The organism is Mesorhizobium sp. M1004 (assembly GCF_040318795.1).
Classification (GTDB): domain Bacteria; phylum Pseudomonadota; class Alphaproteobacteria; order Rhizobiales; family Rhizobiaceae; genus Mesorhizobium.
Genome location: NZ_JAMYNB010000006.1, coordinates 337,542 through 392,382, shown reverse-complemented (window position 1 = coordinate 392,382; position 54,841 = coordinate 337,542). Strand labels below are relative to the sequence as shown.

Sequence of the window (54,841 nt, the reverse complement as noted above, 5' to 3'; positions counted from 1 at the left end):
GCACCGTGGCGGCGATCTCGGCCGGCGGCCCGAACAGATGCGTGCAGCCGGCGACGTCGGCAAAGGCTTCATCGATGGAAATCCGCTCGACCAGCGGCGTGAAATCGTCGAGCACCTTGATGGCGGCGTCGCCCAGCCGCTGATAGTCGGCGAAATGGCCGCCGACGAAGATCAGTCCGGGGCAAAGCTCGCGCGCGCGTCGTCCGGGCATGCCGCCGCGCACGCCGAAAGCCCTGGCTTCGTAGGAAGCGGCAAGCACGATGCCGCCGCCGACGGCGATCGGCTTGCCCCTGAGCGCCGGGTCGAGCAGCTGCTCGACCGAGGCGTAGAAGGCGTCGAGATCCGCATGCAGGATGGTGGGCTCCATCCCGACCGTTCCCTTTGCGGCGTTGCAGCATTAGCCGCGTCTGTTGTGAGAGGCGTTTTTGCCGAACAAATAGAGAACAAACAGGGCCTATTGTCAAGCGAAGCCGTTGTCGCTGGCCTGCCCGTTCCAGGTCGGGCTGTCGAGTGCTCCGCCTGGGCATCGGACCTGCGGAACATTGTCTCTCGCCTCGGCGTTCATATCCGCGACGGGACGCTGTTTTTGTGGAGGCCGGTATGGGCCAGTTCGAGATGATCGACCTCGTCAGCGTCATTGACGCCTGCACGAGCGATCGCGTTGCCGGGCACTGCGTGTCAATGGCCAGGGCGGTGGAGGAGTTGCGAGTGCTGACCGGTGATTTCGTATCGCCGGACGAGACGGTGGCCAACGCGCTGTCGGCAGTGGCGCTGGGGCGCGGCTGCGCGGTGGTGTTCGACGAGCGAGCGGGCGCCGACATCTTGCTGACGCCGTAGCGGGGCGGCGCCGGGTTGTGGCAGCCAGAAAAGTCGAACAGCGTGCAAAAAGCTGTGCAGGCATGGCCCATAAGCGGGGCGTGGAAAAGTTCTGCGCGTGGGTGTATTCTCCAGGTCGCAAGCGGTCGCAGACCGCATAGGGGGAGAAATGACATGCCGAGGGTTTCAGAACTCTTTTTCAAAACTGCCATCTTGTTCCTGATGTTGGGGATTGCGGCCGGCCTGCAGATGGCGATCTCGGGTGACCACGCCGCTTTTCCGGCGCACGCGCATATCAATCTGCTCGGTTGGGTGACGAGCGCCATCTTCGGCGGCTACTACGCGCTCAATCCGCAAAAGGCGGCGCGTCGCATCGCCATGATCCACTACGGGCTCTACACTCTCGGCTTGGTGATCATGCTGCCGGCGCTGTATGTGATGCTGCAGGGAAACCCGGCGCTTGAACCGATCGTCGCCGGCGGCTCGCTCATTATCGCCGCTGCCGTTCTGGTTTTTGCTTTCGTGGTGTTTTCGCCCGAAACGGCGCGCTCGGTGTCCGGCGTGGTTCCGGCCTCTCGCTGACTGTTCGCGCGCGGCGATCAAAGTCCGACTCGCGTTCGCGACCCGCGACACGGGTTGGCCAGGCCGATGGCCGCAGCCGCTGGCTGCGGTGTCTATCGCCGCGTCGGCGCTTAACATACCCGAGTCCCACCACGTATTATTTCGTGACTATTTGGCGCCGGAACCTTCCCAGATATCGCGCGTTGCGGCGACTGTATTCGCGCTGCCTTATATAGGCAGCCTTGAGTACGTCCACAGCATGGGTTGGGGGAGGAGCAGGCCACCATGTCGAACAGAGAAATCGGAACGTCGGCCTCACTGGGCCGACGCATCGCCGATCTGAAAGCCAGGATGCGAGACGCCAGCGTTACTGAACACGAGATGCAGACCTTCCAGAAGGTCGCAGCCATCATGGGAGGTGTCGAAGGCTCCCTACGCCTCGACGCCGACGACCTGATCGCGGCGTCCTTCGTCACCGAGGCGCTCGGCGATCCCGGGTCGAATTGAAGGTCAGAGCCCGTCGGCACTCAAGTGCCGGCGGTCGATGGCCCGGTTCGCAGCGCCGCGATGCCGGAGCGTGTCTGCACCGCCCGCGGCGGGGATTTCTTGCGCACTTTGAAGATTTCAGGCGAGCGGCCTCGACGGCGCTTGAAATATTGGGCTTCGCGTTCGTGCTTCTCGGCTGCTTCTCGGCTGTCGAAGGTGCCGAGATTGTCGCCGTCCAGCCCTTGACCACAAGGGCTAAGCCAAACCGCCAAGGCGCCTTAAACGAAGGATCCGGCCAGCCGGATCCTTCGAAATATCGCGATGCTCCGGCATCGCCTTCAGCTCATCCTTGGTCCAACTGGTGACGGCGTGGACGTCCCGGGAAACCTCTCGGAAGTCCGCGGTCGCTGCCTTACACGTCGTCGAACGGGCCGCCGCGCCTCGCCAGATCGTGACCAATGGCGGCTTCCTCGGCGTCGTCGGGCAAGGCATCGTCACTGTCCTGGTAGGGGTTGTCGTCATCCTCCTCGGGCAATTCGCCTTCCTTCTCGACACCGGTGGTGTCCGGCAGGCTTTCCTCATCTGCTCCGTCGGGCAGGACCGTTGCGCCACGTAGCGCATCCCAATCCTGCCGGCGCGGCGTCGGCGCTTCCACCTCGTCATTGGCGATCCTGTCGCGGGCATCGTTTTTGCTCGGTGGCGCCTCGACCTCGTCATTGGGTTTTCTGTTTCGTTCTTCCATGATTGCCTCCTCCGGGCGGCTTTGCGTCGAGAAGGTGGAACTCACTTCCGGCTGTCAGGTTCCGGCAACCACTCCATCTCCGTGGAACCAATTGCCGCCAGTCTGCTTTGCCAAGGACTAGTCTGCTTTGCCAAGGAGATGAATCCAGAGGAGCTGGACCATGAAGACTTTCCCCCTCATCCCATGCGTGCTGCTCTTGGCGCTGGCCGACCCGGCGGCTGCGCAGGACAATGGCGACCAGCACGGCCCTGCCGCGCCTTGCCAGGCGCAGCCTCAGGACGATGGTCAGAAGCCGCCGCTCGCCAATGGCGGCGGCGAATCGACCAGCACGCTCGGTCCCTGCGGCGGCGTGCTGCAGCCGCCGCCCAGTGGTGACCAGGGTATGACGCAGCCGCCGCCGGATCAGGGCAAGACGCCGGTGATCAAGCCTGGCGAGGTGCCTGCGCAGCCGCCGGAGCAATGACCTTTGCTTGAAACTTCACGGCGTGGCACGAAGGCGGTCGGTTCCGGTCTTGGCCGGGCGACGCGGTCACCGGATCAATGCCGGCGCCGGCCGCAATCGCCACCGGAATTGGAGCCGTGCATCATCCATGTCGAAGGTCTCCTGAGGGATTGTGCTTCAATGCGAATCTTGCGGGTGCGGGTTCTGCTGGCATGACCGGGAAGCCGATCAATTTAGTCTCCGCTTGCGGAACAAGACCGTACCGGCTGCGTTTGCCTCCAGGAGCCCGCCACCTCGATCTGCGCTGTTTTCGCCTCATGCGGGAACACGGCGGAGCTCGCCAACAACGACAGGAGACGAAGATGAAAACCATCCTTATTCCCGCCGTCGCCGGGCTCGCCATGATCGCTGGTATCGGCATTGCCGCCGCCGACGAGGTCATCGTCACGCAGCCGGCACAGCAGCAGGTGATCATCACCCCGGAACAGCGCACGGTCGTGCACCAGTACGTAAAGAAACATCCGCTTGCCTCGGTCAATCTGCTCGGCGTCGAATTGAATGTCGGCACTGCCTTGCCTGACACTGTCGAGCTGCAGGAGGTTCCCGACGTTCAGTACAGATATGCCGTCGTCGACAACCATACCGTGTTGGTCGACCCCGGCACGCGCAGGATTGTCGAGGTGGTCGAGTAACGCTCGATAACCTAACCATTCATCGGTGATACGGCCCTGTCGTTCTTCCCAAAAGGGCGGCAGGGCCGAATGACGAACATGATGAAAGGAGAATTGCCATGTTGCCGCATGTCGAGACTCCGAACTCCGCCAATGTTGCGGCGTGTTGCGACAAGTTGCTGGCCGAGCGCAACACGGCGCTGTTATCGATGAAGGAAGCGATCGCGCTCCTGCGGGAGCGCACCGGCACCGATCGTTCGGATGCCGACCTCGCGGGGCTGATCGTCAAGAAAGCGGCGCTGCTCGGCGTTGCGGTGATTTCCGACCCGCGCTGAGATGTCTCGTCACTCAAGACGCCGGCCGAATTTTCGGCTAATGTTTTCGTGGAATCTGGACCAACCGACCGGACCCAACCACGGAGGCTTAAGTGACGGACGACAAACAGGACCGCATTCGCCAGCGCGCGCACGAGATCTGGGAAAAGGCCGGCCGGCCTGAAGGCGCGCATCAGGAACACTGGGAGCAGGCCACGGCTGAAGTCGATGGCGCGGTCGCCAAGCCAAAAAAGGCGGCGAAGAAAGCTGACGCCAAGCCCGCCAAGGCAGCCGCCAAGCCAAAGGCAGCGAAGCCTGCCGCCGCAAAGTCCGGCAAAGCCAAATCGAAATAAGGCCAAGTCGAAATAAGGCCAGTCGAAATAAAGCAAGGCCGGAATTCGCTGGCCGGGCCATCCTTGGCGCCCGCCGTTCAGGCCCGCCCGAGCCTCTCAACCTGACGAATTGCGCCTGCGACGGGCAGCGCAATTCCTTGTGTTTGGCGACAGGCGCCCTCATGCCTCCCAGGCATAACTCGACAGCGCAAAGCAAATGCCGGCAGCTGTCATGGCCAGTTCGCATTCGGTGATCTGGCGCAGGTGGCGCAGATAGCGCGTCACGGTCTGTGGCAGCCAGCCGGCGCAGGCCTCTACATAGGCGCGGCTGTGAACAAGGGTGCCGGTCGACAGCCTCTCGTCCTTCTCGGCAACGACTTTCAGATATTGGCGGATGAAGCGGATGTCGTCGGCGATGTCCTGGCTGGCCATTCGCCAGGCCCCGGCGAGGCGTTGGCACTGATCGAATGACAAGGGCAACAAAGGGGGCGGCAATAAAGGCGGCGGCAACGACGGAGATGACGGCAAAGGACGAGAGAGATCGGCGAAGGCAACATGGTTCGCTGTGCTCAAGGACATTCCTCTCTGCGAAAAGAGATATCGTACTTTATGTACGAATGAGCGTCAAGCCAATTTCGTACAGTTGGGACGATGACAATGAATATAGCAGCGGTCGCTTCAGCTAATCACGTATCGTGAATCCTTCAGGACTCGCACCAATTTCGCGGAGGGATTTTCCCAGGATGGTGTTGACTGTTTCCCTCGTGTCGGCGTCGAACAGGTTCAGGCCGCGCCGGATCGTCTCGCGCCAGTTTTCGCCCTTGTCCCACGCTTCCATGAAGGCGAAGGCAAGGTCGTCCTGGCGACGCGTGGCTTCGAGCGCTTGGGTCAGCAGGCGCGCTTGATGGAGATCCTTCTCCCGCTTGGCGCCAGCGCTCGGCCCGCGTCGCGAGGCGACGATCAGCTTGTGGATGGCGTAGCGCTGGGGCGAGGGGACCAGCACAGGCAAGCCCGAGCGATGCAGGAGCACAGTCCGGATGGGGTCGCGGATAAGGAAATCCAGAAACCGTAAGGGCTGCGCGGAGTCTCTGCCGTTTTCTTATAATTACGTTTATCAGCTTGAATTTCAACGCAGTTATAAGAAGTTCGTGGAAACCTTATAACGCAACGAGTCGTCTGTTAACGCCCGGGGCGCCCGGCACGTCTGGCCCAAAACACTTTGCCGCAGTGCCTCAACAAACGGCTTCCCCAATGCCGCGAACGGTGCTTTAACCCGCTCATCCACAGGGGTGCTCCGTATGGTCGGGGCTGAGATGAGGGCGGCAAGCCTTCGGACCCTAAAGCTGATCTGGATAATACCAGCGGAGCGAGGCGGGCGATGTTTTCAGGCGCACAGATTTCCCTTTATCCCATGACCGACGATTTCGTCGGCGTCATCCTTGGCGCGCTCGGCGCGCTCGATCCGTGGCGCGACCGGCTGCGGATCGAGATCGACGACATCTCGACGCTTATGGTCGGGCCGCCCGAGGTGCTGTTTCCCGCCATGCGCGACCTGTTCGTCGCGGCGGCCAAAAGCGGCAAGCACTGCGTGCTTTCGGCGGCGGTCTCGCGCGGCTGTCCGGGCGAGCCCGACGATCCGATCTGCCGCTCCGACGAGACCGGCGGCCCCGCCATTCCGCTGGACGAGCGCAAGATCGCCGCGATCCGCGCTGTCCAGGCCACGCCGTCGACCGGCCAGCCGGCGGCGGCGCAGTTCTCGCTCTACGTTATGGGCACGGGCGACCATATGGACGAGATCTACGGCTGCATCGATTTCCTGAAACAGTCCGGCGTCTTTGAGCGCTCAAAGAACTTCTGCACCAAATTGCGTGGCGATGCCGGTGCCGTGTTTGCCACGCTCAACGAGGCCTTCTGCCGCTTCGGCCCCGGCGCCGGCCACGTCACCCTCGACATCACGATCTCGGCGAACAGCCCGAGCGCCGTCTGAGCCGCGGCTCAAGCGTCGTTCCTTGAGGATATTGCCGTGGCTGGTTTATCTGACCCATTGCGTGGAGGAGATGCCTCTGACCCCTCAGCACAAAGAGGAGGGGAGCCATTGGCGATTGGCGAAGACCGCGATGCCCACGAATCTCCCCCCTCGAGCGGGAGATGGCTGGCAGGCCAGAGGGGGTCCCAGCGCGTGGAGCGCCGACGTCCTTTTCGCATCGGCAAGGCGTGGGCGCTCTATGCGAGACGACCCCCTCTGTCGCCTTCGGCGACATCTCCCCCTCGAGGGGGGAGATTAGCCGCCGGCATCGCCAAGACCATCCCCGCCGCCTTCGCCTTCGCCCTGCTCCTCGCGGCCTGGGAGCTCTACGCCCGCTATGGCGGTGTCGCCCCCACCGTGCTGCCGGCGCCGTCGCGCGTGCTGCAGCAGGCCTGGGAGCATCGCGCCGCCCTGGCCGACAACACGCTGCCCACCATCCGCGCCACATCAGCCGGCTTCGCCTGCTCGTTGGTCGCTGCCTTCGTGTTTTCGGCGCTGGTCGATTTCTGGGCCCCGCTGCGCCGCGCGCTGTTTCCGCTGCTGATCGTCAGCCAGACCTTGCCGCTGGTCGCGATCGCGCCGCTCATCGTGCTGTGGTTCGGCTTCGGGCTGATGCCAAAGATCCTGCTTGTGGCGCTCGTCACCTTCTTCCCGATGATGGTCGCGCTGGTCGAAGGTTTTGCTGCGACCAGCAAGGAGATTTCGCAGATGCTCGCCGCCATGGGGGCAGGGCGCTGGCGTATCTTCTGGCTGGCGCGCCTGCCTTCGGCGCTGCCCTATTTCTTCGCCGGGCTGCGCATCTCCATCACCTATGCCGTCGTCGGCGCGATCTTCGCCGAATATGCGGGGGCGGCGAAGGGGCTGGGCATCTACATGCTCAATGCCAAGAACAACTTTCGGCCCGATCTGGTGCTCGCCGCGGTCGCCGTCAGCGCCGCGCTCACGCTTGTCTTGTTCGCCATTGCGGTGCTCGTCCAGCGCTTCGCCATGCCTTGGGAGAATGCAGGGAGCGAAAGCCGCGACCGCAAGGTTGAAGCTGCAGAAGAGAACCGTCAATGACGCGGCTCGAACTCCGGGACATCAGGAAGAACTTCGGCGCGCTTGAGGTGCTCGCCGGCATTTCGCTTCATGTCGCGGCCGGCGAGTTCGTCTCCATCCTCGGCCCTTCCGGCGCCGGCAAGTCGACGCTGTTCCAGTTGCTGACCGGCGCGCTGAAAGGCGAGGGCGACATGCGCTTCGACGGCGCGCCATTGCAGGGCAGCCCCTTCGCCTTCATGCCGCAGCGCGACGCGCTGATGCCGTGGCGACGCGTCATCGACAATGTGACGCTGGGGCTGGAGGTGCAGGGCATGAAGCGCCGCGAGGCGCGCGCGTCCGTTGCGCCATTGTTCGCTGAGTTCGGCCTTGCCGGTTTCGAGCGCGCCTGGCCGGCCGAGCTTTCCGGCGGCATGCGCCAGCGCGCCGCCCTTTTGCGCACCGTGGTGCAGCAGCGCGACATGCTGCTGCTCGACGAGCCCTTTGGCGCGCTGGATGCACTGACCCGCGCGGGTATGCAGCGCTGGCTGGAAGGCATGTGGCAGCGCCACCGCTGGACCGCGCTGCTGATCACCCATGACGTGCGCGAAGCCGTCTACCTCTCCGATCGAATCTATCTGATGTCGGCGCGGCCGGCCCGCATCATCGGCGAGATTGCCGTGCCGCTGCCGCGCCCGCGCACCACCGGCAGCGATGCCGCGCGCCAGGCCGCCGCGCTCGAAGCCGACATCCTCGACACGCTGCTCAATCCCGGGACTGACCGGGGCTTGTTTCCGCAGACCGCTCAAAGGAGTTTTTCATGACCGAATTCACACGCCGGCAGGCTTTGCTGCTGACGCTGGCCGCCGGATTGCCGCTGGCCTCGCGCGCTCATGCGGCTGCGCAAAAAATCACCGTCGCGCTCGACTGGACGGTCAACACCAACCATGTCGGCCTGTTCGTTGCCCGCGACAAAGGATTCTACAACGAGGCCGGGCTCGATGTTGAGATCCTGCCCTATGGCGATACTGGCGCCGGCACGCTGGTCGCCAACCGCATCGCCGATTTCGGCATTGCCGGCGTCGGCCTGTTTACCCAGCGGGCTGCCGGCGCCGATCTTAAGGCGGTCTACGCCGTGGTCCAGCAGGAGACCGGCCGGTTGGTCTTCAACGCGGATCGCGGCGAGATCAAGAGTCCCAGGAATCTCGACGGTCTGACCTATGGCGGCTTCGGCAGCGCCTGGGAAAACACGCTGATCTCGACCATCATCCGCCACGATGGCGGCAAGGGCGTTTTCGAGACGGTGACGCTCGGCACCTCGGCCTATGAGGCGCTGGCCAACGGCTCGGTCGACTTCACGCTGGAGGTCTCGACCTGGGAAGGCGTCGCTGCCGAGTTGAAAGGCGTCAGGCAGCGCGGCTTCCGCTACGCCGATTACGGCGTGCCCGACGAGCACACCACCTTGATCGCCTCCAGCAATGCATATCTCCAGGCAAACCCGAAGGCCGCATCGGCCTTCGTCGAGGCAACGCGGCGCGGCTACCAATTTGCCTGCGATCACCCGCAGGAAGCCGGCGATCTGCTGATCGCTTCCAACAGGGATGCGCTGACCGACCCGGCGCTGATCCACGCTTCGCTGAAGATGCTCGTCGACGGGCACTTCCTCAGAAGCCATGCCGGCGTCATCGGCACCGTCGACAAGGCCAAGATCAAGGCGATCGGAACCTACCTCTTCAGGGCCGGCATATTGCTCGATGGCGATGGCAAGGTTCTGAAGGAGAAGCCGGATTTCGGGGGGTATTTTACGAACGAGTTTTTGGGCGCGTAATCTCCCCCCTCGAGGGGGAGATGTCGCCGAAGGCGACAGAGGGGGTCGGTACGTCCTGACGCGACTTCCTATCGCGGACACAGGACGTCAGCGCCTTACGCGCGGCGACCCCCTCTGGCCTGCCGGCCATCTCCCCTCGAGGCGGGAGATTGCGCCTCACCGCCTTCTCCCTCACATATCGATCATCGAGCGCTTCACCCGGCCGATGATGGTGATGGCGCCTTCCAGCGCCGGCGGCGGGATGTCCATGTAGGAGGCCGGCTGGAAGGGCGGGTTCTCGTTGGGGCGGTAGCGCTTGTAGGTGGCCTGGCCGGATTCGTCCGAAATAACGTAGCAGCCATTGGTCACCAGCCGCTTGTCCCTGAGGTTGACGAAGATGATCGAATCCGGTGGCGAGATCTTGTTCATCGACGGGCCGTCGACGCGCAGAGCAATCCATTGGCCCTGCTCCAGATCGGTGGTGGGGATGGTCGGATAGTCGCTGAGATTGACCACCATGTCCTGGCTGCCGAGTTCGCCGGCGCTGATCCATGAGACGATGGGCACGTCGACGGTGGCCAGCGACGGCATCGGGATCTGCCGGCCCGACTCGTCAAAGCCGAAATGGCCACCCGAAAGGCTGCCGCCGTCGCCGTTGAACAAGAGCCAGCCGGGATCGACGCCGAACAGGCGGCCGTATTTCTCCGCCGCCTTGCGCGACAGCGGCCGGTTACCGTTCTCGTGACTGATCAGCGTGTTCTTGTTGATGTCGCGCAATGCCCGCGCAGCGTCGCTCGGCGAGGCATAGCCCGCCTCCGCCCGCGCCTGCTGCAATCTGTGCCTCGGTTCCTGCATCGTACAAATTGCCTGAAATTTATCGTCCAATATGTACGATTTCGCTTGCGTACGTTTCGTACATATCGTACGCTTAGCGCATGATCGAACAAATCGCAAGCGTTTCCGCAGACATCCTCAGCTTTCTCCCATCGTCCGGGCTGTCCTCCTCCCCGGTCCGGACGCAAACCGGGGCTTCTGCCCCGGATCCGGTCGAACCGTCGTCCCCCCGATCGACCGGAACGGCCGGAGCCGCTCCTCTCCCGGCTCCGGCCACCTCTTCAGCCCATGGCGCCGCCGGTGCGCCAAGGGCTGTCTCCGGCGGGCAGGGTATTTCCTGCATCCGCACGGAAGATGGCACCGTCATCCTGTTCGACCGGCTGACGGGCAGGGCGGTTTCCGCCCTCACCAAAGCGGCCGCCGAAGCCGCCTTGCGGCATCTCGCCGGCTCGCTGCCGGCCGCCAGTATCGGCTGACCGCACCAACCATCCGCTCTGATTTTTTCCCGTGGGCCCTCGGGGCCGGCGCTCGGCCTTTGCGCGCGCAATCAATGGATACCGACATGACTGCCTATACCGACACCGAATTGCAGGAGATCGCCGTCTGGCTGAGGGATGGCCTGTCGGCCACAGGGATCGCCGTCCGCTTCACGGCGCTGCGCGGCAGTCCGGTCTCGCGCAATGCCGTCATCGGCATCGTCCATCGCAACAGCGCGTTGAAGACCATCGGCTTCGCCAACCCCAGAGGCGGCAGGTCCGGCGGCCGACCGAGGAAGAATGCGACGGGGAAGACTGCGGCAAACGAGAATACCGCCAAGAGGAATCCGCCGGCGCAGCCAAGCAAGCTCGTAAGGGAAGTAGGAGTTTCGAAGCAGGCCGCGCCGGTCAAACCGGCCGCCAAACCGAGCCGTCAGCCATCGGCCAGGCCTCTGTTGCCAGCCCGTCCGGCGCCCTCGATCCCGGGCGAAGGACGGCTGGTGGTGGACGGCGAAATCTACCGCTTCAATGTGCCGGCGCCGCGCCCTGCCTCGCTCGGGCGTCAGCCGCATGTCGCCGCCATGCGCTTCATCGACTGCCTGTTCGACCGCTGCCGCGCGCCGCTCGACCTGACGCTGGAGGAAGACCCCGACAACGATGCTCCCGGCAGTCGGCCGGGGCTCGAGATGCTGTGCTGCGGCCTGCGCACAAGGGCGCTGAAAAGCTACTGCGAATACCACCAGGCGCGCTTCCACCGGCCTGTGGCGGAGATGGTGTGAGCGGCTGGGCTCCGTTCCTCGCCTCCGGACGACCCCACCAATGACCGAAAGCCGGCGGGACAGCGCCCCCTCTGTCCTGCCGGACGTTCGTCGCTCGGAAAGCCAAGCAATTGGCTTTCCGTCCGCTTCGCGGACCACTCCTCAACCCCCACGAGGGGGGCGATCGGATATCGCCGCCGATTTCGCCAATTGCCAACGTTGCAGAGGCGCAGCCGCCGAAACTGCCAATCTCCCCCCTCGTAGGGGAGATGCCCGGCAGGGCAGAGGGGGGCGCGAAGGAACGCCAACCTTCCGGCTCAACAACCCAATCCCACAAGGATCCCCCGATGAGCAAAAAAACCGCGCAGAAAGCCAAACCGCCGAAATTGCCTGCGGGCGAAGCCGAGCAGGTGCGCATCCGCCGCGAGATCGGCCATGATTTCGCGCTGAAGGACGATCGCTTCGGCCGCAAGCGGTTGAGCGTCGGCACCGAAGAGGCGCGGCGCGTCTACGAGGTCTCCAATGACGGCTACACCGCGACCGGCGGCATCGTGCGGGTGCGCAATGTCGATCCGCTGGTCGGCATCACCTCACTGACGCGCCAGCAACGCGAGGCCGGCCAACGGTTTCGCGACGATTTTGAGCGCGCCTCGCGTGACGGGCTGCGGCCGATGCCGTGGGAAGAGCGCATTGACGGCGGCCGCATCAATGGCGGCATCCCCGACCGCGTGCTCAACGCCGGCGGCGCCCACACCCACGCCGTCGCCGCCATGGCCCACTGGGAAGTGGCGGAGGTGGTTCGCAAAATCTGCCTCGAAGGCCAGTCGGTGAAGGCGCTCGCCGAACGCACCGGCGAGGGACGAGATGTGGTGGTGAAGCTGTTGAAGGTCGGGCTCGACCTTTTGGCCGTGGATTACGGGATGATGCTGATGCGGAAGCCGCGATAAGGCCGGCAGCCGCGTAGTGAAGCGGCCGGCCGGCAGATGCCGGCCGAACCGGTTTCACCCTATCGGATCACCGTTCGCAAACGCGAATTTCCTCGACGATCCTGTGATGATGGCGCCAATGCTTGACCAACTCTATACGGCAATGGCGATGGTGCCTGTGATACCTGTGGTACCTGAAGCCGTTATCGTAGGCATCATACTGGTAGTAGGGGCGAGGAGCGTAGCGATCGTAATAGTCGCCATAGCTGTCATTGTAGTCATCGTCATAGTAGCCGTTGCCGATGCCGATCACGACGCGCCCGCCGGCATTCGCCGGGGCGATCATCGCCGCCGCCGCAGTGATAGCGATAGCCGAAGCAAGCAGGAGCTTTCTCATAGCTGCCTCCTATTCAAGGTTGCGCTAATATAACTCGCTGGGCACGACCTCGTTCCATAATTTTGCAAGATGCGAACGACCCCTGCGCCGTGCATTGCGAGGAAAGTCAGCGTCACCTCCTGTCAGCATCGTCCCCCGATTTTTGAACCCTTCGCCGCCCCAGCCATTAATCCGGCATGAATCAGCAAGGGAAGGACGAGACCATGCATGTCATTCTTGGAGGTACCGGCCATGTCGGCTCGGCGGCGGCAATGGCGCTGTTGCGGCAGGGCAAGGATGTCACGGTGGTGACGCGCGACGAGTCGAAGGCCGCATGGTTGGTTGAACAGGGCGCGGAGGCCGCGGTTGCCGATGTGCTCGATGTCGAGGCGCTGCGTGAAGTCTTGCGGCGCGGCAAGCGGGCGTTTCTGCTCAACCCGCCGGCCGATCCATCGACCGACACCGACGCCGAGGAGCGCAAGACGGTTGGCGCCATTGCGGCGGCGCTGGAGGGCTCCGGCCTCGAAAAGCTGGTGGCGGAATCGACCTACGGCGCGCAGGCCGGCGAGGGTGTCGGCGATCTCACCGTCCTTTACGGCCTCGAGCAGAAGCTGAAGGCCCAGGCCATTCCGGCAAGCATCAACCGCGCCGCCTATTACATGAGCAACTGGGATCAGGCCCTGGAGACGGCGCGGCGCGACGGCGTCATCACCTCCTTCTTCCCGGCGGATTTCGAGCTGCCGATGGTGGCGCCGCAGGATCTCGGCGAGGCCGCGGCGAGACGTCTGCTGGAGCCGACGGACAAGTCCGGCACGCACTATATCGAGGGCCCTCGGCGCTACTCAGCCGCCGATGTCGCCGCAGCCTTCAGTGCGGCGTTGCGCAAAAACGTGCGCGTGGTCACGGTGCCGTGCGAGCGCTGGACAGAAACCTACGAAAAACTCGGCTTCTCCAAAGCGGCGGCCGAGTCCTACACCCGCATGACCGGGGCCACGCTGGACAAGCCGATGCAGCCGGAAAACCCGGAGCGCGGCACGACCAGCCTGGAAAGCTATATTGCCGCGCTCGTCGAGGGCCGGCCGGAAGACCTGTTGAAGGGTGCCGCGTAAAAGTTAATATTGTAAGACAGTGGCTTAGAGAGGTTTTGTGAATCAAACTTGAACCTGGCGAGTCGCTGAACGAGCCATTACTTTCAGGCGCCGCGCCGCCCCTCATCTGGCTGCCGTATCTTCTCCCCGTAAACGGGGAGAAGGGGCTGGCCGCGACGGCGGCGCTTTTCCTGCAACGTTGGCGATTGGCGAAAGCATCGAAGACAGCATATTTCTCCCGTCACTATACGGGGAGTTGAGGAATGGTCCGCAAAGCGGACGAAAAGCCAACTGCTTGGCTTTTCGAATGACGAACGCCCGGCAGGGAAATGAGGGGCGGCGCGAACCGGCCGCCATCAAGCGCCTTTCTTGATCGTCCTCAACGGCTCTTCTTCCGCCGCCGTCTCCCACCCAAACACACTGCGCCCGCCAAGCAGGTGCGACTGGTCGAACTCGCCGGCGACGATCTCCTTAAGGCTCGGCCCGGTGACGTAGCGCTCCAGCCGCCGCGCTTCGCCATCCAGCCGCTTCAGCGCGCCAAGCTCTTCCTCGCGGCCGAGCTTTGCCTTGCCGACGGCCGATTTCAGCACCGCGATCGTCTCGTCATAGACTTTCAGCGGCACCGGGAAGGGGTGGCGGTCCTTGCCGCCATGGGCGAGCGAGAAGCGCGCCGGATCGGAGAAGCGGCAAGGCGCGCCATGCACCACTTCCGCCACCATGGCCAGCGCCCTCACTGTGCGCGCGCCGACGCCGGGCACCAGCAGCAGTTCGGGAAAATCGGCCGGCCCGCTTTCTATTGCCGCGGAAATGTTGCCGTGCAGCCGGTGCATGACGATGTCGCTCTCGCGCACGTCGTGATGCGCCGGCATCACCAGATTGGGCAGCATCGGCTGCGCGGATGATTTCGCAGGCGCTGCTTTCGACGGCGGCTCCAGCACCGCTAGCTCGTCAAGGATCCGCTCCGGGCTCATGGTCTTCAACAGGTCGAGCTGTCCGGTCCGCGATGGCTCGGCGCGATGATCGGTCAGGTTGACGATCTCGCCCTGCCGCTCGCCCTCGATCGCCGCATGCGGCTGGTCGACGAAACTGGTCAGCCCTTCCGACAGCCAGTGGTAGCGGCGCGCCTGCCTGCTGTCGCCGTTCATGCCTTGCTGCACCACCACCCAGCGGCTGTCGTCGGTGACGATGAAGCCGTGCAGATAGAGGTCGAAACCGTCCTGCACGGCGGCACTGTCGACCTTGGCGACCAGGCGGCTGGCGGTCGCAAGGGCCGCGCCATCGATGCCGACGCGCTTGCCGATCGCCGCCAGCTCCTGCGGCGTCTTGCGTGAATGCGCGCCGCGCCCGCCGCAGACATGGATGCCGAGCTCGCGCGACATCGGATTGAGCCCGCGCTTCAGCGCGCCGACGACCGAAGTGGTGATGCCCGAGGAGTGCCAGTCCATGCCCATGACGGCGCCGAAAGACTGGAACCAGAACGGATGCGCCAGCCGCCGCAACAGCTCGTCGCGGCCATAATGATGGATGATCGCCTCGCACAGCACCGCGCCCAGCCGCGTCATGCGGTCACCCAACCATTTCGGAACCCGCCCGCCATGCAGCGGCAAGTCCGCACTGCCGCTTCGCTGCGTCAAGTGAATGCTCCGTGGCTAAGGCGCACCGGCGGTGCGCCTGTGATGTAGATGGCATTTGGGGGGCGATTTGCAAGCGGGGTGGGGGCGGCGACTATCGTCGCCCTACGCTCTTCTTGGCGTCTCGCCGAAAGATGCAGTTACGCCGCCTGTCGCACCTGGCAATAAGGTCGGCTCCCTGCTTGTAGGCGAGACAGGTCTCGAATAGAGCTTACCCCCGACGGCAACTATTAAAATCAAAAACGATGTCGCAATTCTGGTGGGTAAATCACAGTCAGACCGCCCGCCAAGAGATCGACGGGCAATATCTCTGGTCGCCCAAAACTCAGAAGAATGGGGCACGCAGCGAGTTCTACAAAAATATGCGTCGGGCGACACCTGGTGACCTCGTGTTGTCTTTTTTCGGTCAAGCCGTGCGCTATATTGGTCGGGTAGCGGAGTTTGCATTCACAGCACCGAAACCACCGGAGTTCAAGAACACTGGAGCCAATTGGAACGAGGAAGGTTGGCTTCTCCCGGTGTATTGGGCGCCGCTCCTGCCGACGGTGCGCCCGTCGGACATAATTGGCGAATTGGGTCCGCTTCTGCCTGCCCGATACTCGCCCATCGACCCAAACTCCGGATCAGGCCGTCAAAACGCCTATCTCGCGAGCGTATCGCAAGAGGTGTTTCACACAAGTCGCGGGTACAGCTTTCGACCGCGAAGCTTTGAGGCGTGGTGGCGCAAACAGTCTCACTTTCGAAGTCGTCAATGAAATTTTAGAGGACGTCGTTGAGCGCCGTATCCGAGACGACCTCCAACTCGAGGACACTGTAAAGACGAGCGTCATTCAAGCTCGTCGCGGCCAAGGTAAATTTCGTTCCAATGTCGAAGCCATGGAGCGCTCGTGCCGACTCACAGGGGTCACCAATCCCTCGTTGCTGATTGCAAGCCACATCAAACCTTGGCGCCTATGCGCTTCCGCGCAGGAGCGCTTGGACGGCATGAACGGGCTGCTCCTCACGCCTGATGCCGACCACCTCTTTGACCGTGGCTTCATCAGTTTTGAAGATAGCGGGCAGGTCCTCATATCCCAGCGCGTCGACAAGACTGATTTGCGGCGGCTCGGATTCGAGCAATTGGTGATGCAGAGTTTCGGCTTTGCCGAAGCCCCCGCCGTCTGGCGCACTAGCACCTTCACCCCGCCGCAGCAGGCTTACCTCGCTCACCATCGAGAGGATGTGTTTGTGGCATAGCTCGCATCAACTGAGCGTCAGCCGTCAGGTCCCCCTACCTCGCCGCCCCCTAAAACACCGCCTTCTCCAAGAGCGGCTCCAGTGATTCAGCAAATGGCGTCGCCAGGTGGTGCCGGTCGCGGAAGGCGAGTTGGCCGTTGATGAACACGTGGCAGGTTTGGGCGTCGCAGAACTGGCTGGTCAGGTCGACATAGGTGGCGCCGGGCACGCTGCGCACGACGTCGCGCTCGGCCGCGGCGATGTCGTCGTTCGCCGCCGCGTCCCTCGGCGTGTCGCAGACTTCAGGCACCTGCCCGCGCCACAGCGCCCGCGCCACGCATTTGTCGGCATAGCTTCCATTGTAGGGAACGTCCCGGATTACCGCGACCTTGATCCCGGCCCCGCTGAATGCCGCCAGCGTCCAGCGCAGGCCGGTCTTCCACTCCTCGTTCCAATCGGCGTGCTTCAGTTCCTCGGGCGATTCCTTCATCACATTGCCGATCGAAAATTCCGAGATCACCACCATGTGCGGGTGCAACGCGATAATGTCCTTGACCGATTGCTCCCGCCACTGGTCGCATTCGGTGTAGTCGCGCTTCAGCCGCCAGTTCCAGGTCGTCACCCGCGAGGCACGGCAGGACGATTTGAGATAGGTGACGAGGCGATAATTGTTCTTGGCCGCCGCGTCGATCAGCGGCGTCGACCAGTGGTCGGCATGCGAATCGCCGAACAGCGCAATCGAGCGCCCGGCGTCCTTGTTGCCGAACACGCAGGCCTTCGGCGTCACCGTCTCAAAGGAGAGAATACAGCCGGCCGCGCGCGCCGTGGACGGCTGCGCGGCGCTGGCGGCAATGCTGCGCTGCTCAGGGTCCAGATCGTGGACGGCAAGCCTGGCATTGGCGTAGGCGGCTGCGACGCCGGTGCCGGTCAGGAGGACGGCCGGCACCAGCGCCCGCGCCGCACTGGCCATCAGCCAGCCATTGCGGCGGATCGGGTTTTCGATGACATGATAGGTGAACCCCGACAGCGCCAGCGTCAGCGCCAAGCAGCCGAGCCGCTGCAGCGGCGAAAGTTCCGGCGTCAGCATCGTGGCATACACGATCACCGGCCAGTGCCAGAGATAGAGCGAGTAGGAGAGTTTGCCGACCCATTGCAGCGGCGCCAGCGCCAGTGCCTCGATCGGGCTTTTCTTAGCGCTCTCCTGCTGCGCGTGCGCCGCTCCTGCCAGCAGCAACAGCACGGTGCCGGCCACCGGCACCAGGGCGAGGAAACCCGGGAAGGGCGTTTCGTCGCTGAAGGAAAGATAGGCGCCGGCAATCAGCGCTAGGCCGAGCCACGCCAGCGGCGTGGCGAGCCGCGGGCGGTTTTGCCAGACTTGCTGCGGCACCATGCTGGCCAGCCCGCCGGCGGCGAACTCCCAGGCGCGTAGCGGCGAGAAATAGAAGGCCCAGGGCTGCGAGACCGTGGTGAGCCACGCGCAGACGGCGAACGAGACGAGGCCGGCAATGCCGATCACCAGGATCGCGCCGCGCTTGCCGGGGCGCAGCCATGCCGCCAGCACAAGCAGCGCCGGCCAGGCGACATAGAACTGCTCCTCCACCGACAGCGACCAGAAATGGACAAACGGGTTGCTGGCCGCATCGGCGGCGAAATAATCAAACGACCAGCGGATCAGCCACAGATTGATCATGTAGGCCGAGGCGAACATGGCGCCTTTGGAATAGAGCGATTGTTCCTCCGGCGACAGGATGAAGGCGCCGGCCACCAGTGTGGCGAGGATGACGAACAGCGACGCCGGCAACAGCCGCCGAGCGCGCCTGGCATAGAAGCGCCACAGGTTGAGCCGCCCGGTCTCGGTGATTTCGGCAAGCAGGTGTTTTGTGATCAGATAGCCCGAGATGACGAAGAAGATGTCGACGCCGGTGAAGCCGCCGGGCAGGCCGGTGAAGCCGAAATGAAAGGCGATCACGCCTGCCACCGCCAAGGCACGCAGTCCTTCGATATCGGGCCGGAACGATGCTGACACGATTTGCCACCTCGTGCTGGTGCATGACCCCGCCTCGGCGAGTAACGATCGCGCCGGGATCATACGTGCGGCAGCTTTGCGCCCAACGGGACACGGCGCTGCAACCGTTGACAGTCGGACCAAGACTCCGCCCTATGGGTCGATATCGCAATGCAACAAATCTAACGCAGTGCAACATTGGAGGAGGCGACGCTGCTGATCTCCCCCCTTGAGGGGGAGATGGCCGGCAGGCCAGAGGGGGTCGGTTCGACCGGACTCGGCCCAATCCTGCAAGTGAAGGCAGGCGCTCCACGCGCGGCGACCCCCTCTGTCGCCTTCGGCGACATCTCCCCCTCGATGGGGGAGATTAGGTCACCGCCTCCTTCGCCAAATCTCCGGCATCCGGGGTCGGCCCTTGCGTTGCCCCCGTCACACGCATCGGCTATCCAACCGGCAGCCATGCAATTCGGACGGAGCCTCCCATGACCAACACCATCATTCTCAAATTCGGCGCTGTCGAGCATGCCGAGGGCGGCGACTTGCCGGGCTGGATCGTTGTCGCGGGCCGGCCGACCATGCAGACCGCCGTGCAGCACACCACCGCCGACGGCAAGGTGCTGTCGGGCACTTGGCGCGCCTCGCCCGGAACTTATCACGCCACCTACACCGACTATGAGTTCGTGCACATGATCGCCGGCCGCATCATCATCACGCCCGATGGCGGCACGCCGGTCGAGGTCGGTCCGGGCGATGCGTTCGTGGTCGAAGCCGATTTCAAGGGCACCTGGCAGATCCTCGAGCCGGTAACCAAGCACTTCGTCGTCAAGCTTGCTTGATCGACGTCGTCAAGCTTGCTTGATCGACTTCGCCAGGGTCGCCTGATCGGCTCGTCGTCAGCCTTGCTTGATCGCGTCGTCGGCAGTTCCTGATCGGTGCCGATACACCTCGGCCGGCGCGGTTCATCGCCAGCGTCCCCCTCGCCCAGTAGGGGGAGGGGGACGTAGCGAAGCGAATATCGGTTAAGAGGGCGTCACCTCGTTCGCTTCGAACCGATGCGGATCGAAAAGCTGAGACGATGGCGTTCTGCGGAGCCTGGTCGAGAGAACGCAGGCCAGGACTGCTGCCGGGTCGCCGGCGCGTCAGCCAAGAGCGAGCGGCGCACTTCGAGAGTGCATGCCGCCCGTCCGGCGCCGGGCCGTCAATGCTGTTGTTACGAAACCCCCCAGCCCCGTCTCAACCGCCACGGCCATGGCGTGACCCATGGCTTGCTATACGCATGCAGCACCGCGGTCTGTCAACGCCGCCCGCAATGGCCGCGGGAGGTCCCTTTTGCGCCTCCCGACCAGCTTTCCAGCCGGCCTCGCGCAAGCCATTCGCCGCTGCAAAATGCGCTTGAAATGGCGGTTTTCCGGGTGTTCCGGCCGCTCCGGAGCGGACCTTTGGCGCGACAGAGGTCGCGATCTAGGCGATTGGATGAATTTGTCTTTCGCGGCTGAAACGTTTCAGGAGCCGGATTGTAGACCTGACTTTTTTTGGGTGTATTTCCCTGACGTCAGTTTTGCACCCCAGCCGACCCGATCGACCTGCCGGAGAGCAAGCCTCAGGGGCCGGCGTCGGCGCTCTGAGTCTCTCGGACCGACGGGCGCCGGACCATGCCGCTGACGACATAGGCCGCCGCGCCCAGCGCCGTGATCCAGAAGCTCGTCGGCCAGTCGGTCAGGAAGGCGAGCGTCAGGCTGATCCAGGCGATGATCACGGCAAGCGCGATGGACGCCAGCACGCCGGCTCCGACGCCGCTGGTAAGCCTGAGCGCGGTGGCTGCAGGCGCCACCATCAGCGCGAAGACGAGCAGCACGCCGACGATCTGCACCGCCTCGGACGTGGCGACGGCGACCAGCACCATGAACAGGGTCGAGACAAGAGTGAGCGGCACGCCGCGCGCTTCGGCGAGTTCCGGCTGCAGGCTGGCGAACAGCAGCGGCCGCGCGATCAGCAAAAGCGCGACAAGGATCGCCACCGCCAGCACCGCAAGCACGATGACGGTGCGCAGGCTGATGCCCAGCACATTGCCGAACAGCACGTTGGTCGCCTGCGAGGCGAAGGCGGTGTAGAAATGCAGAAACAGCAAGCCCAGGCCGAGCGACAGCGTCAAGACGATGCCGATGGCGACGTCGCGATGCGCGCGCTCGCCGAGCAGGCCGATGCCGACGCCGGCGGCGACGGTAAACACGGTGAGGCCGAGAAACGGCGACAGCCCGATCAGGCCGGCCCCCGTGGCCCCGGGAAAGCCGACATGGGAGAGCGCATGGCCGGCGAAGGTCTGGCCCCGGAGCACGAGGAAATAGCCGACCGCGCCCGAAACGATGCCGACAATGGTGCAGGCATAGAAGGCGTTGCGCATGAATTCATAGTCAAAGATCGTGGACATGCGCCCCGCTCTCCAGTTCGACATCGTCGGCCATGACGAAGATGCGGCCGGCAACCCGCACCACATTGATATGCGTGCCATAGAGTTTCGACAGCACCGGACCGCTGATGACCTCGTCGACGGAACCGATCGCCGCCTTGCGGTTGCCGAGATAGAGCACGCGGTCGACGGCGCGCAGCAGCGGGTTGATCTCGTGCGAGCAGAACAGCACGGCAATGCCGAGCCGCTCGCCGATGTCGTGCACCAGGTCGATGATCGCGCGCTGATGGCCCGCATCGAGGCTGATCAGCGGCTCGTCGAGCAAAAGCAGTTGCGGATTGCCGATCAACGATTGCGCGATCAGGATGCGCTGGCGCTCGCCACCGGAAAGCTCGCCCAGCGGGCGCCGCGCAAGGTCGCCGGCGCCCACCTCTTCAAGAGCCTTCCACGCCGCCTCCTTCTCGGCAGCCGATGCGACGGGCCAGCCCCAGCGATGCCCGCCGGCGGCACTCAGCACGAAGTCGAGGCCGCTGACGCCGACATCGCCAAGCGCGCGCCGCGCCTGCGGCATATAGCCGATGTCGGCGTTGCCGCGCGTCGGCGATTTGCCAAGCACCGAAATGGCGCCGCCGGCCGGTTTGATCAGGCCGAGAATGGCGCGCAGCATCGTCGTCTTGCCGGCGCCATTGGCGCCGAGCAGGCCGACAAAGGCGCCTTGCGGTAGAGAAAAGGAGACGTCGGATAAAACCCGGCGTCCCCCATAGGTCAGCGTGACCTTGTCGAATTCGATTGCGTTCATTTAGTCACATTCATTCGCAGTCACATTCATTGTGTGCGGGCGGCGAGCGCCTTCTGGACCGCGTCGATCTGGCCGCCGAACCAGGTCTGGATAGTCTGGCCCGCCGGTTCCGTCTCGGTGACGCCGATGACCGTGACCTTGTTCTGCTTGGCGATGTCGAGCAGCCTTGTCGTTGCCTCGTCGGTCACCTGCGAATTGTAGAACAGGATCTTGGCCGAGCCGTCCTTCAGGCTGTTTTCGAACGCCGCCACCTGCGTGGCGCTCGGCTCCGCATCGTTCATCAAGGCCACCTGGAAATCGTAGTTCAGCATCTTGAGACCGAGCGCTTCCGCCATGTAGCCGAAGACCGGCTCGGTAGCCGTCACCTCGGTGCCGGCATAGGTGTTCTTGACGTCGGTGATTTCCTTGTCAATGGCCTCGAGCGAGGTCTGGAATGCCTTCAGGTTCGTCTCATAATACACGGCATTGGCCGGATCGCGCTTGGCAAGGTCGGCGCTCAGCGCCTTGGCGATGGCCGGCAGCGTCGCCGGGTCGTACCACAGATGCGGGTTGTCGCCCGACTTCTTGCCGATCAGGTCGGCGGCGACGATGGTCGTGCGATCCTTGGCTGTCGAGGCCGACAGCAGCTTGTCCATCCACGGATCGTAGTCGGCGCCGTTATAGATGACGATCTTGGCGTCGGCGATGGTGCGCGCCGTCGACGGGCTGGTCTCGAACAGATGCGGATCGTCATCGGGATTGGCCAGGATGCTGGTGACGGTGACGTTGCTGCCGCCGATCTGGCGGGCAAGGTCGCCATAGAAATTCTCGGCCGCCACGATGGTCAGCTTGTCTTCGGCGCGGGCAGCCGTGCCGGTCAAAAGCGGCACCGCGACGAGCAGCGCGGCGAGAAAGGGAATGCGACGCATCCGTGGTCTCCTTGCAGTCTGAAAGGTATGTCGCCGGAGAGGCGGGCTGTGTAACTGTATAACAGTAACAATATAACGTTTGCGTCGAAAATACGGCTGATGTCAATGGGCTTTTCGAGCCGCGCAGTTTTTCACGCGCACAAAAGCGTGAGCGGCCTGCGCCGTTCAGGCGGAGCCACTCATGCCTGTCGGCTATATGCGAAAGGGCAGGCGATCGCCGGCACCGCGAGGCCGCCGCGAGCACACCGGTCGTGGCGGTATCCTGATGAATTCGCGGCGGGTAAGTTCCTTGCTTGTTGCCGTCAGTTTTGCGGACGCCTTCCCTCCCACGCGTCCTGCAACAGGGCGCGGATTGCGGCGCGGTCGAAAGGCCGCGGATTCCAGTATGGGTTCCTGGTCGCAATCTCGGCGGCGCGGTCGAGATCGGCCTGCTTGAGGCCGAGTTCTTTCAATGTAAGGGGCGCGCCGACCGCCTTGGCGAAATCGTGGAGACCGCTACCGGCGCTGCCGTCAAACAAGTCGGCGACCGGCTTCAACAAGTCGGGCACCGCGACGGCGTTGAAACCGATCGTGTGCGGCAACATCACCGCATGCGTCTCGGCATGCGGCATGTCGAAAGAGCCGCCGAGCGTGTGACAGATCTTGTGATGCAGCGCCATGCCGACGGCGCCGAGCACCGTACCGCACAGCCAGGCGCCGTAAAGCGCATCGCCGCGTGCATCGATATTTCCAGGCTCCTTGGTCAACACCGGCAGCGCCGCCGTCATGGCGCGCAATCCTTCTTTCGCCATCAGGGTGGAAATCGGATGGCGATCCTGCGCGTAAAGCGCTTCGGCCGCGTGCGCCATGGCGTTGAGTCCTGACGCGACGCTCATCGCTATCGGCAGGCCGACGGTCAGCTCTGGATCGTAGATCACCACTTCCGGCAGGATCCTTGCGTCACGCATTGTGGTTTTTTCGCCGTTCTCGGTCTGACCGAGGATCGGCGTCACCTCCGAGCCGGCATAGGTGGTCGGGATGACGATCTGCGGCAGGTCGGTGCGCCAGGCGATCGCCTTGCCGAGACCGGTGGTCGAGCCGCCGCCAAGCGCGACAACGCAGTCAGCGTTGACCTCGGTCGCCTTGGCCATTGCCGTTTGGGTTACCTCGACCGGCGTGTGCATGGTGGCGCCCGAAAAGGTGCCGGCCGCCAGCGCGCCGAGGGATTTGGCAAGCGCCTCGCCGTCGGCAGCCCGATGCGGCGTCGACAGCACCAGCGCGCGATTGCAGCCGAGTTTTTCGATCCAGGTGCCCACCTCGGACGACGCGCCATTGCCGAAGACAATATGCGCAGGGCTGCCGGAATAGGTGAACGTCCTTGTCATGCCGATCCGCTCCCTTTGCATATTATCACTGTGACGGAGCCGAAATCGAGCGACCAGCTCTCGCCGCCGGCGACATCGTTTGCGTCGTCACCGTCTCGCAAGCGGGGCCTGATCTCTCCCGCGTACTCGCAAACGTATCGCCTTGACCACAAAAACGTCAAAAAAGTATCAGTGAGGTGGACACACCGTGGTGGCGGCTGCATGAATTGCCGCCTAAGCTTCGATCACTGCAGAGAGCGGCAAACGCGGCCTGCGGGAGATGGCACTGCAACTGGTCGCATGACCGGACCGGCGCCGGGAGGAACTGACATGAATCCGGACTTGGAAGTCGTCCAGATCAGACGCGGCGAGTCGTTCAAGGCCTGGGCCCACGGCTACCCCTTCCACACGGTGCGCTGGCACTTCCACCCCGAATACGAAATCCATCACGTCGTCGCCACCACGGGCCATTATTTCGTCGGTGACTTCATCGGCGAGTTCGAGCCCGGCAATCTCGTGCTCACCGGCCCGAACCTGCCGCACAACTGGGTCAGCGACGTGCCGGCAGGCGCCAGCGTGCCGCTGCGCGGCCGCGTCGTGCAATTCTCGCAAGAGTTCATCGCAGACGCCACCGCCGCGTTGCCGGAACTTGCCGGTTGTGAAAACATTCTCGAGCTCAGCCGCCGCGGCGCGCTGTTCTCCACCGCTACCGCCAAGCTCGCCGCACCTGTGCTGGCCGAACTGGTCGAGGCGCAAGGCGTTCGCCGCATCGCGCTGTTCATGGAGCTGATCGATATTCTGAGCCGCGCCGCCGATGTACGGACGCTGACCAGCGCCAGCTATCTGCCGGATCCCTCAGGCTTCATGTCGGCCGGCGTCAACAAGGCGCTTGCCTTTATCAACGCCAACCTGACCGAGCCGTTCAGCGAAAGCGATCTGGCGGCGATTGCCGGGCGCAGCCCGAGCGCGTTTTCGCGCAGCTTCCGCCGTCATACCGGCATGGCGCTGGTTCAGTACGTCAACCGGCTGCGCATCAACCTTGCCTGCCAGTTGCTGATGAGCGAGGCCGACATGCCGATCACCGAGATCTGCTACGCCGCCGGCTACAACAACATCTCGAATTTCAACCGCCAGTTCCTGACCCAGAAAGGCATGTCGCCTTCGCGCTTCAGGGCCCTGCTGGCGGAAAACGTCAGCGCGGAGATTGCCGCCTAACAGGGAGGACCGGGAGGAGCCTAGACATTTACTGAGGTAAGAACGCGGGGTGCGTTGGAGGCGCCCCGTGCTGGAGATCGCTTGTCCCGAAATCCAGAGATATCAAGAGGATGCGCAGCACGGATCAAGTGCTCCGTTGTTCCTCGCAACAGCCGACTGCAGTCAAGGCCCGGCGCCATGTGGTGTCCAAGGCTTCATGAAACCATTCCTTGAAACGGAGCTATCGAAATGACCAGATTTGCCTGGAAATCGACGGGAGCCATCGCGCTCACTCTTTCTCTTCTTGGCGGCACCGCTGCCTTTGCCGCCCCGGTTACCGACGCCACGGTCGCCTTCTTGATGCCCGACCAGGCCTCGACGCGCTACGAGCAGCACGACTATCCCGGCTTCGTCGCCGAGATGAAAAAACTCTGCCCCGGCTGCAAGGTGATCTATCAGAACGCCGATGCCGACGCCTCGCGCCAGCAGCAGCAGTTCAACTCGGTGATCTCGCAAGGCGCCAAGGCGATCGTGCTTGACCCCGTCGACTCGACCGCCGCCGCCTCGCTGGTCAAGCTGGCGCAGAGCCAGGGCGTCAAGGTCATCGCCTATGATCGCCCGATCCCGACCGCACCTGCCGACTTCTACGTCTCGTTCAACAATGAAGGCATCGGCAAGGCCATTGCCGACTCGCTCGTCGAACACCTCAAGGCGCTGAAGGTCGACCCCGCCAGCGGCGGCCTGCTGCAGATCAACGGATCGCCGACCGACGCGGCCGCCGGGCTGATCAAGAAGGGCATCCATTCCAGCCTCGACAACAGCGGCTACAAGATCCTTGCCGAATACGACACGCCGGAATGGGCGCCGCCGAAGGCGCAGCAATGGGCAAGCGGCCAGATCACCCGCTTCTCCACGCAGATCGTCGGCGTCGTTGCGGCCAATGACGGCACCGGTGGTGGCGCCATCGCCGCCTTCAAGGCCGCCGGTGTCGATCCGGTACCGCCGGTGACCGGCAACGACGCGACGATCGCCGCACTGCAGCTGATCATCGCCGGCGATCAGTACAACACCATCTCCAAGCCGAGCGAGATCGTTGCGGCGGCTGCCGCCAACGTCGCCGTCCAGCTTCTGTCGGGCGAGACGCCGAAGGCCGAAATGACCCTCTACGACACCCCATCGCAGCTGTTCACGCCGGCGGTGGTGACGCAGGAAAACCTCAAGGCCGAGATCATCGACAAGAAGATCAACACCGCCGAAGAGCTCTGCGTCGACCGCTATGCCGAAGGCTGCAAGAAGCTCGGCATCACAAAGTGACAATGCAGGTCGCCCAAAATCGCGCAGCGGTTTTGGGATAAGACATGCATAAAAGGATGACCTAGAATCCTGATCCTGCTTTCCGGCCGCCCTTGCGGCGGCCGGAAGTTCGCAGTCACTCTTGACCGTCCATCCGGAAAGGTTTGCCACCATGTCTGACATCTCTGACGGACCGGTTTCGGCAGGCGAGCTGGTGCTCAGCCTGCGCGGCATCTCGAAGAATTTCGGCGCCGTTTCGGCGCTCACCGATATCGATCTCGATGTCCATGCCGGCGAGGTGGTGGCGCTGGTCGGCGACAATGGCGCCGGCAAGTCGACGCTGGTCAAGATTCTGGCCGGCGTCCACCAGCCGAGCTCGGGCACCATCAATTTCCGCGGCAGGCAAGTGACGATGCCCGACCCGAGCGCCGCGCTGACGCTCGGCATCGCCACCGTTTTCCAGGATCTGGCGCTGTGCGAAAACCTGGACGTCGTAGCCAACATCTTTCTCGGCAAGGAGCTCAACCCGCTGCGGCTGGACGAGGTGGCGATGGAAATTCGCGCCTGGACGCTGCTCAACGAATTGTCGGCGCGTATTCCAAGCGTCCGCGAGGCGGTCGCCTCGCTGTCCGGCGGCCAGCGCCAGACGGTGGCGATCGCCCGCTCGCTGCTGCTCGACCCCAAGGTCATCCTCCTCGACGAGCCGACCGCCGCGCTTGGCGTCGCCCAGACGGCGGAAGTGCTGAACCTCATCGACCGGGTGCGCGAACGTGGGCTCGGCGTGCTGATGATCAGTCACAATATGGAGGACGTGCGCGCCGTCGCCGATCGCATCGTGGTGCTCAGGCTCGGCCGCAACAACGGCGTCTTCGAACCCGACGCCTCGAACCAGGAACTGGTCAGCGCCATCACCGGCGCCGCCAACAATGCAGTGTCGCGCCGCGCCGAACGGCGCAAGGCCGCCGAACAAGCGAACAATCAGGAGCAGCGGCCATGAGCGCGGAGCCCAAGCAGGACACCTCCTCGTCGACGGCGCTCGACCGCAGCGACGTCCGCGTCAAGCACCAGGCCGGCGTTGGTGGCGCCATCAGCGCCTTCTTCGACCGCGTCCGCTCCGGCGACCTCGGCTCGCTGCCGGTGATTGTCGGACTGGTCATCATCTGGAGCGTGTTCACTGCCCTCAATCCGGTCTTCGTCTCGTCGAGCAATCTGGTCAATCTCCTGTTCGACTGCTCGACCGTCGGCGTCATCGCGCTCGGTATCGTCTGTGTGCTGATGGTCGGTGAGATCGACCTGTCGGTCGGCTCGATCAGCGGCTTTGCTTCGGCCATGGTGGGCACGCTGTGGGTCAACCAGGGCTGGCCGGTGGCGCTCGCCATCCTCGCCGCGATCGCCGTCGGCGGCTTCATCGGCGCGCTCTATGCCTTGCTGTTCAACCGGCTCGGCATGCCGAGTTTCGTCTCGACGCTGGCCGGCTTGCTCGCCGTGCTGGGCCTGCAGCTGTATATTCTGGGCTCCACCGGCTCGATCAATCTGCCCTATGGCTCGAACCTGGTGAATTTCGGCCAGTTGCTGGTCATGCCGGACTGGCTGTCCTATGCACTGGCGGCATTGCCCGGCATTGTCATGCTGATCGCCGGCCTGCGCACCGTCAGCCGCCGCCGGGCCGTCAATTTGTCGGCGCCGTCTGTCGGCGGCCTCATCGTGCGCGTCGCCGCCCTGACCATCCTGCTCGAACTGATCGTCGGTTATCTCAACCAGGCGCGCGGCATACCGTGGATGTTCGGCCTGTTCGTCGGCCTGGTGGTGGCGATGAACTATGCGCTGACCCGCACCCAATGGGGCCGCTCGATGACCGCCGTCGGCGGCAACCGCGAAGCGGCGCGCCGCGCCGGCATCAAGGTGCGCTCGATCTACCTCAGCGCCTTCGTCATGTGCTCGATGTTCGCCGCCCTTGGCGGCGTGCTGTCGGCGGCGCGGCTGGCCTCTGCCAGCCAGCAGGCCGGCACCGGCGACGTCAACCTCAACGCCATTGCGGCGGCGGTCATAGGCGGCACCAGCCTGTTTGGCGGCCGTGGCAGCGCCTATTCCGCGCTGCTCGGGATCATCGTCATCCAGTCGATCGCCAGCGGGCTGACCTTGCTCGATCTGTCATCGTCGCTTCGCTACATGATCACCGGCGCCGTTCTGGCAATTGCGGTCATCGTCGACTCCCTGGCACGCCGCTCGCGGGTTTCCCACGGCCGCGCCTGAACGCAACCGCAATCGATACGAGGATAGAATGGCTCAGGATTTGAGTGGAAAGGTCGCGGCGATCACCGGCGCCGCGTCGGGCATAGGCCTGGAATGCGCGAGAGCGCTGATTGCCGCCGGCGTTCGCGTTATGCTCGTCGACCGCGCCGCCGACGCGCTGAAAAGCGTCTGCACCGAACTCGGTCCCAACGCGATCCCGCTGGTGATCGATCTGATGGAGCCGGCCAGCGTCGCGACGATGATGCCGCAAATCCTGGACAAGGCCGGCCAGCTCGATATCTTCCACGCCAATGCCGGCGCCTATGTCGGAGGCCCGGTGCTCGAAGGCGACCCCGATGTGTGGGACCGCATGCTGAACCTCAACATCAACGCGGTGTTCCGTTCCATACACGCCGTGCTTCCGCATATGGTCGAACGAAAGACCGGCGACATCATCGTGACGTCCTCGATCGCCGGACTGGTGCCGGTGGTCTGGGAGCCGATCTACACCGCCTCCAAGCATGCCGTGCAGGCCTTCGTCCACACGGTGCGCCGGCAGGTCGCCCCGCACGGCCTGCGCCTCGGCGCGGTGCAGCCGGGGCCGGTGGTGACAGCGCTGATCAGCGACTGGCCGAAGGACAAGCTTGAGGATGAACTGGCCAAGGGCGGCCTGATTCAACCGGTCGAGGTCGCCGAAGCCGTGCTGTTCATGCTGACTAGGCCGAGAAATGTCACTATCCGGGATCTGGTGATCCTGCCGCAGAGCAATGATTTGTGAGGCAGTAGGCATTAGGCAGTAGGGAATGGGGAGAGGCTCTTGCAACTGGCCGTTCACTGCTGACCATCTCGCCTACTGCCTACTGCCTAACTTCTGAGGTTCCCATGTCCCACTTCCTCGGCATCGATGTCGGCACTGGCAGTGCCAGGGCGGGGGTATTCGACAGCAAGGGCACCATGCTTGCCTCGGCGAAGCGCGACATCGCTCTGTTCATCGAGCCCGGCGAAATCGCCGAACAGTCGAGCGAGGACATCTGGCGTGCGGTTTGCGCCAGCGTGCGCGAGGCGGTGACCAAGTCGGGGCTCGCTGGGCGCGACATTGCTGGCATCGGCTTCGACGCCACCTGTTCGCTGGTCGTGGTCGGCAAGGACGGCGCGCCGTTGCAGGTCGGCAGTTCCGGCGACAGTCAGCGCAACATCATCGTCTGGATGGATCACCGCGCGCTCGACCAGGCGCAGCGCATCAATGCCGGCAAGCACGCCGTGCTCGACTATGTCGGCGGCACCATCTCGCCGGAAATGGAAACGCCGAAGCTGCTGTGGCTGCGCGAGAACCTGCCCGCCACCTTCGATGCGGCCGAGCATTTCTTCGACCTGACGGACTATCTGACCTGGCGCTCAACCGGCAGCCTGGCGCGCTCGATCTGCACGCTGACCTGCAAATGGACCTATCTCGGTCATGAGCGGCGCTGGGACGATGCCTATTTCCGTGCCATCGGCCTCGGCGCGCTCGCCGATGAAGGCTTTGCCCGCATCGGCACCGAAATCGTCGAAGGCGGCACGGCACTTGCCCAAGGCCTGACTGAGGCCGCCGCGGCCGATCTCGGCCTGCTGCCGGGAACGCCGGTTGCGGCCGGCCTGATCGATGCCCATGCCGGCGGCGTCGGCACGGTTGGCGGGCAGGGCTCGGTCGGCACCTTGCAGTCGCGCATGGCCTATGTGTTCGGCACTTCGGCCTGCACCATGGCCAGCACCAGCGAGCCGGCCTTCGTGCCCGGCGTCTGGGGCCCGTATTTTTCCTCGATGGTGCCGGGGCTTTGGCTCAATGAAGGCGGGCAATCGGCGGCGGGTGCTGCAATCGACCACCTCGTCGCTTTCCATCCGGCCACGGCTGAGGCATCCGCAAAAGCCAAGGCGGAAGGTCTCGGCCTGACCGCTTGGCTTGGTCAGCAGGCGGCGAAGCAGTCCGCCGACCTGTCCGCAGTAGCGCACCTAGCCGATGGACTGCATGTCGTGCCGGAATTCCTCGGCAACCGCTCGCCCTTCGCCGATCCTGAGTCCAAGGCCCTGATCGCCGGGCTTGGCATGGACACGTCCCTCGACAGTCTGGTCGCGCTCTATGTCGCCGGCCTGCTGGGCATCGGCTACGGCGTTCGCCAGATCCTGGCGGCGATGGCCAAAAAAGGCATTGCCATCGACACTATCGTCGTCAGCGGCGGTGCGGCGCAAAGCGAGCTGGTACGTCAGCTTTTGGCCGACACCACAGGCCTGACCGTCGCCGGTTCGACCTCGCCCGAACCGGTGCTGCTCGGCTCAGCCATATTGGCTGCGGTGGCGGCGCAAAAATTTCCCGATGTGATCGCGGCGATGACCGGCATGTCGCGCATCGGCGACATCTATCGCCCGGCCGGTGGCGACCTCGTGCCCTGGCACGACAAGCGCTTCGCCGCCTTCGAATTGCTGCAGCAGGCAGGCCGGGCCATCCGCGATTGAACGGCTTCGCTCACGTCCAGAAATAGCGGACGATGTGGAAGAACACCGGTGCGGCGAAGACCAGGCTGTCGGCGCGGTCCATCATGCCGCCGTGACCCTCGATCAGGTGACCCCAGTCCTTGACGCCCTGGTCGCGCTTGATCGCCGACGCCACCAACCCGCCGAGGAACCCCATCAGGCAGGCGATGAAGGCGACGCCTGCCGCCGCCAGCGGCGAGAACGGCGTCAGGAACGACAGCAGCGCGCCGAGAAGGCTCGATGCCACCAGCCCGCCGCCCAGCCCTTCCCAGGTCTTCGAGGGCGAGACGGAGGGCGACAGAAGATGCCTGCCGAACAGCTTGCCGAAAATGTATTGCAGCACGTCGCTGCCTTGCACGGTGATGATCAGGAAGGCGATGAGCAGGAGGTTGCGGCCCTCGAAACCGGGCACGTTGAGGGTCAGCAGCGCCGGCACATGGCTGACGCAGTAGACCGAGATCATGACCGCCCATTGCTGCGCGGACACGCGCTCGAGGAAGCGCTCGGTGTCGCCGTTGAGCGCGGTGACCGCCGGCATCAAGAGGAAGCAGTAGACGGGGATGAAAATGGTGAAGAGCCCGTACCAGGCGGTCCACACCAGCCAGTACTGGAAGGGAATGATGATGCCGAACATGCCGAGCAGCACCCAGTGGTCGCTGCGCCGGCTGTGCGTCAGCGTCACGAACTCGCGCAGCGCGGCAAACGAGATCAGCGCAAACAGGATGGTCATGCCGGTGCGGCCGAAGAAGAAGGCGACGGTGATCGCCAGCACCATCACCCACCAGGCGTTGATGCGCTGGTTCAAGTTGACGAGCGTCGAGGGCAGCGGCTTCGGCGCCCGCCATGAGAGGATACCGGCAACGATGCTCGCCATGGTCAGCACGCAGATCAGGCCGGCCAGCAGGATGACGGTTTCATGCATTGGCGGCAGTGTCATACGAAGTCTCTTTGCCTGGTCATGCTAGTGGTCCCGATCGGGACGCGGGTTGAGCGACAGCAGCGTCTGGCGCGCGCGCTCGAGGAAGGTGCGGCGTTCTTCGCCGGGCGCGATCGCCACCGGCGGACCGAAGACGACGCGGCACAGAAGCGGCACCGGCAGGAACTGGCCCTTGGGCAGCACGCGCGACATGTTCTCGATCCAGCACGGGATGAGTTCGACATCGGGCCGCGCCATCGACAGATTGTAGAGGCCGGAGCGGAACGGCAGCAGATCCGCCTCCGTCGTGTTGCGAGTGCCTTCGGGAAACAGGATCAGCGAGTGGCCGTCGTCGAGCACCGACAGCATGATCGAGATCGGGTGTTGCGTTTCGTCGGTCCACTGCCGGTGGATGAGCACGGACGACAGCATGTCCTGCGCGATGAAGCGGCGCAGCCGCGACTTGCCCCAATATTCGGCCGCCGCGATCGCATGGGTCCGGGCGCGCACCTTCTCACTCAGACAGGCCGACAGCAGGATGAAATCACCATGGCTGGCATGGTTGGCGAAGTAGATGCGCTGCCGCTCCGACGGCTGGCTGCCGTTCCAGATTGGTCTGACGCCGGTTACCACCCAGGCCGCCGCCGACAGGCCGACCGACGTCACCGTCTGCAGCAAGGTGAAGGTGTTGGCGCGCAGGTGAAGTTTTGTCATGGCTCAAACAAATGCTGCGAAAAGGGATGCCGCAGCAAACATGGCGAGCGCCATGCGCTGCCTTGTCAGCAGGCGGCGCGTGCCTGCCATGCGATGGTCGAGCGAGCGGCCGCCGGCAGTGGTGGATTTCAGGCGCATGCGCGCCAGCACATCGTCGACCGCGGCACCCCCGGCGGCCTCGCTGGCGTGGCTTGCCATCAGCCGGAACAGCAGCGCATCGAACAAAAGCAAGGCCGAAAGAGCCAGCGTGGCCACGGCGCTCGCCGCCGCGACCAGCCAGGCCGCCGCGGACAGCGCTGTCGTCTGCGGTCCGGCCACCAGGCCGATGACCGGCGCTGCCATCACAGCCGCGACCACCAGCAGGATCGGCCACACCGCCTGCACCATCAGCCCGGCGGCGAATATTTCGGCCTTCTCGGGAAAATTGTCGCCACTCATGCCGGCCAACTCATGTCGGTTCTTCCAGCCCCGGTTCTTCCAGCCCCGGTTCATCCAGCCCGATCTGAAGGTGCACGGGCCTGCCCGACGCGGCGAGTTTCTTGCGCGCCTGTGCAGCTGTGTACGAGCGCCCCGTCACCACCAGCCAGTCGGCGACGATGGCCGCACTGCGCTGGAAGCCGAGCGCGCAGCAGACCAGGACGGTGCCGCGCCGGCGCGCCAGCTCGATCGCCGCCACCGCTCGCTCCAGCCTGTCGTGAGGCGGCGCCACGAGGTCGAGCATCGCGTAGCTGATCCAGCGGCAGGTCACGCCGCGCGGCCGTTCCATCTCGCCGGCAAGGTCGATCACTGTGCCGAAGCGGTTGGCCTCGTCGGCACTCGGAAACCGGCCGAGGAAAACACCGTCGGTGATCTCCACTTGCGGCGCCAGTTGGCGGGTCCATACCCACACATTGATCCGGGCGCCAAGCCGGTAGGGCAGGAGCAGGATACGGCTGGCCAGTGAGACGCTACCATCGGCTGCCTTCTGGAACACTTTGGCGCCGGCCCCAGCATAGCCGAAGGTGACGATGGCCAGCGCCAATGCCGGCCACAACAGGATGAGAAAATCGGCGGAGACCAACGCGCCCTCGGCAGCGCCGGCCAGGGCAAGGGCCGCCCCCAGCCCGTAATAACCCGCCAGCCGCCGCGCCCTTGGGTCGGCGGTCAACCGAAAACCCCAGAATGGCAATTCGCCCTTGAACGGAAACAGCCATAGCGCAAACAGGCCGAGCAGCGCGCCGGTCGGAATGTCGATGAAATGATGCTGCCACGTCGTCAGCACCGAGGCGCCGATGAGAAAACACCAGACGTGCCAGACGGGGCGGAGAATGCCGCCGAGACGGTGGCGTGCCAGAACGTGACGCCAATGGTCCCAGATGATCACCAGCAGCGCGATGTGCAGGGATGGCGCCTGGTTGAACGGCTTGTCGAAACCACCGAGCACCGCAAACAGAAAACCCGGCAGGCCGGTGGTTTCCGGCCGCACGAAGGTCGCCGTCAGCGGGAACGCGATGAAGCAGGCGACGGCAATGATCTGCGCCGAGAGATAGCGGCCGGCGAGCCGGTCGACGCCGCGCCTGGTCGTGTTGAGCAGCAGCGATAGGCCGTAGAACAGATTGATCGACCAATAGGGCACGATCGTCCAGGCGACGAACGGGATGGCGTATTCCCAGGCAAACACGATGCTGCCGACATGGTCGCGCCGCGACGCCAGCCAGTTGGCAAAGCCATAGGTCGAATAGAAGAATGGCGCCAGCAGCGCCAGCCAAAGGGCTGCCCTCAGCACGATGCCCAAATAGGGTTCCCGCGCCGGGGCAGGGTCAGTGACAGGCAGGGCCATGGTCTCAGACGCGCCGTGCGACCGAGACGGTGAAGATGCCCCATTGGTCGATGCGCTGGTCGATCTTTGCGAAACCGGCAGCCGTCACCAACTGGTCCATCTCGCCCTGCGTGCGCCGCCGCATCACCCAGGCCTGTCCGCCGCGATGCGAGGTCAGGCTGCGCGCGATCATCTCCAGCTGCGGATGCCATGGCTGATTGGTGTAGACGAGCAGGCTGCCGGACTGCATGGCGCTCGCCAGCCCGCCGAGCGAGCGGGAAATCATCGTATTGTCGGCGAACAATTCGTAAAGTCCGGAGACGATGGCGAGGTCCGGCGCCGGCTTTTGCCCGGCCAGCATGTCGGCATCGAAGGCGTCGGCCTGATGAAAGGTGACGCTGGTCGGCAGCTGCCGCTCGGCTATCAGCTTCGAACCCAGTCCGACATTGAGCTCGGAATAATCCTGCAGCCGCACGCTTGCTGGTGGTTCAGTGCATTTGGCGACGGCATCGAGTACATAGCGGCCGTGGCCGGCGGCGATGTCGAGCATGTTGACGGGACGGCCAGCTGCCTTCAGGCTGGCGGCGGCGTTGCCGATCAGCTCTTCCAGATGCAGCTTGCGCTGGCGGATGCCGCGCCAGCCGATGGCGTCGAGGAAGGTGCGGTCGATCATGCGGCCGATGAAGCCGGTGCCGCGCGCATCGTTCTCGTAGACATAGTCGAGCGTCGAGCCGGAATCGAAGCCGGTGGCCATGCCGATCTTCATGCCCGAAGACAGCCAGGCGCCCATGCGGATCGAGGCGCGACTCATCGCCCAGAAAATACCCTTGGGCGACAGCAGCGTCAGCGGCGAGGCGAGCCTCTCGGCCTCGTCGCGGGTGTAGCCGGCGCGGTCGGCCTGAAGCAAGTCGATGGTTTTCTCCGGCGTGGCAAATTGCTTTTCGAGGAATGGCCGGATCAGGTCCAGCGCCTGCTGGCGATCGCGCTCGCCCAGCGTGTCGTGGAAGAAGCCGGGCAGCATATGCCGCTCCTTGGCGCTGCTGCCGAGATTGACGAAGAATTCGTGCTGCGGTCCATGCCGCACCACCCAATCGCTGCCGGAGATCAAGAGCTGCGTCGGCACGGTGATGGCGCGCGCGTCCGAGACGATGCGGGCAGCGTGGTCGTAAAGCTCGACCAGGATGTTGGAGGCGATCGGTCGCGTGATCAGCGGATCGCCGTCGAAGGAAGCGATGCGCTCGGCATCATGCGTCAGGAACTTCGCCTTGACGTAGGAATTGACGAAGAAGCGGCCCTTGAGATTCTGCCACAGCGCAATGCCCTCCTTGGCGAAGGGCACGTAGAGCTTGACCGAAAAGGCCGGTGAAGCCACCACCAGCGCGCGGATGTCGGGCGCATAGTCATGCACCCAGGCAGCAGCCAGCACGGCGCCGAAGGACTGCGCGATCAGCGCGATGTCGCGCTGGCCAAAACCATCCCGGCCGATCTCGCGCACCAGGCAGTCGATATCACGCACCAGGGCGGCAAAGGACGGCGCATAGCCGCGCTCGCCGGCCGATCGGCCATTGCCGCGGGCGTCCCAGGCGTAGAAGGCATGGTCGGGCATGGCGAGCTCGTCGACCAGATGCGCCATGCGGCCGCCATGCTCGTGGCCGCGATGGAACAGCAGGATCGCACCCTTTGGCGCCGACCCGGCGGCCGGCCAGTAGCGGTAGAAGATCTCGGTGCCGTCATGGCTCTTGAACGTGCGCTCCTGCGCGATGCGCTCGAGGCTTGCCGGTGCTAGGGCGGCGATGGTCTGGTGGATCATGGTTTCCCTCTGGCGGTGGGGTGCCTGACGCTTTGGCATCAGGTGCCGCCCGCTCTAAGGCCGCTGCGTATCCGGTTGATGGCGGTTATCCCCGACAGTGTAGCCATGATCGGAAACACAAATGGCGCGATCCCCGCCACCCACAGGCCGCAAGCGAGGAGAAAGCCGATGACGCCGAGCACCAGGGCTCGGTCGCTCTTGCCGAACGGCCCGGCATAGTTGCGCCCGCTGCCTGCGGCAACGCCAAGCACGCCGGCGAACTCGACAAGCATGGCGGTAATAGCGAAGGCGACGACACCCCAGGCCGGGAACAAGGTGGCAAAGGCCAGGATCAGCGCCAGGTCCGAGACGACGTCGCAGAGTTCGTTGAGAAACATGCCGAGTTTTGATGCTTGCCCATGTTCCCTGGCCAGCATCCCGTCAATGGCGTTGAGCGCCATGCGCACGAACAGCACCACCGGCATCAACAGGAAAACCAGGGGATGGTAGGCAAAGGCCGCGACCACCAGGCCGGTGGCGATGGAGAGCGCCGCGGCGAGAAGCGTGATCTGGTTGGCGGTGACGCCGGCATCGGCCAGCCGGTCGGCCAGCGGCCGCAGCCTGGCCTGAAAGGCCGGTTTCAGTTGATAAAGCGTTGGCATGTGCGATCCCCCAACCGCGGCTCATGACAGTGTCGGCCAGATTGGTCAATCGGCAGGCAGGGCGCAAGGGCTCGCACCAGCATCCGCACCGTTGCGGGACTCGAAACTCCCGGCATGGATGCAGAGGCGCAGCCGAAGATCTCGGCCAAGCAGGATGTTGCGCGCTACAAACCGCCTCGCAAATGATAACTTTACAAATACTCATATTTATGTGAAGTAAATCACTGAAAGGTCGATCATGACAAACAGTCGCTTCGCCACCCGCCTGAATTCCTTCGCCTCGCGGCCGCAAGCCGAATGGCCTGATCTCACCGGCAAGCCGTCCATGCTGCAGATGGCCACTCGCGCGGCCAAGGTCGACGGGTTGACCGATCTTGATCTTAATTTCCCCGATCATGTCAGTGAAAAGCCGGCTGAAATCGCCCGAAAGCTCGGCGATTTCGGGCTTTCCATCAATGGCTTTGCCATGCGTTACTACTCCAATCCGGCCTTCAAGCTCGGCGCCTTCACCAATCCGGACCCGGCGGTGCGCCGCGAAGCCATCGACTTGACCAAGGCCGGTATCGATGCGGTGCGCGCGGCCGGCGCCAGTCTGATGACGCTGTGGCTGGGCCAGGATGGCTTCGACTATGCATTTCAAACTGACTATGCGACGCTCTGGCAGCACGAAATCGAGGGGATTCGTGAAGTTGCCGCGCATGATCCCGGCTGCCAGATCAGCCTGGAGTACAAGCCTAACGAACCGCGCTCCTACTCGCTGATGCCGGATGCGGCGACCACCTTGCTGGCGATCCGCGAGGTCGGCCTACCCAATCTCGGCGTCACGCTCGATTTCGCCCATGTGCTCTATGCCGACGAACAGCCGGCCTTCGCCGCGGCGCTGATCGCTCGCCACAGCAAGCTGCTCGGCGTCCATCTCAACGATGGCTATGCCAAGCGCGACGACGGCCTGATGGTCGGCGCGGTGCACACGCTGCAGACCATCGAACTGCTGCGCCAGATCCGCCGCGACGGCTATGCCGGCGCCATCTACTTCGACACCTTCCCCGACATGACCGGGCTCGATCCGGTGCGCGAATGCGAAGTCAACATCGCCACCGTCAAGCGCCTGCTGCGCGTTGTCGACCGGCTGGAGAAGGATAACCGCCTGTCCGCCGCCATGGACAGTCAGGACGCCGTGACGTCGCAGGCTATCGTCCAGGAAGCCATGCTCGGGCCGGAGACGAGGGGACGTGGATGACGTTGAGCAATCTCGATCTGAAAGCCGTGGGGCCGCGCATCCGCATGATGATGCCGCATCTCACCCCGCTTGAGGCCAAGGTGGTGGAAACCGTCTTCGGCCGGCGCGGTTTCGACCAGACCATTCCGCTGAAGCAGATCGCCGAGGAGGCCGGCGTGTCGGAGGCTATGGTGGTCAAGATCGCCAAGAAACTCGGCTTCTCCGGCTACCGCGACTTTCGCACCGCCGTCTATGAATACAGCCGCCTGCCGACCGCCGAGATGCACCAGGAACTGTCGGTCGACGACAGCTCGGCCGAGATCGTGCAGAAAGTGTTCCGCACCTCGATCCAGGCGCTGGAGGAGACGCTCGCGATCCTCGACATGGACGATTTCGACCGTGCCGCCGATCTGCTCTACCGCGCCAGGAACCGCGATTTTTATGGCGTCGGCGGCTCCGCCCAGATCGCCCGCGACGTCTCGCACAAATTCCTGCGCATCGGCATCCGCGCGTCTGTCTATGACGACTCGCACATGATGCTGATGTCGGCCTCGCTCCTCGGCGCCGACGACATCGCCGTCGGCTTCTCGCATTCCGGCAACACGTCGGCCGTCATCGACGCCATCCATCTTGCCCGCAAGAGCGGCGCCCGCACGCTGGCCATCACCAACTACGACAACTCGCCGCTGGCCCGGATTGCCGACATCGTGCTGTGCTCGACGGCGCAGGGATCGCCGCTGATGGGCGAGAACGCGGCGGCCCGCATCGCGCAGCTCAACATCCTCGACGCGCTGTTCGTGGCGGTGGCGCAGCGCGACTACCAGGCGGCGGAGCGCAATCTCGGCCGCACCATGTCGGCGGTCACCTCGAAGCGAAAAGACCGCGGCACATGACGGTTCCGCTGGTCACCGTCTTCGGCAGCCTGCACTACGACATTATGGTCGACGCGCCCGACCGTCCGCGCAAGGGCGAGACTGTGACCGGCCATGCCTGGCAGCCGAAATGCGGCGGCAAGGGCGGCAACCAGGCGGTCTCGGCGGCACGCGCCGGCGTGCGCGCGGCGATGATCGGCGCCGTCGGCGACGACGATTTCGGCACGGCGCTGCTGGCCAATCTCGATCGCGCCGGCGTCGATCGCCGCTTCGTGCGCGTGGCGGCAGGCGCAGGCTCCGGCATGAGCGTGGCGATCTTCGACAGCGATGGCGACTATGGTGCGGTGATCGTCTCCGGCAGCAATCTCATCCTGGGCGGTGATGACATCGCGGCTGCGGGCGAGGTGGTGGTACAGACGGCAGTGCTGTTGCTGCAGAACGAAGTGCCCGATGCCGCCAACATCGCTGCCGCGCGCGCGGTGAAGGCATCCGGCGGCCGCGTCGTGCTCAACGCCGCACCGGCGCGAACACTGTCGGCCGAATTGACCGCGCTGACAGACATCGTCATCGTCAACGCCATCGAAGCGGAATTTCTCGCCGGTGTTCCGGTCGTCGATACGCTCGCCGGCGCAGCCGAAGCCGCGCGGCGGCTGATCGATACCTACCCCTCGGCGATCGTCACCGCCGGCGGCGAAGGCGTCGCCTATTGCGACCGGACCGGCGCGGCCTTCGCGCTGGCGGCCGTCCCGGTCAAGGTCGTCAGCACCCATGGCGCCGGCGACGAATTCGTCGGCGCCTTCGCGGCAGGCCTCGCGCGTGGCCATCCGATGGAAGCGGCGATTGCCACCGCCAATGCCGCCGCCGCCTCGCTGGTGGCGACACCGGAGGGAGAGCGCAGCTCGCGTTGAAAACTCAGGCCGCATGTTGCGCCTCCAAAACCCGTGCCCCCGTCGATGAGCGAAACGGCAAACCGGGCGCGGCGAGAACCTGCTTGGCTTTGCCCTGACGGAGGCGCGGGACCAAGCTGCGTGGTCGAAAGTCGGGAGCCCTCAGTCCGCTTCGCCAGATGACCCTTTGCCGCACTGCGTCAGCACCTTGCCGATGGCCGCGCTCGAGCCGGTCAGCGGAAAGCTGTTCTCGCCATATTTGTCGGCCGTAACCGTGAGGTCGCCCTTGCCGCGCAACAGGCCGAGCAGTGGATCGTCTTTGCTCAGCTCAGCCGTGAAGTAATTATACATGGCCTCGAGGTCGAGCTTTTTGGTCACGCTCTTGTCACCGCCCTTGAAGGTGAAGGAAGCGCTGATGCCGGGCTCCAGCTGCTGGCCGGCCGCGCCCAGATCGTAGCTCAGCAGCGGCTTGTCGAAACAGACCAGCATCAGATGCGCATCGGCCTTCGGTCCGCCGCACACCGAAGCCGTCAGCACGCTGCCGCCTTCGTCTTCTTCCATCTTGGCGCTCCAGTTGCAGGACGCGGCAAAAGCCGGCTGCGCGGCTTGCAGCGCGGCCAGAACGGAACTTGCCATGATGAACTTCGCCAATGCACTTTGCATGATCCCCTCCCAACCTTCCTTCAACGAGATCATACAGGACAAAAGGCCTGTTGACAGCGGCATATGCCGTCTTAGCCCCCGGCGCGCCCCATTGATCAAGCCTTTGAGACCGGCCTCGACGTCCAGGGCGGCTCCGGCGCGAAGCGCTTGCCGATCCAGTCGGCGAAGGCGCGTGTCTTGGCGGCTTGTCCCTTGGCCGAGGGCATGACGACATAGACCGCGCCTTCGTCGGCCAGCGTCCAGTCCGCCAGCACCGGCACCAGCCGTCCGTCGGCGAGTTCGCGTCCGACCAGCCAGTCGGTGCTCATCATCAGGCCGAGGCCCTGCACCGCGGCTTCGACCAGCACCTCGGCGTCGTCGCAAACCATCGGCCCCGAGACTTCGACGTTGACGCGGCGTCCCGAACTGTCGGTCATCTCCCAGGTTGGAAAGGTCTGGAAGCCGGAGAAGCCGAGGCAGGCGTGTTCTGTGAGCGCTTCCGGCGCTTCCGGCGTGCCCCGGCGGGCGAGGTAGGAGGGAGCAGCGCACAGCAACCGCCGCCGTGTCGCGATCTTGCGCGCCACCAGGCGCGAGTCCTCCAGCGCGCCGAGACGGACGGCGACATCGAAGTTCTCTGCAACGAGATCGACGAACCGGTTGGAGAACTCGGCCTCGATGCGGACATCCGGGAACGTCGCTAGAAATTGCGGCAGCAGCGGCCCGATCCACATACGGCCAAAGGTTCCCGGCATCGCCAGCCGCAGCAAGCCCCGCGGAGCCCCGCTGGCATGCGCGGAAGCAGCAGCCTCAGCTTCGTCTACCGAGGCCAGGATGGCGCGGACACGCACCAGGAACTCCGCTCCGGCCTCCGTCAACGACACGCTTCGGGTGGTCCGGTGCAGCAGCCGCACGCCGAGCCGCTCCTCCAGCGATTGCAGGCGGCGTGACAGAACCGTCGAGTCGCGCCCGACGCGCAACGCTGCCTTGGTGAAGGAGCGCGCTTCCGTGATGGCCGCAAAGGCGGCCATTTCGGCAAGGCTGGCGGGGTCGTGTGATTGCTGCATAAAGCACAGGATTCAAATGTAAAAATTCCAGATTATCTGCTTGTAGCGCAGCAGATAGCTTCACTCAATCCTGACGATTGACCCCTTAAACAGGAATGCGTGAGCCATGAAAGCCATCGAACTGACCGCCGCCAAGCTGGACGCCTTTCGCGCCACCACCATTGCCACGCCTGAACCGCAGCGCGGCGAAGTGCTGATCCGCCAGCGCGCCGCGAGCCTGAATTTCGTCGATGTGGCGGTGGCCAGCGGCAATTATCACGTGCCCGGCTTTCCGCTCATTCCCGTCGCCGACGGCGCCGGCGAGATCGTCGCGCTGGGGGAGGGCGTTACGGATTTCGCCGTCGGCGATCACGTCATTGCCCATGCCAAGCCGCGCTGGATCGGCGGTCCGCCCCAGCCTAACGAGATGACACAGATGCGCGGAATTTCGCTGCCGGGGTCGCTCGCCGAATATGTCGCGCTGCCGGCCAACTCGCTCGTGCCGGTACCGGCTCGTCTCTCCTTCGAGGCGGCGTCGACGCTGCCGATCGCCGCGACCACCGCCTGGAACGCCGTCCGCGCCGCCGATGTCGGGCCGGGCTCGGTCGTCGTGCTGCTCGGCACCGGCGGCGTCTCCATCTTCACCCTGCAGCTGGCGAAAGCCGCCGGCGCCACCGTCATCATCACTTCTTCGTCGGACGAGAAGCTGGGGCGGGCGAAGGCAATCGGCGCCGATCATCTCATCAACTACCGCGCGACGCCCGACTGGGACGGCAAGGTGCTGGAACTGACCGGCGGCCTCGGCGCCGACCTCGTCGTCGAGACCGCCGGCACCGCCACCTTCGCCCGCGCCGTCAACGCCACCGCGCCTGGCGGCACGCTGTTCACCATCGGTTTCGTCACCGGCGCCGAGGCCACGGTCGACCTGCTGCCGATCATCATCAAGGCGCTGAAGGTGGTCGGCAACAACACCGGGTCGGTATCTGACCTTCGCGCCGCCGTCCGCGCCATCGCCGCCGCCCGGATCGACCCGGTCGTCGACAAGGTGTTCAGCCAGGAGCAGGCGGCCGAAGCCTACGCGCACATGGCGGCAGGCGGGCAGCATTTCGGCAAACTTGCGTTCAAGCTCGACTGGTAGCCGAGGCGCGCGAGCGGCCAATCTCCCCCCTTGAGGGGGAGATGCCCGGCAGGGCAGAGGGAGTCGGTCCGACCGGGCTCGACCTACTGCGGCGGAAGGAGGTTGGCGCTCTACGAGAGGCGACCCCCTCTGTCGCCTTCGGCGACATCTCCCCCTCAAGGGGGGAGATTACGCACGCCGCTTCCTAGATCAACTTCTCCAGCGTGATCGGCAAGTCCCGCACTCTTTTGCCCGTTGCATGGAACACCGCATTGGCGATCGCCGGCGCCACGCCGACGATGGCAAGCTCGCCGACACCTTTGCCGCCGAGCACCGAGGAGTGCAGGTCGGGAATGCCGACCGAGATCACCTCGATGTCCGGGATGTCGGCATTGGTCGGCACCAGATAGTCGCCGAGATTGTTGTTGACGATGCGGCCATGCCTGCGGTCGACAATGCCTTCTTCCAGCAGCGCCTGGCCGATGCCCATGATGATGCCGCCCTTCCACTGGCTCTCCGCGAGTTTCGGGTTGTAGAGCCGGCCGGAATCCAGCGCCGACACCACGCGCGACACGCGCACGGTGCCGAAATCCTCGTCGACGCGCACCTCGATGAAATGCGCGCACCAGGAGTGGCGCGAATAGTCGCCCTCGGTGTGCGGCACCGACGTGGCGATGGTGGTGTAGTTCTTGTAGCGATCTTCGGCGCTCGAATTGGCCGGCATGGTGTCGCCGGTCGCTTCGATACGGTCGCGGCCGACGCTGCCGAGCAGCTCGGCGATCGAGACATTGGGACCATCGCCGCGCGGCGACCTGATGCGGCCATTGGCGACGACCAGCGTGTTGGCCTGGAGCGCGTGGAAGGGCGAGCGCGGATCGCTGATCGCCAGTCCGACAAGCTGATCGAGCGCCGATGTCGCCGCCTTGTAGACCGCGCCCGTCATCACGCCGGCCAGCCGCGACCCGCCGGCCACGCCGGCGCGGGGATACCGGGAATCGCCGAGCTTCACGACGACATGGTCGGCCGCCACGCCGACCGTTTCGGCCGCCGTCTGCGCCAGGATCGTGTAGGTGCCCTGGCCCATGTCGATCGAGGAGCTTTCGACCTCGACCGAGCCGTTGGCAAGGATACGCACGATGGCCTCGCCGTAAGCGCGCCGTACCGGATAGGTGCCGGCGGCGACGCCCCAGCCGATCAGCTGGTTGCCATCGCGCATCGAACGCGGTTTGGGCGTGCGCTGGGGCCAGCCGAAGCGTTCGGCGCCAGCCGCGAAAGCCTCGCGCAACTGCCGCGTCGACCAAGCCTTTTTTGCGTGCGGATCCTGCTCGGCGTAATTCCTCAGCCGGATCTCCAGCGGATCGATGCCGACCTCGTAGGCGAGCTCGTCAATGGCGCTTTCGATGCCGAAGGCGCTAGGGTTTTCGCCCGGCGCGCGCATGGCGCCAGGCACCACCGAATTCACCCGCACGACATTCTGCTTCGATGAGAAGTTGGGCGTCGCATACATGATCGAGGTGACCACGCCCAAAGGCTCGACCCACATGCCGTCGATCGACGTTTCATTGACGCCGCGATGCACGATCGACTGGATCTTTCCGTCACAGTCGGCGCCGATCGTCACCGTCTGGCGGGTCGCGGCGCGGCCGCCATAGCCGGTAAAAGTCTGCGGCCGCGTCATCACGACCCGCACCGGACGTCCCAGCATCTTGGCTGCGGCAGCAGCCACCGCGCCATGGCCGAGCGCCAGCGCCTTGGAGCCGAAGCCGCCGCCAATATAGGGCGAGACCAGGCGCACATTCTCGAACGGCACGCCGAACCATTCGGCATAGGTGCGGGCCATGCCGTCGAGCCACTGGCTCGGTTCCCACACGGTGAGCTTGTCGCCCTCCCAGCGGGCGATGAGGCCATGCGGCTCCATCGGCGCCTGGTATTCGCGCGGCGTGTTATAGGCGCCGCAGACGCGCACCGGGGCAGCGGCGAAAGCGGCCTGCGCATCGCCCCATTCCTTGGTCATGGCGGCGATCGGAATGCCGTCGCCCGCCTTGGCGTCGCTGAGGTCGACGATGGCCGGCGTCTCGTCATAGCTGACCTTGACCAGGGCTGCGGCCGCAACGGCCTGCTCGAAGGTCTCCGCGATGACTGCGGCGACATGCTGGCCCGAAAAGGTGATATCGCGCGCCAGCGGGCAGTAGGGCTTGTCCGGCGGCGGTGTGCCGAACCAGTCCGATGCAGTCTTCAGCGGCATGATGGTGTCCGGCGTCAGCACCTTGAGCACACCAGGTGCCGCCTCGGCGGCTGACGTGTCGATCGAGCGCACCTTGCCTGATGCGATCGTGCTTTCGACCAGGACGCCGTAGGTTAGCCCGTCGAGCTGCTGCTCGACGGCATATTTTGCCGCACCGGTAATCTTGGCCGGGCCGTCGACGCGCGACAGCCGCCCGCCAACCTGATCGGCAGTGCCGTCCGAAGCGTCGCCGTGCCGTGTCCTCGGGTCGTGAATGGTCATGACATGGCTCCCGTCTTGAGGATGGCGCGGGCAACGACGCGCGGCGCCAGTTCGATCTTGTAGTGGTTGGCGCCGTGGTCGACGGCGCCTTCCACGGCGAGCAAGCTGGCGGCCCGCACCCTGTCTTCGCTGGGCACCTTGCCCTTCAACGCCGCTTCCACGGCGTGCGCCCGCCACGGCTTCGTCGCGACGCCGCCCAGCGCGACGCGCAGGTCGCGAATGGTGCGGCCATCGGCTTCGAAGTCGATGCCGACCGCGGCGCTTGCAGCCGCGAACTCATAGGACTGCCGGTCGCGAACCTTGAGATAGGTCGACCGCCGGGCGGCGGCTGAAGCCGGGATGCTGATGGCCGTGATCATCTCGCCCGGTTGGATGGCATGTTCCCTGTCGGGCGTGGCGCCGGGCAGGAGAAAGAAGTCGTCGACGGCAACCTGGCGTTCGCCAAGATGAACCACGGCGTCGAAGGCGACCAGCGCGGTGGCGAGATCGCCGGGATACATGGCGATGCAGGCGTCGCTGGTGCCGAGCACGGCATGGCCGCGGGTGACGCCGCCGATCGCCGAGCAGCCGCTGCCGGCCGAGCGCTTGTTGCAGGCGGAAAAATTCGCGGGATCGCGGAAATAGGGGCAGCGCGTGCGCTGCATCAGATTGCCGCCGATGGTCGCCATGTTGCGCAGTTGCGCGGAAGCCGCCTGCCACAGCGCTTCGGAGACCGCGGGAAAGCGGCTCTTGATCTCGGCATGGTCGGCGACGTGGCTCATCTTGGCCAGCGCGCCGATCATGGCACTGTCAGCGTCGACCTTGATGGCGTCGAGCCCTTTGAGATGGGTGATGTCGACCAGGCTCTCGGGTTCGGCAACGCCGCATTTGGCGAGATCGACCAGCGTCGTGCCGCCGGCAAGCAGCATGGCGCCGGGCAGGGCGGCAGCTTGGCGTGCGGCGTCGATGCTATGGGCGCGAACGTAGGAAAAATCCCTCATGACGCGACCTCCAGTGCCGCCTGGCGCACGGCGGCAACGATGTGCGGATAGGCTCCGCAGCGGCACAGATTGCCGGCCATGTATTCGCGGATCTCGTCATCCGAGCCGGCATGGCCCTCGCGGATGCAGGCCACCGCCGACATGATCTGTCCGGGCGTGCAGTAGCCGCACTGGAAAGCATCCTGGTCGAGGAAAGCAGCCTGAACCGCGTTGAGCGTGCCGTCATCGCCGGCCAATCCTTCGATGGTGGTGATCTCGCGGCCTTCGGCTTGTGCTGCAAGCGTCAGGCAGGACAGCACGCGCTGTCCCTCGACATGCACCGTGCAGGCGCCGCACTGGCCCTGGTCGCAACCCTTCTTGGTGCCGGTCAGGGCGAGGCGATCACGCAATGCATCGAGCAGCGTGACGCGCGGCTCGACCTGCAGTTCGTGACTGTGTCCGTTGATGGTGAGACGGATTGGGATAGTGGTGGATTTGGTTTGGTCGGTCATGAGGCGTCTGGCTCCAGTTGCTTGACGCTAGGGGATTGAAATGGGCTCGAGTGGGAGAGGACAAGGGAAGAGGCGACGGTGCGCCTAATCTCCCCCCTTGTGGGGGAGATGCCCGGCAGGGCAGAGGGGGCGCGAAGGAATGCGACGTTCCCGATTTACATGCGTCGACACGAATCTTGTCCGAGGAGGCGCTAGTCAGGCCTTGATAGGCTGGCGGGACAGCGCCCCCCTCTGTCCTGCCGGACATCTCCCCCACGAGGGGGAAGATTGGCAGCTCTGCCGCCCCGACTCTCCAGCCGGCAGGGGATGCTTCAGTCTTCACAATCTCAACACGTGACATATCGGCTCCCCTGATTATATGATAAGACTGCTCCACTAAAACGGAGGCGCCTCCGTTTATCTAGTTGGGGGCTTACCCCTTTGGGTTCAAGCCCCCATATATCAACAGTGGAGAAAAAATTGACCGAGCAGTCGCAAGCAATTGCCGACGAGAAGCGCGAAGCCGCAGCGCCAAGGCCGCTGCGCGCCGATGCGCAGCGCAACCGCGACCGGCTGGTCGAGGTTGCGGCAGCGGCCTTTGCCGAGCACGGTGTCGATGCCTCGCTGGAGGAGATCGCGCGCCAGGCCGGCGTCGGCATCGGCACGCTCTACCGGCATTTCCCAACCCGCGAGCATCTGGTCGAAGTGGTCTACCGGCGTGAAGTCGAGGCGCTCTGTGCGGCGGCCGATGACCTCGCCAGCCACCATTCGGCCGACATGGCGCTGGAACAGTGGATGCAGCGCTTCGTCGACTACATCGCCACCAAGCGCGGCCTGGCGGCCAGCCTGCGCATCCTGTTCAACACGAATTCCGCCGTGTTCTCCGACATGTCGGGCCGGGTGTCGCTGGCCTTGCGGCAACTGGTCGAGGCGGCGGTGGCCGAAGGCTCGATCCGCAGCGACGTCGATGCCTCCGATGTGCTGCACGCACTCGGCGGCATCTACTCGGCCCCCGACACCAAGGACTGGCGCGACCGCTCGCGCCGGCTGGTCAAGCTGCTGATGGACGGGCTGCGGTTCGGGGCAGGGAAGAGGTGACCTAGCGGCTCAAGCCGAACCATCGACCGCATAGAACGGAAACGCGCCGGGCAGCCCGCTTGCCGCCATTTCGCCACGCTTCTCGAACCGCAGGCCGGAGCCGACCACGAGATCGCGCACCGTCCTTGATGCGATGATTTCGCCCGGCCGCGCATGGTCAAGCAGACGCGATGACAGTTCGATCGCCGCGCCTGAAAATTGATGGCCCCGCTGCTCGCACTCGCCGATATGCACCGCCGAGCGGACCTCGACACCGGATTGCCGCAAGCGATCGCGGATGGCGATCGCGCACTGGATCGACCGCGTTGGCCGCTGGAACACCGCGAGCACCTTGCCGTCCGATCGCCTGATCTCTCTGCCTTCGGCCGCGAGGAGTTCGCCACGGAGCGCTTCGGCGTGCCGCTCGGCCGGGTCGATGCCGAAAGGCGAGCCCGTCATATCGAGGGACAGCACCGACACAAGCAGCCGTTCGCCTGGGGCCGCCGGCAAGGCGCCGGTGACGAAAGCCTGGATCTCGTCGACGATCCGATCGGAATTCTCGCCCCAGATGACGTGGTCGCGGCCGGCGAACTCAATGTATCGGGCGCCCTCGATGTGCGTCGCCAGGTAACGTCCTTCTTCCCGCTTCACCCAGCCGTCGCCAGTCGTCTGCATGATCAGTGTCGGAACATGGACAGCAGGCAGAATGTCGCGAACATCGATTTCGGCTCCCCAGCGCCACAGGGCGATCGCGTCGGCGGGCGAGGCAGAATTCCTGAGATAGGCGGCGAACCATTCTGTCTCGAACGTGTCGCTCATCAGACTGGGCGCCGCGTTGCTCATATCCGCCGCCGCTCCCCATTCTTTCTCGACGATCGCCAGATCCTCTTCCACCTGCTCGCTTGTCTTCGCCCACGGATAGTCTTGTGACCACCTGCCGCGGGCGTAGGCCCCATTGAGCACGAGTGCCGCTGTGCGCTCGGGATAGGTCGCCGCGAACAGCATGCACATCGGGCCGCCCTCGGAACTGCCGAACAGCACCGTGCGCTTCGAGCCGACCGCATCCAGCACTGCCCGCACATCTTCCATCCGCTCTTCCAGCGTCGGCAGACCGACATTGCGGTCCGAGAGCCCCGTGCCGCGCTTGTCCATGCGTATCAGGCGCGAGAAAGTACCTAGCCGCCGGTGCACGTGCGAAAGCCGCGGCGAGGCCCAGGCATGGTCGAGGTTGGAGACCCATCCCGGCACATGGATCAGGTCGATCGGCCCGTCGCCGGTCACCTGATAAGCGATGTTGATCCCGGCCGATTTGACGTAGCGGGTCTGCGGCCGCGCGGGTTGGTGGCTGAAGCCGGTGGCGTCATCCGCATCGGTCGTGGGTGCCTGCGCGATCGTGCGGCGTGTCCGCAGCGTCTCGAACAATTGCCGTGTCTCCGGCTCCGGCTGCAGCTTGAGATCGCGTTGAAGCGCAGTGCGGCAGTGCTCATATTGCTTCAGCGCGAGATTGGTCCTGCCTTGCGCCGCATAGGCGCGCATCAGGGCACGGTGGACGTCCTCCCTCAGCGGCTCCATGGCGAGCAGGCGCGTCGCCGCGCGTACGCATGCGGCAGGATCGTTCGTCGCGGCATAATGCGCGACCAGCCTGTCGAGTGCCGCGACGGCCAACGCCCGCAGCCGCTCGCGTTCGATCCTCAGCCAGTCCTCGAATGGCTCCTCCTTCAGGCCGAACCCGTCGAGCAGGTCGCCGCGGTAGACATTGAGCGCCAGTTCGAGGTCTTCGGGTGCCGGGCTGGCGACCAGCGCCTCGAACCGCGCGACATCGAAATCAAGGTCGTCGAGATGCAGAGCGACGCTGTCGCCGTCGGTAAGGAAGCGGCCGCCGCCGCATGCCTGCATGGCCTTCCTGACGGACGACACCGCTTGCCGCAGGCTCATTCGCGCCTGCGCCTCGCTGTTGATGCCCCAGAGCAGGGTCGCCAGCTTCTCGCGCGACTGCGAATGCCCCGACTGGAGTGCGAGATAGGCCACCATCGCACGCGCCTTGCGGCTGATGGCCGGAACCGCAGCCCCGGCAAAGTCGAAACCACCCAGCAGGTGAAGATAAGGTCCGGTCATCGGATCCCGCCACGGTCACAGCATGACGACGATCCGCTCAAGCTTGGTCCATTTCAACAATTATTCCGCCGCCGAGGCGCTTTTCACGATTCCATCACGCAGGTTCCCACGCGTTGCTCACGGCGCTTGAGGAGATTGTTCGCACTGGATCTCTTTTCGCAGGAGGATACCGTGCATCACCCTGGCCCGACCGAGTGGCCCATCTGGCATGACGACCCCGGGCGCGACCGGCAGGAGCTTGGCGCACCATCGCGTCACGATATTGCGCTGACCCGCTATCTCGAAACACAACAGGCCCATCGGGCATTGGCGGCTCGCAGACTCGATCCGGCGGCGGTCGTGGCCTCTGCACTGGCAGCGTTCGTCCGCTGCCTTTTCCGTGCAGCGCTGCGCCGAATTGTCCGCTGGCCAACCGATGCCGCGACAGGGATGGACGATTTCGGCTTGACGTTGTCCAAGGCTCATGCGGATCTTAGCAAGACCCTTTGGGGCCGCTGAGTGCAGCGCCCTTGGTCGACGATCTCATCCCCAACCGCCGCCGCCGCCGCCAGCCCCACCGCCGCCTCCGCTGCCGCCGAGAGAAGGAATCACGGGCGGCTTTTGCGGGATCTCCTCGGCCGGCTTGATCACTTTGCCGGTGGTCGCCTTCTTGTATCTGACCACCTTTGGCTGAGGTGCTACGCGGACCACCTTGCGATGTTTCACCGGCGGTGCCGGCTCAAACATCGGCGACACCGAGGTGCAGCCCATGAGCCCGGCCAGAACGCCGGATAGAATTATCCCGATGAATGCCTGCCCGATGAATGTCTGCTTGAATGCCTTGCCCACCATGGCCTCCTTATTGTTCAGAACAAATCCCGACGCGGATTGGCTTCTTCCCAGACCCCCCGGGCCGCATTGACCAGTTGCATGTCCAGCGAACCGGACGGGGGGATCTTCGACTTGAGCTCCTGACGCAGCGCGTCCAAAGCTGCCGTTTTCGGCTTGGTGCCGAACTGCGCCAGGCCCTTTTTGGCTTCCGGCAACTCCTTGCGCAGATCGAGCGCGACGGCGAATGCCAGGAAGCGCACCGCGACAGCCTGATCGGCCTTGTCGCCTTTCGCCATTTCGAGCGCCGCGCGATCATAGGCGCTCGACGGATCGCCGCGCGTGGTCGCCAGTTCGAACAGCCTTTGCGCTTCCGCCGGGTCCTGGCGCACACCGGCGCCGTCCCTGTACATGCGGGCGAGGCTGCCCGGAGCGTAGGGCTGGCCAAGATCGGTGGCCTGCTGGAACAACGCCTGCGCCGTCTTCGGATCCTTGTCGATGCCCTGGCCGGCCAGGTAATTGCGGCCGAGCAGGTTCATCGAATACATGTCCTGGCGCTGCACTCCCGCTTGCAGGAAGGCGACGGCACGGGCCGGATCGGCAGGCACGCCGTAGCGGCCCTCGGTGAAGATGGCGGCAAGATCGTTCATGGCATAGGTGTGCCCCATGGCCGCCGCCTTGAGCAGCAGGTCGAGGCCCTTGGCCGTATCGCGGTTGACGCCATAGCCATTGAACAGCGCGCGTCCCCACGAGGTCATACCGTAGGGATCGCCCTTGTCTGCGGCAGCCTTGTAGAGAGCGTTGGCCTGGGTGCGGTCGATGGCCGTCCCGGTTCCGGTTGCGTTGAGATAGCCGAGTTCGAAGACGGCGCGCACATGGCCTTTCTTGGCGGCATGCTCGATGGCTGCCCTGGCCTCGCCGACCCTGCCGGCCGCAAGCAGCGCGCGGCCGAGCTCGTAGTGGAAGCGGGCGACGTCTGGATAGGTTTTCACCGCCGCCTCGCAGGCTGCCACCGCACCGGCGCCGATCTCGTTCGGCAGCAGGCCGGGCACCACCCCTTGCAGGTCGAGAGGCTCGCCGGCGGCGGTATCGCAGGCATCGACCGTCGGCGACAGCTTCATTGTCGCCGGCTTAGCCGAGCTGCTGTCGGCCCGGATTTCGAAGCCGACCTCGACCGGCGCGCCGGCGCCGATCTGCGGCTCGTAACGGAGATGGTCGACTTCACCGGCCAGAAGGCTGGATTGCGGCGACAAGGTTCGATCAGGCAACGACAGCGTTCCCGTTGCCGGATACCCCGAGACCTTCAGGCTGACCGCCGGATCGTCGGTGGGGAAATCCAGATTGAGCGCGACCGGGCCGACGCCGACGGGAATATCAAGCTTGCGGTTCTCGATCGCTTCGGCAGCGCCGGTGATGTGGATGCCGCGATCCAGCACCTGCTGCTTCTGCTCGGCCTCGAGCGAAGCCATGATCTGCTGACCCGCCGCACCTTCGCCGCTCTTGACGCGGAACACCAATATGCCCTGGCTTCCGCCGCCCCAATTGTCGTGCGTGGCATAGGCCAGCATATCCACCTCGTCCTGCGTCGCGGTCCCTTTGGGGACATCCATCTGCAGGCGTGGCAGGTCCTTGCCCGCGATCGGTTCGCCCACCGCGACATCTCTGCCGTCCAGCATCAAACGGCCCATTGCGGGTGGCCTCTCGATGCTGACGGTGATGGCGCCGCCATCGACATCGACCGGCTCCGGCAGGCCGAGGGCGACGGGGCCGACCCCCGACAGCACCACCTTCTCCAGCACTGGCGGCAGCGAAGGCCGATTGTTGCGGCGCACCAGCACCACGTCGTCGATCAGCGACGAATTTTCCCAGGGCACCTGCATGCCGTTGGTGGCCTGCACGACATCGCGGCGCACCGCCGACATGACCGTTCGGATCTCCTGGTTCGGCGCCAGCGCGCGCCGCGAAAAGGCCAATGAAAACGGGCTGAGGTCGCCGCTACCGTCATAGGCGACCGCGCCTGGTTCGGTGGCGAAGGCAATCAGCGTGTTGAGCGAGCTTCGCACCTGCGCCAGCCCGGTATTGCCGGCGGTGACAAGCTGGTCGCGCAGCCAGTAATTGTTGCGCGGGAAGGGGTTGTTGCGGCAGGCATCGAGGATGATCACCTGGATCTTCGACTTCGAGCGCAACTGCTCCAGCACGTCGTTGAGCTTGATGGCCTGGACCTCGATATCGGCCGCCTTCTTCAACGAGGCGTCGACCGGTATCAGGAAATTCTCGCCACCGATCTGAAAGCCGTGCCCGGAATAGTAGACGACGGCGAGATCGGCGCCGTCGGCGGCGGCCAGATAGTCCCGGAACTGGCCTTCGAACTGCTGCTTGGTGAGATTCTCGGCGACGAAAACCTCGAAGCCCGCCAGCCGGAACGTGGCCGATACGTCCTGGGCATCCTTGGCCGGGTTCTTCAGCGCCGGGATGTCGCGATAATCGGAATTGCCGATGACGAGCGCGACCCTTCGATCGGCGCAGGCCTCAAAGCTTGTGAGGCCGGCAAGGATGAAGGCCGCGATGAATCCGCAAAGTCGGAGCATGACAAAACTCCTGGTCGCGGCCTGACGCCGACGAGAACACCGCTTGCGGCATCAAGGTCCGTTGAGAGTATGCAACCTGCCACAGCATAAAGTGAAAGGCCAGTCACCGCCAGACCATGGCAGGCGATTTCTTTCGGCGTCGACCGACCGCAGGGTGCAAGTAGCACGCGCTTCACGAGCAGGTATGTGACAAGTCTCACAGTTCGCTGTTTGGGGAATGCCTGGTGCCGGCGGCTGCGCGCCTATTCCTTGAAGAGCAGTTCCTTGTCGTTCGAATATTTCACCAGCAACGGAATGCTGGCGCCGCCGATAACGGGGCCGAGATGGCCAAACGTCCCCTCGATGACGGAGAACGGCTCGGGGCGATCGACAAGGATCCGTGCCAGCTTTCTGCGCATGGCCTTGGCGATCTCCTTGCGCACGCCATTCGGTATGGCGCCGTCGATCACCACATTGTCGATGTCGAGCAAGGCAACGGCACTGCGGGCGGCATAGGCAAGCCCGTCCGAAACCTCATCGATCCACGCGGTGAGCGGCTCTCCAAGGTCGCCCCAGTCGTCGGGCGACGACCAGATGCGGCCGGCGCCCTCGTCCCCATTGTCCTGGTCGTTGAGCTTGCCGGCCAGCGAATGCAGCGAAGCGACGCGCAGCAACGGGGTCATCCGGTCGCCCTTGCGCCCCGGCGCGGGCACCGGCATGTCGCCCAGCGCCCCGGCCAGCTTGTTGCGGCCGGGGAACAAGTGATGATCGAGCACCAGGCCGCCGCCAATGAAGTGCCCGACATAGGCATAGAGAAAGTCGGCGCGCGATCCGCCGGCGCCAAACATCAGTTCGGCCGCGGCCGACACCGTGGCGTCGTTGTAGAGGAACACCGGCCAGTCGAACGCCCGGTCCAGTTCGGCGCGAATGTCGATTTCCCTCCAGGCATCCAGCCTGCTCGCCGGCACCGCGCCCTCTTCGCTCAGGTTCCACTGATGGAATGGCGAGGCGATGCCAAGACCCGCGATGCGGTCTTTTTCTATCGATCTGTGCTTGCGGCACATGCGCGCGATGGCGCCCTTGGCGAATTTCATCACCTCGACGGGCGTCGGATAGTCGAACAGCGTGCGTTCGAACGCGATCACGTCGCCGACGAAATTGACCAGCGCGACATCGGCGCTGCGATGATCGACCTTGAGGCCGAAGGCATAGGCGGCTTTCGGGTTCAACGCAAAGGGAACCGAGGGTTGCCCCAGCCGTCCGCGCAAAGGCTCCAGGCGCAGCAGCAGCTTGTTGTCGGCGGCGCGGTTGACGATGGTGGTGATAGTTTGCGCGGCCAGCCCGGTCAGCCGCGTCAAATCGGTCTTTGCCAGCTGGCCGTGCCGGCGGATCAGCGAGACGATCAGGCGTTCGTTGTAGACGCGGCTCTCGGCCTGCGTGGTTCCGCCGCTGCGGC

General features: G+C 64.6%; 56 protein-coding genes, 1 pseudogene and 1 riboswitch (2 of these 58 only partly in view). Of the genes and pseudogenes, 28 read left to right on the top strand and 29 right to left on the bottom strand.

All coding sequences use genetic code 11. The annotated features are described in order from the left end of the window. Positions 1 to 367, bottom strand: partial view of a DNA polymerase IV gene (dinB, locus tag NKH54_RS15875; protein WP_353028537.1) — the 5' portion only. 875 nt of this gene lie to the left of the window's left edge; only the first 367 of its 1,242 coding nucleotides appear in the window; the start codon lies at positions 365 to 367; its stop codon lies beyond the left edge, outside the window. A 233-nt stretch (positions 368 to 600) separates the two neighbouring features. Between dinB and NKH54_RS15870 the strand changes: the two genes are divergently transcribed. From NKH54_RS15870 to NKH54_RS15860, 3 genes are all read left to right on the top strand, one after another. Then, complete coding sequence (locus NKH54_RS15870) at positions 601 to 837, top strand: hypothetical protein (protein ID WP_023670353.1); 237 nt, start codon at positions 601 to 603, stop codon at positions 835 to 837. A gap of 153 nt (positions 838 to 990) precedes the next feature. Then, entirely contained in the window at positions 991 to 1,398 is a 408-nt protein-coding gene (locus NKH54_RS15865) for a heme-copper oxidase family protein (RefSeq protein ID WP_023733947.1), read from the top strand. Positions 1,399 to 1,662: 264 nt separating this feature from the next. Then, positions 1,663 to 1,884: a hypothetical protein gene (locus tag NKH54_RS15860; protein ID WP_023670355.1), complete on the top strand. Its 222-nt coding sequence runs from the start codon at positions 1,663 to 1,665 to the stop codon at positions 1,882 to 1,884. Positions 1,885 to 1,904: 20 nt separating this feature from the next. Here the strand turns inward: NKH54_RS15860 and NKH54_RS15855 are convergent, their stop codons facing one another. Then, entirely contained in the window at positions 1,905 to 2,135 is a 231-nt protein-coding gene (locus tag NKH54_RS15855) for a hypothetical protein (RefSeq protein ID WP_023702926.1), read from the bottom strand. A 140-nt stretch (positions 2,136 to 2,275) separates the two neighbouring features. Further along, positions 2,276 to 2,605, bottom strand: a complete 330-nt coding sequence (locus NKH54_RS15850; RefSeq protein ID WP_023705173.1) for a hypothetical protein — start codon at positions 2,603 to 2,605, stop codon at positions 2,276 to 2,278. A gap of 160 nt (positions 2,606 to 2,765) precedes the next feature. On the opposite strand from NKH54_RS15850, the gene NKH54_RS15845 reads away from it, so the two are divergent. The 4 genes from NKH54_RS15845 to NKH54_RS15830 all read left to right on the top strand — a co-directional run bounded on the left by NKH54_RS15845 (position 2,766) and on the right by NKH54_RS15830 (position 4,385). Beyond that, complete coding sequence (locus NKH54_RS15845; protein ID WP_353028536.1) at positions 2,766 to 3,068, top strand: hypothetical protein; 303 nt, start codon at positions 2,766 to 2,768, stop codon at positions 3,066 to 3,068. A 341-nt stretch (positions 3,069 to 3,409) separates the two neighbouring features. After that, a complete protein-coding gene (locus tag NKH54_RS15840; RefSeq protein WP_023693863.1) occupies positions 3,410 to 3,739 on the top strand; it encodes a DUF1236 domain-containing protein in 330 nt (109 codons plus the stop codon). 98 nt (positions 3,740 to 3,837) lie between these two features. Next, positions 3,838 to 4,053: a hypothetical protein gene (locus NKH54_RS15835; RefSeq protein ID WP_023670360.1), complete on the top strand. Its 216-nt coding sequence runs from the start codon at positions 3,838 to 3,840 to the stop codon at positions 4,051 to 4,053. Between the two features lie 92 nt (positions 4,054 to 4,145). Continuing rightward, a complete protein-coding gene (locus tag NKH54_RS15830) occupies positions 4,146 to 4,385 on the top strand; it encodes a DUF2934 domain-containing protein (RefSeq protein ID WP_023684825.1) in 240 nt (79 codons plus the stop codon). A 159-nt stretch (positions 4,386 to 4,544) separates the two neighbouring features. Here NKH54_RS15830 and NKH54_RS15825 read toward each other — a convergent pair whose 3' ends face one another. Continuing rightward, positions 4,545 to 4,796, bottom strand: coding sequence for a hypothetical protein (locus NKH54_RS15825; RefSeq protein WP_023805605.1), 252 nt, complete (start codon positions 4,794 to 4,796; stop codon positions 4,545 to 4,547). A 250-nt stretch (positions 4,797 to 5,046) separates the two neighbouring features. Continuing rightward, positions 5,047 to 5,436 (bottom strand): annotated as a pseudogene (locus NKH54_RS15820) (GSU2403 family nucleotidyltransferase fold protein); the annotation flags it as partial. 203 nt (positions 5,437 to 5,639) lie between these two features. After that, positions 5,640 to 5,752, top strand: a riboswitch (TPP riboswitch). Between NKH54_RS15820 and NKH54_RS15815 the strand changes: the two are divergent. The 4 genes from NKH54_RS15815 to NKH54_RS15800 all read left to right on the top strand — a co-directional run bounded on the left by NKH54_RS15815 (position 5,743) and on the right by NKH54_RS15800 (position 9,232). Then, positions 5,743 to 6,351, top strand: coding sequence for a YkoF family thiamine/hydroxymethylpyrimidine-binding protein (locus NKH54_RS15815; protein WP_353028535.1), 609 nt, complete (start codon positions 5,743 to 5,745; stop codon positions 6,349 to 6,351). (Overlaps the previous riboswitch by 10 nt.) 255 nt (positions 6,352 to 6,606) lie before the next feature. After that, a complete protein-coding gene (locus NKH54_RS15810) occupies positions 6,607 to 7,449 on the top strand; it encodes an ABC transporter permease (protein ID WP_023743872.1) in 843 nt (280 codons plus the stop codon). After that, positions 7,446 to 8,228 carry an ABC transporter ATP-binding protein gene (locus NKH54_RS15805; RefSeq protein ID WP_023705167.1) on the top strand — a complete coding sequence of 261 codons (783 nt, stop codon included), beginning with the start codon at positions 7,446 to 7,448 and terminating at the stop codon, positions 8,226 to 8,228. Before NKH54_RS15810 ends, NKH54_RS15805 begins: the two co-directional genes overlap by 4 nt. Next, positions 8,225 to 9,232 (top strand): ABC transporter substrate-binding protein, encoded by a 1,008-nt coding sequence (locus NKH54_RS15800; RefSeq protein ID WP_353028534.1) that lies wholly within the window; start codon positions 8,225 to 8,227, stop codon positions 9,230 to 9,232. Before NKH54_RS15805 ends, NKH54_RS15800 begins: the two co-directional genes overlap by 4 nt. Before the next feature lie 171 nt (positions 9,233 to 9,403). On the opposite strand, the gene NKH54_RS15795 is transcribed toward NKH54_RS15800, so the two are convergent. Together NKH54_RS15795 and NKH54_RS15790 are read right to left on the bottom strand one after the other, a co-directional pair. Further along, a complete protein-coding gene (locus tag NKH54_RS15795) occupies positions 9,404 to 10,066 on the bottom strand; it encodes a LexA family transcriptional regulator (protein WP_023689008.1) in 663 nt (220 codons plus the stop codon). Between the two features lie 260 nt (positions 10,067 to 10,326). Beyond that, entirely contained in the window at positions 10,327 to 10,527 is a 201-nt protein-coding gene (locus NKH54_RS15790; RefSeq protein WP_023709399.1) for a hypothetical protein, read from the bottom strand. Positions 10,528 to 10,607: 80 nt separating this feature from the next. Between NKH54_RS15790 and NKH54_RS15785 the strand changes: the two genes are divergently transcribed. Together NKH54_RS15785 and NKH54_RS15780 are read left to right on the top strand one after the other, a co-directional pair. Further along, positions 10,608 to 11,300 carry a GcrA cell cycle regulator gene (locus NKH54_RS15785; protein WP_353028533.1) on the top strand — a complete coding sequence of 231 codons (693 nt, stop codon included), beginning with the start codon at positions 10,608 to 10,610 and terminating at the stop codon, positions 11,298 to 11,300. 326 nt (positions 11,301 to 11,626) lie between these two features. Then, positions 11,627 to 12,226, top strand: coding sequence for a DUF6456 domain-containing protein (locus tag NKH54_RS15780; RefSeq protein ID WP_353028532.1), 600 nt, complete (start codon positions 11,627 to 11,629; stop codon positions 12,224 to 12,226). A 67-nt stretch (positions 12,227 to 12,293) separates the two neighbouring features. On the opposite strand, the gene NKH54_RS15775 is transcribed toward NKH54_RS15780, so the two are convergent. Beyond that, positions 12,294 to 12,602, bottom strand: a complete 309-nt coding sequence (locus NKH54_RS15775) for a hypothetical protein (RefSeq protein WP_023693854.1) — start codon at positions 12,600 to 12,602, stop codon at positions 12,294 to 12,296. A 203-nt stretch (positions 12,603 to 12,805) separates the two neighbouring features. Between NKH54_RS15775 and NKH54_RS15770 the strand changes: the two genes are divergently transcribed. Continuing rightward, positions 12,806 to 13,690: an NmrA family NAD(P)-binding protein gene (locus NKH54_RS15770; protein WP_353028531.1), complete on the top strand. Its 885-nt coding sequence runs from the start codon at positions 12,806 to 12,808 to the stop codon at positions 13,688 to 13,690. A gap of 335 nt (positions 13,691 to 14,025) precedes the next feature. Here the strand turns inward: NKH54_RS15770 and NKH54_RS15765 are convergent, their stop codons facing one another. Continuing rightward, positions 14,026 to 15,303 (bottom strand): DUF763 domain-containing protein, encoded by a 1,278-nt coding sequence (locus NKH54_RS15765; RefSeq protein WP_353028530.1) that lies wholly within the window; start codon positions 15,301 to 15,303, stop codon positions 14,026 to 14,028. A 561-nt stretch (positions 15,304 to 15,864) separates the two neighbouring features. Here NKH54_RS15765 and NKH54_RS15760 point away from each other — a divergent pair. Further along, positions 15,865 to 16,536 carry an HNH endonuclease gene (locus tag NKH54_RS15760; protein WP_353028529.1) on the top strand — a complete coding sequence of 224 codons (672 nt, stop codon included), beginning with the start codon at positions 15,865 to 15,867 and terminating at the stop codon, positions 16,534 to 16,536. 49 nt (positions 16,537 to 16,585) lie between these two features. On the opposite strand, the gene NKH54_RS15755 is transcribed toward NKH54_RS15760, so the two are convergent. Further along, positions 16,586 to 18,541 (bottom strand): acyltransferase family protein, encoded by a 1,956-nt coding sequence (locus tag NKH54_RS15755; RefSeq protein WP_353028528.1) that lies wholly within the window; start codon positions 18,539 to 18,541, stop codon positions 16,586 to 16,588. 461 nt (positions 18,542 to 19,002) lie between these two features. On the opposite strand from NKH54_RS15755, the gene NKH54_RS15750 reads away from it, so the two are divergent. Continuing rightward, positions 19,003 to 19,356: a cupin domain-containing protein gene (locus NKH54_RS15750; protein ID WP_353028527.1), complete on the top strand. Its 354-nt coding sequence runs from the start codon at positions 19,003 to 19,005 to the stop codon at positions 19,354 to 19,356. A gap of 764 nt (positions 19,357 to 20,120) precedes the next feature. Here the strand turns inward: NKH54_RS15750 and NKH54_RS15745 are convergent. The 4 genes from NKH54_RS15745 to NKH54_RS15730 all read right to left on the bottom strand — a co-directional run bounded on the left by NKH54_RS15745 (position 20,121) and on the right by NKH54_RS15730 (position 23,998). Then, a complete protein-coding gene (locus NKH54_RS15745; protein WP_353028526.1) occupies positions 20,121 to 20,948 on the bottom strand; it encodes a metal ABC transporter permease in 828 nt (275 codons plus the stop codon). Further along, positions 20,932 to 21,726 carry a metal ABC transporter ATP-binding protein gene (locus NKH54_RS15740; RefSeq protein ID WP_353028525.1) on the bottom strand — a complete coding sequence of 265 codons (795 nt, stop codon included), beginning with the start codon at positions 21,724 to 21,726 and terminating at the stop codon, positions 20,932 to 20,934. Before NKH54_RS15740 ends, NKH54_RS15745 begins: the two co-directional genes overlap by 17 nt. A gap of 26 nt (positions 21,727 to 21,752) precedes the next feature. Further along, entirely contained in the window at positions 21,753 to 22,634 is an 882-nt protein-coding gene (locus NKH54_RS15735) for a metal ABC transporter solute-binding protein, Zn/Mn family (RefSeq protein WP_023712495.1), read from the bottom strand. A 302-nt stretch (positions 22,635 to 22,936) separates the two neighbouring features. Beyond that, on the bottom strand, positions 22,937 to 23,998 hold the full coding sequence (locus NKH54_RS15730) for a maleylacetate reductase (RefSeq protein WP_353028524.1): 1,062 nt from the start codon (positions 23,996 to 23,998) through the stop codon (positions 22,937 to 22,939). A gap of 309 nt (positions 23,999 to 24,307) precedes the next feature. Between NKH54_RS15730 and NKH54_RS15725 the strand changes: the two genes are divergently transcribed. The 6 genes from NKH54_RS15725 to NKH54_RS15700 all read left to right on the top strand — a co-directional run bounded on the left by NKH54_RS15725 (position 24,308) and on the right by NKH54_RS15700 (position 31,186). Further along, entirely contained in the window at positions 24,308 to 25,192 is an 885-nt protein-coding gene (locus NKH54_RS15725; protein ID WP_023695498.1) for an AraC family transcriptional regulator, read from the top strand. A gap of 228 nt (positions 25,193 to 25,420) precedes the next feature. Next, positions 25,421 to 26,485 (top strand): ABC transporter substrate-binding protein, encoded by a 1,065-nt coding sequence (locus NKH54_RS15720; RefSeq protein ID WP_023672498.1) that lies wholly within the window; start codon positions 25,421 to 25,423, stop codon positions 26,483 to 26,485. A 151-nt stretch (positions 26,486 to 26,636) separates the two neighbouring features. Beyond that, the gene (locus NKH54_RS15715) at positions 26,637 to 27,461 is read left to right on the top strand and encodes an ATP-binding cassette domain-containing protein (protein ID WP_023695497.1); all 825 of its coding nucleotides are present in this window, start codon (positions 26,637 to 26,639) and stop codon (positions 27,459 to 27,461) included. After that, positions 27,458 to 28,717, top strand: coding sequence for a sugar ABC transporter permease (locus NKH54_RS15710; protein ID WP_023695496.1), 1,260 nt, complete (start codon positions 27,458 to 27,460; stop codon positions 28,715 to 28,717). Before NKH54_RS15715 ends, NKH54_RS15710 begins: the two co-directional genes overlap by 4 nt. Before the next feature lie 28 nt (positions 28,718 to 28,745). Then, entirely contained in the window at positions 28,746 to 29,474 is a 729-nt protein-coding gene (locus NKH54_RS15705; RefSeq protein WP_023754634.1) for an SDR family oxidoreductase, read from the top strand. 104 nt (positions 29,475 to 29,578) lie between these two features. Beyond that, positions 29,579 to 31,186 (top strand): FGGY-family carbohydrate kinase, encoded by a 1,608-nt coding sequence (locus tag NKH54_RS15700; RefSeq protein WP_023742397.1) that lies wholly within the window; start codon positions 29,579 to 29,581, stop codon positions 31,184 to 31,186. A gap of 10 nt (positions 31,187 to 31,196) precedes the next feature. Here NKH54_RS15700 and NKH54_RS15695 read toward each other — a convergent pair whose 3' ends face one another. From NKH54_RS15695 to NKH54_RS15670, 6 genes are read right to left on the bottom strand one after another with little or no spacing between them, the layout of a single operon-like run. Next, positions 31,197 to 32,126 (bottom strand): phosphatidate cytidylyltransferase, encoded by a 930-nt coding sequence (locus NKH54_RS15695; RefSeq protein ID WP_031193489.1) that lies wholly within the window; start codon positions 32,124 to 32,126, stop codon positions 31,197 to 31,199. A gap of 39 nt (positions 32,127 to 32,165) precedes the next feature. Beyond that, positions 32,166 to 32,834: a lysophospholipid acyltransferase family protein gene (locus tag NKH54_RS15690; RefSeq protein WP_023672504.1), complete on the bottom strand. Its 669-nt coding sequence runs from the start codon at positions 32,832 to 32,834 to the stop codon at positions 32,166 to 32,168. Between the two features lie 3 nt (positions 32,835 to 32,837). Continuing rightward, positions 32,838 to 33,272 (bottom strand): hypothetical protein, encoded by a 435-nt coding sequence (locus NKH54_RS15685; protein WP_023693832.1) that lies wholly within the window; start codon positions 33,270 to 33,272, stop codon positions 32,838 to 32,840. 10 nt (positions 33,273 to 33,282) lie between these two features. Continuing rightward, on the bottom strand, positions 33,283 to 34,653 hold the full coding sequence (locus tag NKH54_RS15680; protein ID WP_023742398.1) for a phosphatase PAP2/dual specificity phosphatase family protein: 1,371 nt from the start codon (positions 34,651 to 34,653) through the stop codon (positions 33,283 to 33,285). A 4-nt stretch (positions 34,654 to 34,657) separates the two neighbouring features. Further along, complete coding sequence (locus tag NKH54_RS15675) at positions 34,658 to 36,439, bottom strand: bifunctional alpha/beta hydrolase/class I SAM-dependent methyltransferase (RefSeq protein ID WP_031244626.1); 1,782 nt, start codon at positions 36,437 to 36,439, stop codon at positions 34,658 to 34,660. Between the two features lie 41 nt (positions 36,440 to 36,480). Then, positions 36,481 to 37,083 (bottom strand): CDP-alcohol phosphatidyltransferase family protein, encoded by a 603-nt coding sequence (locus NKH54_RS15670; protein WP_023703071.1) that lies wholly within the window; start codon positions 37,081 to 37,083, stop codon positions 36,481 to 36,483. A gap of 238 nt (positions 37,084 to 37,321) precedes the next feature. Between NKH54_RS15670 and NKH54_RS15665 the strand changes: the two genes are divergently transcribed. The 3 genes from NKH54_RS15665 to NKH54_RS15655 are packed head-to-tail and all read left to right on the top strand — an operon-like array spanning position 37,322 to position 40,082. Next, positions 37,322 to 38,323, top strand: coding sequence for a sugar phosphate isomerase/epimerase family protein (locus tag NKH54_RS15665; protein WP_023805590.1), 1,002 nt, complete (start codon positions 37,322 to 37,324; stop codon positions 38,321 to 38,323). Continuing rightward, the gene (locus NKH54_RS15660) at positions 38,320 to 39,195 is read left to right on the top strand and encodes a MurR/RpiR family transcriptional regulator (protein ID WP_023727034.1); all 876 of its coding nucleotides are present in this window, start codon (positions 38,320 to 38,322) and stop codon (positions 39,193 to 39,195) included. The genes NKH54_RS15665 and NKH54_RS15660 overlap by 4 nt, the downstream gene beginning before the upstream one ends. Continuing rightward, complete coding sequence (locus NKH54_RS15655; RefSeq protein ID WP_023742400.1) at positions 39,192 to 40,082, top strand: ribokinase; 891 nt, start codon at positions 39,192 to 39,194, stop codon at positions 40,080 to 40,082. Before NKH54_RS15660 ends, NKH54_RS15655 begins: the two co-directional genes overlap by 4 nt. 141 nt (positions 40,083 to 40,223) lie before the next feature. Here NKH54_RS15655 and NKH54_RS15650 read toward each other — a convergent pair whose 3' ends face one another. Both NKH54_RS15650 and NKH54_RS15645 read right to left on the bottom strand, forming a co-directional pair. Then, positions 40,224 to 40,724, bottom strand: coding sequence for a hypothetical protein (locus NKH54_RS15650; protein WP_245270983.1), 501 nt, complete (start codon positions 40,722 to 40,724; stop codon positions 40,224 to 40,226). Positions 40,725 to 40,819: 95 nt separating this feature from the next. After that, positions 40,820 to 41,767 (bottom strand): LysR family transcriptional regulator, encoded by a 948-nt coding sequence (locus NKH54_RS15645; RefSeq protein WP_023742402.1) that lies wholly within the window; start codon positions 41,765 to 41,767, stop codon positions 40,820 to 40,822. A 106-nt stretch (positions 41,768 to 41,873) separates the two neighbouring features. Here NKH54_RS15645 and NKH54_RS15640 point away from each other — a divergent pair, with 106 nt between their 5' ends. Further along, on the top strand, positions 41,874 to 42,884 hold the full coding sequence (locus tag NKH54_RS15640; protein WP_023693823.1) for a zinc-dependent alcohol dehydrogenase family protein: 1,011 nt from the start codon (positions 41,874 to 41,876) through the stop codon (positions 42,882 to 42,884). Between the two features lie 184 nt (positions 42,885 to 43,068). On the opposite strand, the gene NKH54_RS15635 is transcribed toward NKH54_RS15640, so the two are convergent. Genes NKH54_RS15635 through NKH54_RS15625 form a run of 3 tightly spaced genes read right to left on the bottom strand, consistent with a single transcriptional unit; the run spans position 43,069 to position 46,840 of the window. Next, positions 43,069 to 45,369, bottom strand: coding sequence for a xanthine dehydrogenase family protein molybdopterin-binding subunit (locus NKH54_RS15635; protein WP_353028523.1), 2,301 nt, complete (start codon positions 45,367 to 45,369; stop codon positions 43,069 to 43,071). Continuing rightward, on the bottom strand, positions 45,366 to 46,349 hold the full coding sequence (locus NKH54_RS15630; protein WP_353028522.1) for an FAD binding domain-containing protein: 984 nt from the start codon (positions 46,347 to 46,349) through the stop codon (positions 45,366 to 45,368). The genes NKH54_RS15635 and NKH54_RS15630 overlap by 4 nt, the downstream gene beginning before the upstream one ends. After that, a complete protein-coding gene (locus tag NKH54_RS15625) occupies positions 46,346 to 46,840 on the bottom strand; it encodes a (2Fe-2S)-binding protein (protein WP_353028521.1) in 495 nt (164 codons plus the stop codon). Before NKH54_RS15625 ends, NKH54_RS15630 begins: the two co-directional genes overlap by 4 nt. A gap of 459 nt (positions 46,841 to 47,299) precedes the next feature. Between NKH54_RS15625 and NKH54_RS15620 the strand changes: the two genes are divergently transcribed. Next, complete coding sequence (locus tag NKH54_RS15620) at positions 47,300 to 47,917, top strand: TetR/AcrR family transcriptional regulator (RefSeq protein ID WP_023709407.1); 618 nt, start codon at positions 47,300 to 47,302, stop codon at positions 47,915 to 47,917. Positions 47,918 to 47,926: 9 nt separating this feature from the next. Here the strand turns inward: NKH54_RS15620 and NKH54_RS15615 are convergent, their stop codons facing one another. Then, the gene (locus NKH54_RS15615; RefSeq protein ID WP_353028520.1) at positions 47,927 to 50,011 is read right to left on the bottom strand and encodes an alpha/beta fold hydrolase; all 2,085 of its coding nucleotides are present in this window, start codon (positions 50,009 to 50,011) and stop codon (positions 47,927 to 47,929) included. Between the two features lie 135 nt (positions 50,012 to 50,146). Between NKH54_RS15615 and NKH54_RS15610 the strand changes: the two genes are divergently transcribed. Beyond that, a complete protein-coding gene (locus NKH54_RS15610; RefSeq protein WP_353028519.1) occupies positions 50,147 to 50,509 on the top strand; it encodes a hypothetical protein in 363 nt (120 codons plus the stop codon). A gap of 24 nt (positions 50,510 to 50,533) precedes the next feature. On the opposite strand, the gene NKH54_RS15605 is transcribed toward NKH54_RS15610, so the two are convergent. From NKH54_RS15605 to NKH54_RS15595, 3 genes are all read right to left on the bottom strand, one after another. Then, entirely contained in the window at positions 50,534 to 50,842 is a 309-nt protein-coding gene (locus NKH54_RS15605) for a hypothetical protein (RefSeq protein ID WP_352537524.1), read from the bottom strand. Positions 50,843 to 50,856: 14 nt separating this feature from the next. Continuing rightward, entirely contained in the window at positions 50,857 to 53,406 is a 2,550-nt protein-coding gene (locus NKH54_RS15600; protein WP_353028518.1) for a caspase family protein, read from the bottom strand. A gap of 242 nt (positions 53,407 to 53,648) precedes the next feature. Further along, positions 53,649 to 54,841, bottom strand: partial view of an ROK family protein gene (locus tag NKH54_RS15595; RefSeq protein ID WP_353028517.1) — the 3' portion only. Its footprint extends 43 nt past the window's final position; only the last 1,193 of its 1,236 coding nucleotides appear in the window; its start codon lies off the right edge, out of view; its stop codon occupies positions 53,649 to 53,651.

Coding starts and splice junctions, on each gene's coding strand:
- NKH54_RS15870 (WP_023670353.1), top strand. CDS start 601: ATGGGCCAGTTCGAGATGATCGACCTCGTCAGCGTCATTGACGCCTGC.
- NKH54_RS15865 (WP_023733947.1), top strand. CDS start 991: ATGCCGAGGGTTTCAGAACTCTTTTTCAAAACTGCCATCTTGTTCCTG.
- NKH54_RS15860 (WP_023670355.1), top strand. CDS start 1,663: ATGTCGAACAGAGAAATCGGAACGTCGGCCTCACTGGGCCGACGCATC.
- NKH54_RS15850 (WP_023705173.1), bottom strand. CDS start 2,605: ATGGAAGAACGAAACAGAAAACCCAATGACGAGGTCGAGGCGCCACCG.
- NKH54_RS15845 (WP_353028536.1), top strand. CDS start 2,766: ATGAAGACTTTCCCCCTCATCCCATGCGTGCTGCTCTTGGCGCTGGCC.
- NKH54_RS15840 (WP_023693863.1), top strand. CDS start 3,410: ATGAAAACCATCCTTATTCCCGCCGTCGCCGGGCTCGCCATGATCGCT.
- NKH54_RS15835 (WP_023670360.1), top strand. CDS start 3,838: ATGTTGCCGCATGTCGAGACTCCGAACTCCGCCAATGTTGCGGCGTGT.
- NKH54_RS15825 (WP_023805605.1), bottom strand. CDS start 4,796: ATGGCCAGCCAGGACATCGCCGACGACATCCGCTTCATCCGCCAATAT.
- NKH54_RS15815 (WP_353028535.1), top strand. CDS start 5,743: ATGTTTTCAGGCGCACAGATTTCCCTTTATCCCATGACCGACGATTTC.
- NKH54_RS15805 (WP_023705167.1), top strand. CDS start 7,446: ATGACGCGGCTCGAACTCCGGGACATCAGGAAGAACTTCGGCGCGCTT.
- NKH54_RS15800 (WP_353028534.1), top strand. CDS start 8,225: ATGACCGAATTCACACGCCGGCAGGCTTTGCTGCTGACGCTGGCCGCC.
- NKH54_RS15795 (WP_023689008.1), bottom strand. CDS start 10,066: ATGCAGGAACCGAGGCACAGATTGCAGCAGGCGCGGGCGGAGGCGGGC.
- NKH54_RS15785 (WP_353028533.1), top strand. CDS start 10,608: ATGACTGCCTATACCGACACCGAATTGCAGGAGATCGCCGTCTGGCTG.
- NKH54_RS15780 (WP_353028532.1), top strand. CDS start 11,627: ATGAGCAAAAAAACCGCGCAGAAAGCCAAACCGCCGAAATTGCCTGCG.
- NKH54_RS15775 (WP_023693854.1), bottom strand. CDS start 12,602: ATGAGAAAGCTCCTGCTTGCTTCGGCTATCGCTATCACTGCGGCGGCG.
- NKH54_RS15770 (WP_353028531.1), top strand. CDS start 12,806: ATGCATGTCATTCTTGGAGGTACCGGCCATGTCGGCTCGGCGGCGGCA.
- NKH54_RS15750 (WP_353028527.1), top strand. CDS start 19,003: ATGACCAACACCATCATTCTCAAATTCGGCGCTGTCGAGCATGCCGAG.
- NKH54_RS15745 (WP_353028526.1), bottom strand. CDS start 20,948: ATGTCCACGATCTTTGACTATGAATTCATGCGCAACGCCTTCTATGCC.
- NKH54_RS15740 (WP_353028525.1), bottom strand. CDS start 21,726: ATGAACGCAATCGAATTCGACAAGGTCACGCTGACCTATGGGGGACGC.
- NKH54_RS15735 (WP_023712495.1), bottom strand. CDS start 22,634: ATGCGTCGCATTCCCTTTCTCGCCGCGCTGCTCGTCGCGGTGCCGCTT.
- NKH54_RS15730 (WP_353028524.1), bottom strand. CDS start 23,998: ATGACAAGGACGTTCACCTATTCCGGCAGCCCTGCGCATATTGTCTTC.
- NKH54_RS15725 (WP_023695498.1), top strand. CDS start 24,308: ATGAATCCGGACTTGGAAGTCGTCCAGATCAGACGCGGCGAGTCGTTC.
- NKH54_RS15720 (WP_023672498.1), top strand. CDS start 25,421: ATGACCAGATTTGCCTGGAAATCGACGGGAGCCATCGCGCTCACTCTT.
- NKH54_RS15715 (WP_023695497.1), top strand. CDS start 26,637: ATGTCTGACATCTCTGACGGACCGGTTTCGGCAGGCGAGCTGGTGCTC.
- NKH54_RS15710 (WP_023695496.1), top strand. CDS start 27,458: ATGAGCGCGGAGCCCAAGCAGGACACCTCCTCGTCGACGGCGCTCGAC.
- NKH54_RS15705 (WP_023754634.1), top strand. CDS start 28,746: ATGGCTCAGGATTTGAGTGGAAAGGTCGCGGCGATCACCGGCGCCGCG.
- NKH54_RS15700 (WP_023742397.1), top strand. CDS start 29,579: ATGTCCCACTTCCTCGGCATCGATGTCGGCACTGGCAGTGCCAGGGCG.
- NKH54_RS15695 (WP_031193489.1), bottom strand. CDS start 32,126: ATGCATGAAACCGTCATCCTGCTGGCCGGCCTGATCTGCGTGCTGACC.
- NKH54_RS15690 (WP_023672504.1), bottom strand. CDS start 32,834: ATGACAAAACTTCACCTGCGCGCCAACACCTTCACCTTGCTGCAGACG.
- NKH54_RS15685 (WP_023693832.1), bottom strand. CDS start 33,272: ATGAGTGGCGACAATTTTCCCGAGAAGGCCGAAATATTCGCCGCCGGG.
- NKH54_RS15680 (WP_023742398.1), bottom strand. CDS start 34,653: ATGGCCCTGCCTGTCACTGACCCTGCCCCGGCGCGGGAACCCTATTTG.
- NKH54_RS15670 (WP_023703071.1), bottom strand. CDS start 37,083: ATGCCAACGCTTTATCAACTGAAACCGGCCTTTCAGGCCAGGCTGCGG.
- NKH54_RS15665 (WP_023805590.1), top strand. CDS start 37,322: ATGACAAACAGTCGCTTCGCCACCCGCCTGAATTCCTTCGCCTCGCGG.
- NKH54_RS15660 (WP_023727034.1), top strand. CDS start 38,320: ATGACGTTGAGCAATCTCGATCTGAAAGCCGTGGGGCCGCGCATCCGC.
- NKH54_RS15655 (WP_023742400.1), top strand. CDS start 39,192: ATGACGGTTCCGCTGGTCACCGTCTTCGGCAGCCTGCACTACGACATT.
- NKH54_RS15650 (WP_245270983.1), bottom strand. CDS start 40,724: ATGCAAAGTGCATTGGCGAAGTTCATCATGGCAAGTTCCGTTCTGGCC.
- NKH54_RS15645 (WP_023742402.1), bottom strand. CDS start 41,767: ATGCAGCAATCACACGACCCCGCCAGCCTTGCCGAAATGGCCGCCTTT.
- NKH54_RS15640 (WP_023693823.1), top strand. CDS start 41,874: ATGAAAGCCATCGAACTGACCGCCGCCAAGCTGGACGCCTTTCGCGCC.
- NKH54_RS15635 (WP_353028523.1), bottom strand. CDS start 45,369: ATGACCATTCACGACCCGAGGACACGGCACGGCGACGCTTCGGACGGC.
- NKH54_RS15630 (WP_353028522.1), bottom strand. CDS start 46,349: ATGAGGGATTTTTCCTACGTTCGCGCCCATAGCATCGACGCCGCACGC.
- NKH54_RS15625 (WP_353028521.1), bottom strand. CDS start 46,840: ATGACCGACCAAACCAAATCCACCACTATCCCAATCCGTCTCACCATC.
- NKH54_RS15615 (WP_353028520.1), bottom strand. CDS start 50,011: ATGACCGGACCTTATCTTCACCTGCTGGGTGGTTTCGACTTTGCCGGG.
- NKH54_RS15605 (WP_352537524.1), bottom strand. CDS start 50,842: ATGGTGGGCAAGGCATTCAAGCAGACATTCATCGGGCAGGCATTCATC.
- NKH54_RS15600 (WP_353028518.1), bottom strand. CDS start 53,406: ATGCTCCGACTTTGCGGATTCATCGCGGCCTTCATCCTTGCCGGCCTC.